This window comes from ANME-2 cluster archaeon (genome assembly GCA_019429385.1).
In the GTDB taxonomy this organism is placed as follows: domain Archaea; phylum Halobacteriota; class Methanosarcinia; order Methanosarcinales; family Methanocomedenaceae; genus Methanocomedens_B.
Map to the genome: position 1 here is coordinate 57,672 of JAHYIS010000005.1, position 49,520 is coordinate 107,191.

Genomic DNA, 49,520 nt, shown 5'->3' on the forward strand with positions numbered 1-49,520 from the left:
GTGGAAGGTGCCCATGACCACCAGGGCTTCCACCAGCGGGAACGCACCTGCCAGATAGAGCTGCACGGTGGCAGTGAGCGCTGATAGCACCAGTCCCAGCCACGCTCCAGCAAATGATGCGCTGACCGTACCCAGCCTGCCTTCAAGCCAGCGATAGGTGTAATAACCTGACCAGCAGCTCACCAGTCCCATATTGAAAATATTGGCGCCCAGTGTGGTTAAGCCGCCATCGTAGAACACGAATGCCTGGACTACCAGCACAAGAGTGAGAAGCAGCAATCCCGCGTACGGGGACCCAAGTATGATGGCTGCCAGCACCGCACCTACCATGTGGCCGCTCGTACCCATGCCGATGGGAAGGTTAACGGCCTGGATGGCAAATATCCCGGCTGCCAGTACAGCCAGCAGCGGCGTCTTCATCTCGTCCATTTCCTGCCTGGCCCAGCGCAGGGACAGGTAAACCGGTGGAAGGATGAGAAGCCAGTATACGATATACTGGGGAAAAGGTATCAGTCCGTCTAGTATGTGCAAATGCCATTTCTCCTGTGAGGTTTATATTATACTTTTATAATAAAGGTTATAATTTGTGCTACGCGAATGTAGATTTGTAACACTGTTAATGATTGACAATGATAGATTTGCCTTTATAATAAGATTTTGGTAGGCAAAATATCATCGAACGTATTTAGCAAACAAGAACATGATACCTACATTATATACAAGAAACAACAAAAATGATTGCTGTGACTGATACACTGGTAATATTAACCGATTTCGTTTTAATCTTTGGATTGTCGGTCGGGATCGTGTTCTTATTTCATAAATTGAATATCGTTCCCATTGTAGGATACCTCATTTCCGGTGTATTGATAGGACCTTCTGTAATGGGACTGGTAAAAGACCAATTACTGATAAAGACTTTTGCAGAGGTCGGAGTTATTTTACTCTTATTCACTATTGGTATTGAGTTTTCACTAAAAGAGCTCATACGATTGAAGAAATTAGTTATCCTGGGTGGAGGGCTGCAGGTCATCCTGACAACGGCTGTCATAACCGTTATTGCAATGATGTTCGGGCAGTCCGCAGGATTATCAATATTCCTGGGTTTTCTGGTTGCTTTGAGCAGCACTGCCATTGTACTGAAGATCCTTTCTGAGAGAGGTGAAGTTGAAAGTCCGTATGGCAAGGTTTCGATATGTATTTTGATCTTTCAGGACCTGAGCATTATTTTTATGGTCCTCCTGGTGCCCCTGCTTGCCAGTAATACAGGCCTGTCTTTGGCTTCTATGCTCGTTTCAATTCTTAAAACGATATCTATCGTAGCACTATTACTGATATCCGGACGGTTCCTGATACCGGCCACATTATACCAGATCGTAAAAACCAGAAACAGGGAACTTTTTCTTCTTACCATGGTTTTGATCAGCCTGGGTATGGCCCTGCTGACATCCATGGCAGGTCTTTCCCTCGCTATAGGCGCATTCCTGGTCGGACTGATACTGTCAGAATCCGAGTTCTCGAATCAGGCACTGAGCGAGATATTGCCCCTCAGGGATGTATTCAGCAGCCTTTTCTTTATCTCGATTGGTATGCTCCTCGACATGGGTTTTGTACTCGACCATGCATCAATTATTGTACTGGTAATTATCTCAGTTATAACCATCAAGTTCCTGTTAAGCCTGATAACAACGGCATTATTAGGATATCCCTTCCACACCGCAATCCTGGTCGGACTATCCCTTGCCCAGATCGGTGAGTTCTCTTTTGTGCTTTCCTTGATAGGCATCCAATCGGGCTTGCTTGATATTGATATTTACCAGATATTCCTTGCCTCTGCTATCATCACTATGATGTTCACACCCTTTATTATCCAGGCCGGTCCCGGGATTGAGAAAAACATTCCACAATTAAGGCTACCGTCCTTAGCCATGTTTGGCAACCATATTGAAAAGGAACCCATCAGGACGTCACTTGAGAATCATGTGGTCATTGCAGGTTACGGTATGAACGGACGGAACCTGTCAAAGGTCCTGTCTGCAACAAATATCCCCTTTATTGTGCTTGAGATGAACCCTGAAACAGTTGTATCTGAAAAAAGGAAGGGGTTGCCGATATGTTATGGTGATGCTTCCAAAGAGGAGGTACTGAAACATACCAATATTTCAAAAGCGAAGATACTGGTCGTGGCCATATCTGATGCAGCCCATACCCGCATGATGGTCAGGACTGCACGAAAACTGAATCCCGGTATCTATATCATTACCCGCATACGATATCTCAGTGAACTGGAAGAACTGTACAAACTGGGTGCAAATGAAGTTATCCCTGAAGAGTTCGAGACTTCCATTGAGATATTTTCCCGGGTGCTGTCGCGGTACCTTATCCCGAGAGATGAGATACAGAAGAATGTGGAAAATGTACGCAAGCACGGATATGAGATGTTCAGGGACATCTACCATAAACCCAGGGATATCAGTGACCTGAAACAACACCTGATAGATATTGAGATTGAAACGTTTAGGGTCAAAGGCGGGTCTTTGGCTGCCGGCAAGACACTTGCAGAACTGGAACTCAGGAAGAAGTACGGATTTACTGCGCTTGCCATCCAGAGAGGAGAGGAAATAGTGAACAATCCACATGGGGAAAACAGGCTCTTTGAGAACGATGTGGTCATCCTGATGGGGCATAAGGGTTGTATTGCGAAAATCACCCCTCTTTTTACAGAGAACTCCTGAAAACATGTATTTCAGTCCGGTATTTTATCCGATCAACGCTCAAATTTCCCTATCATTTCTCCCTGTGCCAGGATGTGTCCTTTCATTGCCGATTCAAGCTGTGATCTGGTAACGCCGCTCTTCAGGTTCAGACTGGTGTCCAGGGCATATATCTTGAAGAAATACCTGTGGGGTTTTCCCGGTGGCGGGCACGGGCCGCCGTACCCTATCTTGCCAAAGTTGTTCTTTCTCTGAAGCGAGCCGTCATCCAGAGTATTATTCTTGGCCACGCCTGATGGAAGTCCATTCCTGCTGTCAGGAATATTATAGTAGCAGTAATTATTAGACAGCATCTATATACAGTGAAAAAAGGGTAAAATATGGGTTGAAAGACACAGAAATATTTTCCAAATGTATGAAATTATGCGCTAAAATGTTCGGGAACTTTGGCTTTTTCTGACCCCGCCCACCAGTACCATCCACTGCCGGATCCAGAACTTTATTTATACCGGGCCCACACCTCCGGGCTAATGGTAAAAGCACACTATTACAGGTCATTACTGTTCAAAATGTAATCCGCATTTGAGATTATTACTTTATCTTTGTCTTCTATTTCATCAATCAATGCTTCCACTTCTTTGGTTGTGAGGATGTCAGTTACTATCAAAGACTTAAGAAGCATGCTCAGATCAATGAATTTAATATCATAATGGTCACAGACTTTCTTGGCAGCCGTATCATTTGTAACAAAAACGCTATCCCGGTGTTTGCAAATGGATATGCATTCCAATTCACCAGGTCCCAACATTCGCCGTTCATCATGCAGTTTTTCTAAAAAACCTACTTCTTCTTGTCTAAGTAGTGTGACTTCGAATATATGGGAATCTGTTATATGATCAACGAACTCATATCCGCAATCCTTTGCCTTGAAAAGTTCATTATTGACTGAGGTTGGAATTGAAAAGTCTACTCCAGGGAATAATTTTTCCAAAAGGTCAAGCCGTTTTATCTTGCCAAATGTGCTGAGAACATCAGTATCAAAGACTAACGATGTCATTTTCTCAACTTATTAATCAGTTCAACGCCTTTGTCAAGCTCTTTTTTGCTTCTTGAGCCCACCTCTCGGCGAATGCCCCGACTTACAAGAATGTCTTTGAATTCGATGGTTGATACACCCACCATTTCAGCAGCTTTACCTATGGATATTTCACCTTCTTTGTAAAGTGCTATCACTGCTGAGGTTTTCAGTTCAGGTCTGACATTTAATAAAGTCCTGAATGCATCTTTTATTGCTTCATTGAGATTCGCATAATGTCCATCCCTGACCAATGCCTTCATTTCCATTTCAATTGTTGCAGGCAATACAATCATTTCGGGCATTTTTATCACTGTTCCATATTTGGTCTTCTGTATTATATATCATTGCATGTATGGGTTTTAGCATTGTAATTACAGTGCATTGGTAATATAACAGTTCTTTTTACTGGGAATTCCTGAATTCACTAATGCTGATCAACGCTCAAATTTCCCTATCATTTCTCCCTGTGCCAGGATGTGTCCTTTCATTGCCGATTCAAGCTGTGATCTGGTAACGCCGCTCTTCAGGTTCAGACTGGTGTCCAGGGCATACACCTTAAAGAAATACCTGTGGGGTTTTCCCGGTGGCGGGCAGGGTCCGTTATATCCTGTCCTGCCAAAGTCGTTCTTTCCCTGCAGGCTGCCATCGTCCAGGGTAGTGTTCCCGGGCATCGCAGCAGGCAGTCCCGTGCTATCGGCAGGTATGTTGTAGATGACCCAGTGGACAAAGGTCCTGCCCGGTGCGTCAGGGTCGTCCATTATGAGGGCGATGGACCTGGTACCTTCCGGGAGCCCTTCCCATGAAAGGGCTGGTGAGCGGTCATCTCCATCACAGGTATAATCAACTGGCATGGTACTGCCATTTTCAAAAGCATCCGAAAATATTGAAATTTGTTTCATTATAGCCTCCTCCTCTTTTTGGGTCCATTGTTCGGCAGGGTTTTCCTTTTCGGTTGGATTGCTGTCTCCCACTATAGTCATATTATTGACCGGAATCTCATCTCCTGCCATCTTCCTATCACCTGGCTGGTCGGATATGCATCCGGAAAGTGACACCAATAGTGCTATGACTAAGAATACCCTCAAGGTCAAAACCTCCCATCAATAGGTATTACTATTTTCATATTAAGGCTTATTGTTAAAAATGATGTCTGACTTAATTATAATTGAAAAACAATCATTTCCATTTTCGTTTTAAGCCTTTGATGTCATCAAAATCAGTGTCCTGTGAATAGATCATTTCTGCACCAGCTATTAAGGCAGTTGAAGCATGTATGGCATCTCTTGGCAAGATCCGGTATTCTCTGATAAGTTCAAGTGATTTCCATATCACGCTATCATCTACGTCTATAAAACGCATGTTCGGCAATGTAAGGAAAGCTTCAAGATTTTGTATAGCTATATCGATTCCCTTGACCTTGTTGATCTTATAAAATACTTCATCAAATGTAAGATATGACGTACAGGCCGGCATCTCTTCATTCTGTATACGTTCCAGCACTTGTCTTGACCAATCCCCGATATCAGTATCATCAAGGATGGCGTAGATTATAAGGTTAGAATCTAAATAATTCACCCTATCCTCTCTTCCAGTTCTTCATCATATGCTTCATGGGGATGAAGTTTTAGCTTCCCCATACCTTTAGCTGTTTCCCTGAAAATTGATATAGCATCGATTGGCGGGTTTTCAATTTCCAGTTTGTTATCTTTTAACTTGAATAACACCCTGGACCCTGGATAGATGTTCAGAGCATGCCTGAATTCCTGGGGAATCACTACCTGGCCTTTTGGACCCACTTTTTTTATGGCTTCCATGTACAACAACCATAGTTTGTTTAGTATAACTTGTATTTATACCTGCGTGCTCATCAAAAGTTTAATCACGGCATCCACCTGCCCCACAGCTGTCCCGATATACTTTTCATGGGGGTCTCGAGCTGTGATTTGGTGGCACCGTTGTTAAGCTAAATGGGGAGAGCATATTTATCAAATATGCTTTTCACAAGAAAATCCTCTCTACGGTCGGATTACCTTGAGTACAAAAAGTTATACGTTATGTACTGAAATAAACTCTAGAGAATGACACCCACCATTAACCCAACAATGATCGCGATCGTAAAACTGAGCAAAGTCCCGATCAGGATATATTCGCCAACATCGCGCGATTCATTGTACCTGAATATTGATTTTGCAGCCACCAGTAGACCGATTGCCTGATATTGTTCCAACAGGACAAGGGTCAGAATAAGAAAACGTTCCAGCCTGCCTATCCACCGTCCGGCATTTTCCAGGCTCTTTTCTTTGATGTGTACCGGTTCTTTATCGATAATTGCCATTCTCCATTTTTCGGTCAACTTACTGATCAACACGCTCCCGGGCCATATCACAATAATGTACGCTGCAATGATCACCCATATCTTTGTGCCGGGAAGGAATACCTGCCCTATCACTGCCATATCTTCAGGTCCCGGATGTATTATCCAGACCCAGGTGGCCAGGATGACCGTGAAATGCCCGAACTGGTCCAGTAAAAATGACCGGATATTGTTCTCATATTTTGCCTTCAGGCCATCAATGACAATATGCGTGGCAGCAACCACGAAAACGATCCAGAACAAACTCCACAGTCCCGAGAACAGATAAGCAAGAATTCCTGCAACTGCCCCATGCATGTAGAGGTACCGTGAATGCCAGCCGTCCTTGATCCTATGGTTCACCCATGAATCGCTCTGGAATACAAAATCAGTAAGAAGATGAGCAATTATTAAACGAATGAGTAATGATATCTCCATTTCAGCCAACATTATAATCATCCACCATTATTATTCTCTATTATAAGTTCATAGCCTTATATTGAATGATCTCTTTGAAACGCTCCAGCAATGCCTGAACTGCCCAGGAGCCGCCCGTTCTCAGACGCTGGAACACCGCAGATTGGCTTATTTTTAGCTGTTTTGCGATTTCATCCTGTGTATATCCCTGTACCTGGTACATTATTGCTTCGGCCTGTTCCCGGGTCCACCGGTGACTTAATGCATTCAGCAGGGCGCATTCGGTTTGCAGTTCTTTATCAGTTTCAGGCCATGGGGTCTTAATGGTTAAATTCCGCTCTCCCTTCTTCATCCTGTCAAGTTCCATGCCAGAGTTCCTGAAAGCCTCACCATCACCTTCACCGACCTTATCTCTGGGCAGGTATTCTATTTTTCCCAGGCCAATGGCTATCCTGGCATCCAAGCGGACATTCTTTTCTATTGGATTTGAAAGCAGGTTGGTACGGATCATTATTGCGGCTTTGAGAGCTTCTTCGGGCCTGGACAATACCCCCTGAAAACTATCACCCCTGTGGATTGCAAAGTGTGATGCAATGATACCAGGAGATTCCACTTTTTTGAATGAATCTTTCAGAACGGACAGGACGTCATCACGTTTAGTCTCGATTTCAAACCGGGATGACCCGACCAGATCACCTGTCAAAACTGCGAATAGTTTTCCATCCACCGTGTATCTACCTTCCTGATTTGATACTCTTTTTCAGACCAGAGTACGCCTGATTATAATGTTACAACCATTTTGTACTCAATTATATGTTTACAACCATATTATAGTGCATTATAAGTGTATAACATTATTATATGCTATTATAATTACTTAACATTATTATACATAATTATAAGTATATAACATTATTATAAGCAATTATAAGTATACAACAATATTATTGTTGTCAACGGCGGTCTAGAATTCCCCATTTGTGGCGGTGTAAAAATCCCCACTTATGACGGAATTAAATTCCCCCCATGTATAGGTATCCTCTGCATTTCGAAAAACGATATCCAGTAAAATCGCTCAAAATCCTTAACCAATGACCAAAGAATTGCATTTCATGAGTGATCGGTTAAAAGATTTTATACCTTTAACTCTTGTTACAGCCCCAAATATCAAACCATGTGTTGAGTCAATTATTTACGAAAACATCTTATGATTGATGTTAGAGTATTGTGTGTAAACCAGATTAACTACTGAAAACTCAAGAGTCTTGGTCAGCCATGGCAGTAAAATCCTCACCTATCCACCATCTTCGTCGCACCCTTACAATCCTCAACACACATCCCGCACCCGATACACTTCTCAGGGTCCACCACAGGCTTTTCCATAAGGAACACATTTATCTTCCTGCGTGTAATGGCGCCCTGCTTGCATACATCAGGCAGGGGGCACATGGGCGAATTATCACATTGGTCGGGGTCTATATATGCTACTTTGTTAGTCATGGTATCACTCACTCCGGAGGTCTGGAACACACTACCAGGTAATGGTACGGTCCTGCTTCCCTTGTCTCGACCAGTTCAAATCCGTTCAGCCGTACTATCTCTGTCACATCCAGTTCAGAGAACCTGTGTTCTACAGGCGGTCCCATCAATGTTTCTTCCTTTTTCCAGTCAACTACTGCCAGGATGCCGTCACGTTTCATTATCCGCAAGACTTCCTTAAGTGCCATTGAGTGGTCATCAAGTTCATGGAACACGTTTGACATGAACACCACATCAGCAATCCCGTCACCTACCGGGAAACTGGATTCACCTGACCTCAAAGGCTTGAGATTGTCAATGTTATCGGACCTGGCCCTGCTTAATAGTGCTTCCACCATCTCATCAAGTATATCCAGGGCATAAACCTCTCTCACACGTGCGGCCGCAGGGAGTGCAAAATACCCGGTACCAGCACCGATATCCACAAAAACGGTGTTTTCATTCAGGTCAAGCATGTCCAGGATAGCATCGGGATTGAGGAACTTCCTGCGCTGGGGGTCATCCAGCACAGAAGCATTTTTCGTATCGAATTTGTGTGACATATGAATCTCCATGAAATATGATGGTCAGCCATAGTATATATTGCTTTGCAGGGTTTTGTGACTAGTGCACACCACCGATTGCATCCATCTGACAAATACGTCCACCCTCATAGGGTATGACCCCCCGTCATGCGCATATCCTATCCTGCCCTTTCAGATACACGATGCAGGGTGCAGGTATCAGGGTGAAACTTCAAGGTTGTACTGCCAGACCCATGATCATCCCGCAGTAATACTTTCACTCCGCTCTTGGCTCTCCTATATTACCCGGCGAGTCAATCCATGATTGTACAAAAAGTACGGGAAGGAATTGCAGCGATCACTCTTTTTTCCGTCATTCCATTCCTTCCCACTCCCCTCAATGATCTCTCACCCTTTCAACAGGTTGCGGTATGATTTCCCGATCAGGTCATCGACCATGACGCCATGCTCCTTAGCCACTAATATCCCCAGTACCTCAATAGTGAACAACCCGGCAGTCTCACTGCGCTTCTTGTTGATACTCGCCACAATAGTCCGCTTTTCAAGACCGGTTTCGGCCATTATCCTATCAACTATCTGCTCGAACACGTCCTTTTCCTGGAATACCGACGCATCAGGCTTAAATCCCATCGGTATCTCCACATCATCCAAACTGAACTGTGCCTTTAGCATCCCCCCATCCCTGGCTATAATGCCATTATCCACGGCTGCCTGCACAAAAGCCTTGGCAGTATCAGGTTTGAACCAGTTAAGGTCCATGGACAGGGCCATGACAAATTCACTCTCCTTTAAACAATCAGTCCCCTTCCTTTTAAAAGGCTGGGCAGCGGTGAACAGCATATCGCTCATAATGTCCCCTACAAAATACCGTCACCGGTAATGATAAGTTCTACTGACAGACCTTCTTCCCGTGAGCGGTGTTTCACCAGGATAGCCCTGCGCCTGTTATCCCCTGTCCTCTCCATCCTGATTATGGTCTTTGAAATATGTTCTATAAGGTTACCCCCCAGAGGACAGACTCCTCCGGTTTTGGTATCAGTGTAGACCTGGTTCGTGATAACCACTGACATATCGAATTTTCGTGCCAGTCTGTGAAGTCCTGCCATCTGTTCGACCAATTTACGCCTCACACGTGCATTTCCTTCATCGTCAGGCGACAACCCGAACCGGTAAAAGAGGGTTGCTGAGTCAACGATCACCAGCCCGATACCGGTACCGGCCAGTTTTTCAACATCCACCACCGCCGAATATTGCTGCTGGAAATCCTTTGGCTCATAGATGATAAGGTCCTTTGCAAGCTCTTTTGCATCCTTTTTGGCCATCTGGCTGAACCGTTCAGCTGAGAATCCTTCAGCATCAATGATCACAACCCTTTCCCCGCCCCTGATACAATGTACTGCAAGTTGTGTACAGATATTAGTCTTGCCAGTACCGGATGCACCGTAAACCTGCGTGATTATGCCGCGTTCAATGCCTCCGCCAAGCATCATATCCAGTTTATCACTTCCCGAAGGCATACGCTTATCCTTTGCATCATTATTGTTATTTTCGTTATGGCTATGTGCTGTCAATGTTCATACCCCATTGTTCATTACAGGTCTTTGATGGTCAATAGTGAAATTCCCTCGGTCTGCTCCATCTCTATTGCCGGTTCACCGGTCAGGATCCAGCCATTTTTGGCGGGCAATGAATTCATGTATAATTTCATTATGTTCACATCATCGGATGTGGGTGTATCAAGGTATTTTATCAGTACACTGTCATCCCCATTATCGGCAAATGCATCAAAATCATGAGTTACTCCCCCGGCATCGATAAATAGGATGTCCCTGAATTTCCTGTACCGTTTCAATTTGTTCAATGCCAGTTCCACCAGTTCCTGAGGTGATTCTCCATAGATAATACCTGACCGGGCCTTATGTTGTTCTTTTTCATCAACCTGCATGGCAGGTTCAACTGGCAGGTCTAAGAGTTCCCTGAAGAATACATCAGGTTCAAGCCGTACGAACGTTTCATCTGCTATCAAATAGACAGAAATAATGTCACCTATTGTATCAGGGGTCAGATTGCCCTTTTTCAATAGTACTTCCTTTATCATCGGAGTAAAGGTATCGGTAAAATCCTTGATATCATGAAGAGGTATCCGTATCGCTATTCTCCTGTGGGGGCCTCTTTCATAGACCATGAACCCGAACTCCCGCTCAAGTTCATCTTTCATCGTATTGACAATAAGCTCCACATTACGTCTATCGCCTAACAGGTCTTCAATAAGATTGCTTTGCACTTTTATGGATTTCCTGCCGGCCACCATCACTATAGAATCAAGGTACCGGATATCCTCGATATCCATTTCCAGTAGCAGGTCCTTGATGCTCTGTATTACATCCGAATCTTCTGCGGGTGCCCTGAATACCAGTATCCATTCACCGGCCACTCTCACGGTTCTGGATTGATGGGATTCACTTACTATATCCTTTAAATAATTTAACTGGTTATTTTTCAAATCGAACACCCGAGAGAATGAAACGTATGCTGTGTGATATTGAATAGTGATGTTAATAATATAGAAATAGTTTATCAAAAAGTATTATGTACGGTTGCAGTACCAGAATAAATGATATTGGTCAAAAAAAACGGGAGCATTTGTAACAAGAAAATCCTCCCTGCAGCCGGATTGACTTGAGTATAAAAAGTTATTCTTTTATGTACTACGACAGAATCCTCCATTTCAGTAGGTTGACTCGACAAACAATACCTGTCCATTCCCGGGTATAACTTTTAAAAAAATCCCTCGTCACAGCTCAACGATACCTTTTCGTGCAGATTTGACAATCAAGATACCGGTACCGACATCAAACTCCAGTGTCCGGCCATAATCATCTCCGGTATCCTCTGCAATTAATTCAATATGCAATTCATCCAGTTTCTTCTTTACTGCAAGAATATTCTCTTCTCCAATCTTCAACTGACCGTTGCCATTACACTGGAACATATGTGCTCCTCCAGCTATCTTTGCAACTAATGCCGTTTTGACGGCTCCGAGTTCCTTCATTTCATGTACCATCAGGTCTATCGAAGTGTCTGCATATTTTGCCAGATAATCCCGGCCGTTACCATTGGCAATAGTTGAGCGTGCCCTGCTACTATCAGGTAGCATAATATGTGCCAGCCCTCCAACTTTAATTCTTTGGCTATAGAGTGTAACTCCTACACAGGAACCAAGACCCACGGTAACCAGACGGTACTCTTCTTTGGCAACCTTTACATCTGCCATCCGGACAATTTTTAGCGGTTTCATGGAATCGTTTTTTTTAAGATTTTGCAACTACTTAGCAATCTCTTAGGATTTGCTCACATTTTTTTCTTCGAACATATCAAACACATTCTGCAATTTATCAGGGTCAGGGAACATAAGGATTGTAAAGTTTATATCCATGCCAACGACACAGAACTTGTTCTTGAACATGATAACAAAATCCCCACTATTGGCAGCTTTGATCAGCGCATGGTCAATAATGGAATCCGCAAAATCATATCCGAAAACCGGTGTATTATGTGAAAGTTCGATCGAGAACGTGTTTGCCCACGTGTCAACGAACGATGAGGTTACGATATTTCCAATTTCAATTACAACGGATTTTTGCATATCTGTGAACATCTCATCTGTTTCTTCATCTGCAAAATCAGCAAGCATTACATTTGAGAGTTCATTAACACTATCAGTGGTCATAAGAAACAGCATGGTCCCTGAGATTGTCCCAACAAAATTTGAATAGAGGCCAACCATTTCTTTATTGCCTACGATCTGTGGAATTGAATATATGGATATCAGGTTCGCTGATGTCACATCCATTTCAACATCGGTACCCAACAACTCGGTCAGAGAGACCATGGCCTTTTGAGCACTTTTATCACCTATTTTTTTGATCTGATGGAGTTTTTCTACTTCGCTTAGTTTTTGAATCATTGGTATCGCCTTCTTAATGTTAAAGTGCTAACACACTTTCAATTTCCTGCAGGACTTTTGCAGCCTTGAATGGTTTCATGACATATCCTTTAGCACCTGCATTTATTGCCTTTTTCATCTTTTCTTCCTGACCAACTGAAGTACAGATAATTATTTTCGCATCTCCATGTTTTTCTGTGATAATAGATGTTGCCTGAATTCCATCCATGTTAGGCATGACAACATCCATAGTCAACACATCAGGTTTCAGTTCTTCATACATTTTGACGGCTTCGACCCCGTCACTTGCTTCACCTACAACAGTATATTGCGGTGATAGTAGCTTCTTCAGGATGCCACGCATAAACATCGAATCATCTACAATCAATACACTAGCACTCATACGTATTTTCCTCCTGGGAACAGTAACTTGTCAAGTATTTCACTTTTATATCCATTTAAAATATTCAGTACCATTTTTTCAGTGAACATTATTTATTCCTGTAATGTTACGAACTCACGTTTTTCCAGAGACATTAAAGCATATCATCTTTTTTCATTAAGTCCATAGTTTCTATCCACCGTTTTCCAGTATCCGATAACCTGTAATATGCAGTCCCATCGAAGTTTATCGATTCTACCAATTCTACTCCGATTAGTGAATTCGCTTTGTCGTACCTGTGTCCCATACCACGCAGGCCACCAATGACGTTGGTAGAATCTATTTTGGTATGCCTGGAAATATCGGATGGATATGATGAATTCGGATAGATCTTGTATAGGTACATCATGATCTCCGTCCTGACCCTGCTCTTTTTAAGTGAGCGTACTATTTGGGGATGGTGGATATCTTTGAATATACCTATATCTGAATTCATAATACTCACAATACTAATTATAATGATGACAATATTTAAGTGTTTTGTCCTGATACATAGAGTATAACTTTTTGTACTCACGTTAATCCGACCGTAGGGAGGATTTTCTTGGTAATGCTCAGACAAAAACAGTTAGAACAGTTTATACAAACAAATCATAGGATTTTGCATATGTTCAGGAATTGTCCGGACATTCTCATAACAACAATCAAGTATGTCGGCTTTTGCGCATTCATGAAATCGGATTACCTTGCTGGTTTGTTCCAAAATCACACTTTCAGGACGCCGACGACACACAACTATTAAATAGCATAAAGATGATTATTATATTTGAATTTATTTTAAAGTAAAAAAACAATGGCAGATTATTACCCTACTCGAGGATATGGATATGGATATTTCAGATTCACAATTCAGACATAACATTAAATCATCCCTTTCCGATATCACCGCCGGTTTTATTTTAATTATCGTTTCGATTTTAGTGTACTTTGAGATGTTCTATGTATTGAGAGACCCATTTCTCAATTTAACATTGGGACTATTATTCCTTTTTATCGCTTACATCAGTACTGATTTAGAGGGATTTGATAATTTCAAGGAAAAATTCTTGAATTTTGATTTCAACGGTCTGATATTAGGCCTGACACTTCTGACAGTTTCTGCTCTTGGGATCATTGGACAGATCAATCTGATACGCATGTTTTTTTTCCCGTTAATACCAGGGTCCCTGCTTATCCTTGTTGCTTTTGCCAGAATATATTTTAAGATCAATGAACCCAATATTGCCATTAACAGGATGAGCATTAGTGGATCCCTGGGTGGTGTAATTTTATTACTCTATTCCCTCCTGTTGTATGTAGACCTCCCATCACTGGCATGGAACCCGCTGTTCCCGGTCCTGATCGCCGGTATACTATACCTGGTCATGTATGCTAATGTCATTCCTGAAGTCAAGACCCATGAGGAAGGAATGCATAATGTCGTAGTCTGGATGGAAGATATTGAGGAAAAAATCGCAAATGTATGGAAAGAGTTTGAATCGGTAAAATTCAATTATAGAGACCCTGAATTCCAGAAAAGTCTGGAGCATCTTGACGTCATATATAATAGTCTTATCCAGATAAAAGAGATCAATGATTACGTTAAGCAAAGCATGATGCTTGATGAAGAGGAAGCGTTAGCAAATGCGAGCAACAACATAGGAGGTCCGGTTGATATTTCCCGGTTAGGTGAAGGAATAATCGAACCCGAACCTGTAGAAGTGAGGCCGAAAAAATCCGTAAAGGAAGCTTTGAATGCATCAGAGTTCATGAAATTACCGACAGAGATGGACTCAAAAGAACTGGAATCTTTAATATCAAGAACTGCAGACCAGATATTATCGGATAAGACGTTCCAGGAAAACCTCCAGAAAGAATTTGACTCGGAAGGATTGAGCAGTATAATCAAAGAAGCAAGGGAAATGCGCGATTCCTTCAGAAAGACCGGAATATAGGTTTGTGTTATTTTCAATATAATTTAATTGACCAGAATCGTGCTGTTTAAAACATTTTCTAATGATTTGGTAATCATTTCATTACAGGATTCAACGATAGGTTTTCCATGTCCGGGATAAATAGTTTTGATGTTGTAACGACTGATTCGTTTTAGTGATGTGACAAACTCTTCTGTATAGGAACCCGTTTTCGTATATATAAGTAGTTGATTATCACCTGTAAACAAGACCCCTTCATCCCTGCAATAGAGACTGATCGAATCGCTGCTGTGTCCGGGTGTATGGATAGCTTCGAATAAACGGTCACCCATTGTGATAATGTCCCCGTCCTTTACTATATTATCCACGCCATCCAGAGATGAAGAATAGGCAAATACAATAGGTTTAAACCTTGTCCTAACAAGTGGTAAAAGGCTTGTATGGTCATAGTGGTTGTGAGTTATTATAACCTGTCCGATCCGTTTCTTCCCCACCCCCGTAGAAGCATTTTCTATTATCTGAATCACATCAGGGTCTCTGCCCACATCAATCAGGGTGTTGACATCCTGTATAGCATTATTTGTACCTCGTATCAGATAAACATTCGAAGTATATTTTTTACTGTCACGGGTAAGGTTTTGGATAATCATACAAAGCCACATTAATATATTTGTTCTTGTCAACTTCAAAGTTAATCATATATGGCAAGCTGCCTGTCAGGAGGAATTAATCCATGTTTTACCATGAGTTAAAGGGTCTACCCTATCTTGCGAAACACCTGGGCATTTGAAACCACCTGTTCAAACATACCATCAAGTTCAACTGGCATTTTTTGCGTCTGCTCAGTAACAAAAAACCCATTTTTTTCCAATGAATTATGGAACATCCTGATAATATCGATACGTTCTTTTTCATTGAAATGAAGCAGCACATTCTTACATACAATCAATACATTATCCTTACGTACAGGTTCCAGAGAAAGAAGGTCATGTTTCTGGAAATCAATACATTTTCTGATTTCATCGGTAATTCTAAAATAGTCTGTTTGACCAGTCGGCTCAAAATACTTGTTGAAAATATCTTTTGGAATTCTTCTGAGTTGTTCCACCGGATACTTGCCTTCGTAGATAATCTTTTCAAAAAGATTACTGTTGTCGATATCAGTAGCATGCAGTTTAACATTCCTGAATACCATTTTGCCCATATTCTCCTTTAATGTAATTGCAAGTGAATAGGGTTCCGGACCCATTGCACACCCCGCATCCCAGATATGGATAAATCTACGGCTTATCAATTCTGGAACGACATACTTCTGTACCATATCCAGGGTTTGCATATCCCTGAAAAAATAGGTAAAAGCCATGTTACAATTTATCTCTTAAATTGAACAGGCCATCAATATCAATAATCGGCACTACATTGCCGTCTCCGAGAATCGTGGCGCCAGAAAAACCTTCAACGTGCTTTAATGTGTTATCGAATGATTTAATTACAATCTCATGCCGGTCAATAAGTGTATCTACAATAAGTCCAACCATCTGGGAGTTTCTCTCAATGACTACCACATAGATCTCAGTCTTGAAGGTACGGTCCTCACCAAACAATTCACTTAGATCCAATAACGGTAATACTTTATCATGAATAGTGGTGGCAGGTTGCCCATTGACTGACTTCAGGTTTTCTTTTTTTACAATAATGGTGGACAATATGTTTGAAATGGGTATGGCGTATATCTTATCGTTCAAACCCACGATAAGTGCTTGAATTATGGCCATGCTTATTGGCAAATGGAGGGACACTTTAGTCCCGAGACCAATAGTGGAATTAACATTGATAGACCCGCTCAGGGATGTTATCTTTGTTTTAACAACATCCATCCCGACACCTCTGCCGGAAACATCAGATACGCTTTTTGCCGTGGAAAAACCTGGCCTGAAAATCAAGTCAAAAGCCTCTTCATCACTTAATTTTGCTGCCTCTTCTGCGGGAATAATTTCTTTTATCACAGACATTTTCCTTAACGCATGGGGGTCGATACCCCTGCCATCATCCTCAACATTGAATATGACACTCTGTTTATCCCTAAAAGCAGTCAAATGTATCGTTCCGGTCGGTTTCTTACCAAGGTTTAAACGTTCCTCAGGTGATTCTATTCCATGGTCAACGCAATTCCTGAGCAGATGAACCAGCGGTTCTCCGATTTCATCAAGCACTGTGCGGTCAAGTTCGATATCGCTTCCTTCAATAATCAATTCAATGTCTTTGCCAACGGTTTTTGATAAGTCCCGGATCATTCTTGGGAAACGGTTAAACACCCGTTCGACAGAAACCAGTCTCATCTGCATGACCTGATTCTGCAGGTCTGTGGTCAGGATATTGAGCTGGTCCAGTATCTCTTTCAATCCCGTCACCTTATTCTCACTGCCAATTTGCATTAATCGTATCTTACTTATTACCAGCTCACCTACCAGATTCATGAGGTCATCAAGTTTCTCAATTTGCACCCTCACGCCTTGATTGCTTTTTGACACAATTGCACTTTTGATTATTTTATCACTTTGTATTTTGGCTGCAGGAGCAACTGTGCTGGCATTGAGTCCATTTTTATCAGTTTGCGCTTGTTCTGGCTTTTTATCGATCAAAATAAACTCTACGATTTCAACTTCCGGTATCAACTGCAATTTGTTTTGTATCGTTTCCGGTTCTATATCGCTGCTTAATGATATTTTGAATCGCAGGTCGAATTTTCCATTTTCAATCTCTATTCTTGGTGGGGTGGTATCAATGATTTTACCATATTCTTCCACAGCTTTCAGGATCATCAATGCCCGGACAGATTTTAAAGCGCAGTCTTTTTCCAGCAGAATGTCGAATACACTATATTCTAAGACATTCATTATTTCATCATCAGAATCGTCTTCCTCTTCCCCCGGATGGGAGGGAACGGCTTCATCAGAGGTATCAATGTCCATATTCTCGATGGTACTTCTCAATTTATCGGATAGAGGTTTAACATCCAGTTTGCTTAACTTGCCTTGCGATACATCATTTACCATATCCTCCAGGATGTCAGCACACTCAAATAATACATCAACAGTCTGGGACGTGGCATAAACATCCCCTGCCCTCAATATATCAAGCACATTTTCCATTTCATGGGTGAGATTTGATATATGTGTATATTCCATGGCTGCAGATGAACTTTTCAGGGTATGGGCTGAACGGAATATGATATCAAGAATGGTACGGTCCTTGGGATTTTTTTCCAGATCGAGAAGTGCCTGGTTAATGATCTGGAGGTGGTCTCTTGCTTCGGCCTTGAAGTCATCCTCGTATTTTGACATATCCATACTTTCCACCTCACAACATATTCATTATCTCTTCAGGTATAGAGGAGACCGGCGCTACTTTATTTACACAACCCTTTTCAATGGCTGATTTTGGCATGCCGAATATTACACAGGTTTCTTCGTTTTGTGCAATCGTTTTCCCCCCGCTTTTTTTAATAGAACACATTCCTTTTGCACCATCATGTCCCATTCCTGTTAGGAGTACCCCTATGGTATTGGCACCATATACATCCACCACTGATTGCATGGTCACATCCACTGATGGCCTGATGCTGTTTACTGGCGGATTTGTATTTAATTGGATAATGTCTTTATTATCCAATCGTGTTCGTTTTACGGTCATATGATAACCCCCGGGAGCTAAAAACGCCATACCTGGCCTGATCATATCTCCTTCTTCTGCTTCCTTAACATCAAAAATACATATTGAATCCAGTCTGGAAGCTAATGATTTTGTAAATTCAGCAGGCATATGTTGAACGATAAAAATTGGGGGAACATTTTGCGGTAATCTCTTTAAGAGTTCCACTAACGTTTGCGGTCCTCCGGTGGATGCGCCAATAACTATCACTTTCGTAGAGTTTTTCATTTCTACCCTGGGAAGGGATGATGTTCTACCTGGCTGGGTCGTATTACTATTTACTTTAGCAGCAAGCTTCACTTTTTCAACAATTTGAGCTGAGATAGTATCAATATCAAGTGACAGTGAACCGGAAGGTTTTGAAATAAAATCAACTGCACCTATCTCAAGTGCCTTAATAGTGGTGTATGTACCTTTCTGTGTGAGGTTACTTAGCATTACAACCGGTGTTGGATTGCTTTTCATAATGCTGGAAAGAGCACTCAATCCATCCATTTTTGGCATCTCAACATCCATTAGAATCACATCAGGTCGTAATTGTGCAACTTTATCGATGGCTATCAATCCATTACTGGCTGTATCAATTACTTCGAGATTGGGATCATTATTTATGATATCTGAGACTACCTGTCTCATGAAGGCTGAATCATCTACGATCAGTACTCTTATCATTTTATGCGATTCTCCATTCCATTACGCAGTAAAGATTTGACATGGGTCTCATATAATAGTTAGAATTTATATGTATTGTGTGCAAAATATGATACTATATAATAAAGTGATTTCGAATCAATCGGGTAGTTCCTTTTTGACATGATTGATTTTCTCTTTATTGTCAATGTACACACAGATAATAAAAAGGTGCGAATCGTTATCCTCAAAACTGGTAAGGCAACGATTTACCAGAAACATTGCTTAAACATCTTCGCTAACTGTTTCTTGTTCAAGTACATCACTTGTATCCAGATTGTCTAACTGTTCAAGTTCTTCTCCATTCATAATTCTATGAATGTCCAGAAGAATCAGCAATCTATCATTCATTTTACCTATTCCACGTATGTACCTTGTGTCTACATCATTTGCTACGATTGCAGGTGTTGGTTCAATGTTTTTCTTTGGCAGCTTAAGGACCTCATTTACTGCATCCACGGTAATACCCAGAGTTAGTCCATTTATTTCTGCCACAATGATACGAGTATACTGGTCTATTCCTTTTTCCTCAAGTCCGAATTTTTTCCTCAGACTGATTACTGTAGTAACCTGACCTCTCAGATTGATAACACCTTCTATGTAGTCTGGAGCTCTCGGAATTTTAGTGATCTCTTCCATTTTTATTATTTCCCGGACCTGACCGATTTCAACTCCATATTCTTCATTATCAAGACCAAAGATCACAAGATGCATATCATCTGCCATTGAATTACTATTAATAGACATAATTTAAGTCTCCGTAATAAAATGACCAATCACCTGATGTCTTACTATTATCACATCGTAAGGGGTATCCGGTGATTGATAACATTTTACCATTTATTATACCTTCACCCTGCACTGGTCAAAGTGAAACGTTCAAGAGCTTTTTGCAATTCAACTCCCATATTCGCCAATTCCTGCGCTTGTGAGGTTATTTCTTCCATTGATGCTGTCTGTTCTTCGGTTGCACCAGATGCTTCTTCAGTTCCTGCGGCAGCTTCTTCAGCTACTGCAGCAATCTCATCAATGGCTTTGACCACGTTTTGGATACCCATTTGCTGCATTTCCGAGGCAGCCGAGATTTCCTGTATCACATTAGCTACTTCCTGGGAGCCAACTGCTATGTTCTCAAGCGCGGCCAGTGCTTCATTAACGATCTTTGAACCTTCTTCAACTTCAGTAGTACCAGATTCCATCGAAGTAACAGCTTTGTCTGTTTCGGACTGGATCTCCTTGATAAGGACAGCTATCTTGTTGGCGGCCTGTTTGGATTCTTCAGCAAGGTTTCGGACTTCATCTGCTACTACTGCAAAGCCACGTCCTGCTTCTCCGGCCCTGGCGGCTTCAATAGCAGCGTTCAGGGCGAGCAGGTTAGTCTGGTTTGCAATACCAGTGATCATTTCCACAATCTCACCAATCTCCTGGGAACGTCCACCGAGCTCTTTTACGACGTCAGCAGATTCAGAAACAACTTTTTGGATGTCGCTCATCTTTACAGCTGCATTGCCGGCAGCATCACTACCTTCCTGTGCAATCTTACTGGCATTTATTGATATATCTGCGGCTGATTGTGATTTTAATGCAACTTCCTTTACAATTTCAGCCATACCTTCCATCGTCCGGGAAGTATTTCCAACCTGTATTGACTGACTCTGGGTTCCCTTTGCAATCTGCTGCACAGTTGAAGCTACCTGTTCAGTTGTTGCGTTCATCTCCTGGGAAGAGGATGCCAGTTGCTGTGCTGCAGAAGCTAATTTCATGGCAACTTCTGACGCTATTTTCAATGGTTCGGCCACTGCATTTATTGTATCATTCATGCCCTGCACAATCTTTTTATAGTCACCTTTATGTTTGGAGGAATCAGCTCGTTTATTCATCTTACCTCCCTCAACAGCTTCGGAGAGTGTAGTGATATCAGATACCATTTCTTTTATTGCATCTATGCAAATATTGATGTTGTTCTTGATCTCATTGAAATCACCCTTGTAAACATCGGTGATTTTCTCAGGTATGTCTCCCCTGCTAATGCGGTCGATGTATTCGGTAGCCATGTTCAAAGGTCCGACCACTGCATCCAGGATGTTATTCATACCTATTATGATATCGGCAAAATCACCCTGGTAATTAGAAGCATTAGCACGTGCATCCAGTTTACCGTCCAGCGTGGCATCAACCAGGGTGTTAATGTCTGAAACAACTGAAAGGATAACGTTCTTCATTTCAGCCAAGGCTTGTGCCAGGGCTCCAATCTCGTCTTTGGATTTGTTGGTGATCTCGACGGATAAGTCACCTTTTGATATCCGTTTTGCTATATCAACCATCTCATCCACAGGTTTGGTGATACTTCGCGTGATAACAAAAGCCGCAACAACAGCCATGATAAGTGCAATTATTGACACTACGACCATATTGTTTGACGATGCAGCCATTTCATCTATTGCCTGTGCGGTTTCACCATCTATTTCCACTACTGCTTCAGCCTGTAATGCTTCGACAAGGGGCTCAATCTGGTGGGTCTTATCTGTGAATTGAGCAGTCTTTGATGCAATTTGAGCATCGATCTTGACAATCTTATCAAATTCCACCACATAAGTATTCAAAAGGTTTCTCATCTGGTCCTTGTCTGTTTGTGACAGGTCAGTATCATCAAGATGTTGCAAAAACAGTTTTTGCGTATCATGCAACTGTGTTTGGTATTTTATATCAGAACGCGCAAGGTAATCTTTTTCATCCCGCCTCATTTGAAGCATATCCACCTGAAGCTGATTTATTGAACCATCCGCATTTTGTTCTGCAATTAATGCTTCAACTTCATGAGTCGCGGTCCTGGTATCTCCGAGAATACCTGAATCCACGGTCAGACCTCGCTGGATATAAAGGTCTGTTACTTCTTTGAATAAAACCCCGTACTCTTTTGCGAGGGATTCAATTTCTTTGGCATCTTCACGTTGCCTATTCGTTATGTCCAGTTGTTGGATTGATTGTGCATCCTCAACAATTGTATCCACTTGGGTATTGACTTTTGTAATATATGATGTGTCCAAACGTGCAAAAAAATCCTTCTCAAATCGTCGCGCCTGAAGCATTGCAATTTCCATACGGGATGATTCTTTGAGTAATTCGGTATGAGTATTGGCAATGATTTCCATATTCGTTCCTGCCATATTCAATCCATTTACACCCACATATCCTACAATTATGAAAAACAATACAACAATGCCAAAACCAGCAAATAGTTTTCTACCGATTGGCATATTGTTGACAGTATCTTGTAATGTCATATTTTTTCACCGTTACATTTTTTAAATATCATCAATATATTGTTCGCTTTTTGTAAAAATGAAGACATAAGGCCAAACAAATGGACAACACTCTATGAATTGTTCAATATTTGTCATCTTCAATTCATACTGAAAGTTCAATTCAACTCCTTAATCCGTATTTACCATCGAGAATGACAGTATAACCAGACACACATTTTTAGTTTCCAATTCAAACTCTCATATATGTTTACTCTATCTATATACACATCATTATTATCACAATGATATGTTTTTAGTATTTAATCTCCGCTATATATATGTTTGTATATATGTGGGCGTGTACCTGCACATGCAACTGCATAGGAACAATAATTATTGGATGGAGGATATAAAAATACACGTATAGATTGTCGTTAAAAAGGTCATGACAATCAAAATAAAATTTTGTTTACGCAAAGTTAAGATAGCATAGAGACGATAAGTTCAGCATAAAATTCGAAAAAAAGAGTCAACGTTGAATACCTATGCTTGATGAAATGGCTTTGAACAATCTGAAAATCTTTTTGCGAAAAAGATTGGACTTAGATTTGAACCAATATAAGGATAATTATATTGAGCGAAGGTTAAATGCAAGAATTACCATGACGCATGTAGATACACTTGCAGGTTATCTTGCACTATTGAAGAAAGACCCGGAAGAACTCAATACCCTGAAAGATCATCTTACCATCAATGTTACCGAGTTCTTCCGGAATATGGAAACATTTGAAGCCTTGAACAGGGATACTATACCTGCGATTATCGAAAGTAAAGAATTAGGGAGCAGCAATACAATAAGGGTATGGAGTGCAGGATGTTCATCAGGACAGGACCCGTATACTCTTGCAATTCTGTTCCTTGAAGCTTTTGAAAAATCAAGGAAAAAACACAGATTGTTAATAATTGCTACTGATATTGACAAAAAAAGCCTCGAAAAGGCAAAAAGTGGCAGATGTGAACGTAATACTATGGAAGGTATCCCGAAACACCTGCTTACCAAATATTTTGATAAATGTGGTGAAGAATATCAGATAAAGCCTATTGTACAGGACTGTATACATTTCAAGTATCTTGACCTGACATCAGATGATGGAAGTAATGTGGCAGGTATAGCTACATATGACCTCATAGTATGCAGGAATGTTATAATATACTTCAAAGACGAACTGAAAAAATCATTGTTCATGAGATTCTATACAAAATTGCGGAAAAATAATTATCTGGTTATTGGTAAGAATGAGGCCCTCAGTGGTGATGTAAAAGCCCTCGTGGAAGATGTGAACCTGTCTGAGCGTATATATCAGAAGACCAAATAACACCATTGTATTTTTTTCGCCGGGCAGTTTGCATATGTTTTTATAATAAACTCTCTTCAGAGCAGTATCCTAATATCAGAGGGATGGAATGAGAATAAATGCCTTTACCGTGGAAGATATTCCACTGATAACAAAAGACCACAATATTGCCAAGATCATCTGTAGCCTGGCACAATTAGAGAATAATGATATCATTGTGGTTGCCTCCACAATTGTTTCCAAAGCTGAGGGTAGGATAATCGACCCGGATAATATATCCCCTACACCTGAAGCTATCAGGATCTCAAAACAGACCGATAAAGATCCAACGTTCGTCCAGGCTGTACTGGATGAGTGTACAGAGGTCATTCTGGAGTCACCCATCTTCCTGGTGCGCCATACCAGCGGTAATATTTGCATCAACGCAGGTATCGACCACTCCAATGTTGAGCATGGACTGCTGCTCTTGCCTGTTGACTCCAGTAAAAGCGCAAGGAAACTCAAGGATGATATTTTAACACTGACCGGTAAGCAGGTCAGTGTAATAATCACCGATACCAATGGCAGGGCGTTTCGTGAAGGGCAGACCGGTATTGCACTGGGAGTGGCAGGTATCAACACTCACCATGATTGGCGGGGGAGTGCTGACCTTTTCGGCACCATATTGGAAGTGGCCAATGAAGCAGTGGTTGACGAAATTGCCGGTTTTGCAAATTGCATGATGGGGGAAGGAAATTGGGGTATACCAGTGGTAGTGATCAGAGGGTTTGGACTATTGTCTGATAGTGATGGTATGCATTCCATGTACCGTTCACCGAAGACCGACATTATCAGGAATGCATTGAAGAACTATGGCTCGCATCTTTAGGCACATTGTTTTCTAAAAGCCCAGGCAGAGGCTATGAACTCGCGTATGAACTTTGCGCCCAGTATTGCAGTGTTACCGCTGTCGAACTGTGGTGCGATCTCGACAAGGTCGAAACCGATGCTCCGGGGAGCCAGTGCGTGTATTACAGAAAGTACGTGACGGTCGGTGAGACCGAATGGTTCGGGCGTGCCCAGTGCAGGGGCATAGGCCGGGTCGATAGCATCCATGTCCAGTGACAGGTACAGGTGTTGGGTATCAAGCTTCCCGTTGAGTTCATTGAGGATATAGGCAATCCCTTTTTCCACTACCAGGTCAGCCGTATAACAGGCAATATCCTGTGCTTCTACCCATGAATATTCTTCTTTTGTGCCGCTTCTTATTCCGATTGAAACATACCTGTCAGTCACATCTTCAATAATATGGCGACTAATACAGGCATGACTGTTTACCTCACCTTTGTATATATCCCTTAGGTCGAGATGGGCATCCAGTACTACCACACCCATGTCATCGTACTTATTTTTGGATGCTGTGACACACGGTAATGTGAGGGAATGCTCACCCCCCAGCATTATGGGTATTTTACTGTCCTTTATTATACTATTGACCGTTTTCTCAACAGCAATTAAAGCCTGCTCAACAGTATGGTTCCCTTTGATTTCCACATCCCCCATATCATGGAAGGGGACCTCGGAAAGGTCTATGTCGAAATTGTAGTTATACCTCTCGAAGGTATACGAAGCTTCCCTGATAGCATCGGGAGCTTCCCGGCTCCCCTTCCTGAAGCATGATGTTCCGTCAAAAGGTGCGCCGAATATTACAAAGGCAGCATCTGAATAATTTGAATCTGCATCAGCAAAAAAAAGTTTACCGCTCATGTAATCCTTCCAAAAAAGAGATTTTACCGATGAGATTACATCCGCATATCTATCTTCATCTTGCCCATAGTGATGAGGTACTGGATATCTTTTCCTACATCGATCTTGTCCTTGTACTCCTCAGGAATGATCAGTTCGACAGTAGAATAATCTCCCATGTCCATTATCTGGACAACGTTTCCTGATATAGAGAGTACCTGTCCGTTCTTCCGTTCCACAAGGGGAACGTATATTTTCTGGGTCACAGGTGAGATGATAGAGCGTTTCTGGTTGTCGAAAATACCAACAGCATCAACTCGTGCCTTGGCAGCACCGTGTTTACCTGGTTTTGAATGTGAAATTGATTTTATAGTACAGGGTTCATCATCAATTATTACATACCTGCCTTCTTTCAATGTGCGTACTTCTGTCTGCTCTTTCATATAGTAAGTTCCTCCGGTTAGGAGTGATAATAGTTCAGTTTAATAGCATGCGGGCATATATACATATCGATAATTCTGATACCATTCGCCGGGTTAGACAATCTTTAAATATATCCTTGTATATTAAAACAAGTACAGAAGGTGAGCTTAGGTCAGAAGAATCTGATGATGATGGTGACCCTCAATACATTTCTCGAAAAAATGATGCTGGTTTGTCAGGGGTAGTAATCCGCAGGACATTATCAGATGAAATCCTGCAATTGGTCAAAATCGAGGCCCAGACATTCACTGATATTGATTATCCTATTGATGAAAAACTGTTCCGGATTTTTTACCATAGTCGGCATGTTACATTGTTCAGTGCACTCCAGGATGGAGTTGTGGTGGGTTATGTCTGTTTGGTAATGCGTAAAAAGACAACCCGGGTCTATTCCCTGACCGTAGGTGAGGCCTACAGGGGAAAAGGTATCGGCACAAAATTACTCGAAACTGCTGAGTTGTATTCAATCAGTCATGGAGCAGAGGCTATCAGGCTTGAGGTAAGATGCGACAGCGATGCATTTAGATTATACCAAAAACTTGGATATTCAGTAGTGGAAAAAAAAATAAACTATTATGGTGACGGCGGAGACGCCTTCAGTATGAATAAACAAATAGTACAACATCGGGTTGAGGACATTGAAACAAATAACGTTAGAAGAAAAAGACACAATACAGCAGCTGCTGCAACAGCTTGATAACAAGCTCTGGGTGTATTATTTTCCGGTAATCCTCAGTAATGAATTGATATATATGGATACTATCGACAACTCTACAATCCTCCTATCAAAGGAGGAAGGTAACTGGAACCTGGCCACACAGCCGCTCGGTGACTGTTCCAATGGTACTTTAGAGAAGATATTCAATTACCTGAAGAAACTGAACGGAACCAAAGACGGTGCATTATTTAATTGCACCGAATCGTTTGTGGAGAATCTTGCCCCTTCCCTGTACAACATCAAGGATGAATGCGGTGATTACATCTACCGTAAAGATGAACAGATCTCATTAAATGGCAAGAGATTCAGCGAGATAAGGAATCATATCAATTATTTCAAAAAGCATTATAATTACACGGTTGGTGCATATACAGCTGAGGATTATAATGAGTGCTTTGAACTGTTCAACGGGTGGAAAGCAAAGAAGGAGGCCAATATACCGGTCAAGGATGAACACATTGCCCAGTTGTTCCAGAACCTCTGCCTGTTCCCAGACATGTTCGGGATTACTATAAGGGTGGATGGAAAAATTGCGGGGTTTAGCCTCGGAGGACTACTGGCCGAAAATGAGGCCATCTGCATTATCCGCAAGACAGATAGACAGTATAATGGCCTGTCCGAGTTCATAGATAGTGAATTCTATAAATGCCTTCCTGAGAACATCAACCTGGTGAATGATGGGGACGACCTTAATTCAGAATCCCTGAGAACCTATAAGATGAAATGGCATCCTGCCCAGGTAAGGAAATATTATACTGTCCAGCAGATGAACTGAGCAGACTATATAAGAAAATCCTCCCTACGGTCGGATTACCTTGAGTACACAAAGTTATACGTTATGTATAAAAAAAAGCCCATTCAGTCCATATACTGACACAATGTAAATGGTCCGGGGATGTTTTATCCATGTATACATCCCGGGTCTCTTTCCTTATTCTGCTTATTCCACAAACGGATTATCGTATTCAAGTATGGCCTGTGCTACCTCTTCCCTCATCAGGTCAGGAGGAGGCACCTGCCCGCTTTGCAGCAGGTCCCTCATTTTGGTACCGCTGAAATTCACGATCTCTTTATCCGAATGCGGGCAGGTCTTATCACTGGCAATGCTGGCACATTTCTTGCAGTAGAAGAAGGAGCGGAAGAAGATAGGCTGGATATCCAGGTCATCGAACTCGTTGAATATCTCGTGGGCTGCAAAGGGATGGTAGTAATCACCGACACCTGCATGGTCCCGGCCTACTATGAAATGGGTACAACCGTAGTTTTTACGTACAATAGCATGGAATATGGCTTCCCTTGGCCCGGCATAGCGCATCTCGGTCTGGAAAATACTCATAGCGGCCCTGTCATGAGGGAAGTAGTTGTCCAGCAAAGCAGTGTAAGAATCCAGTATCACATCATCCCTGAAATCCCCGCTCTTTTTCCTGCCGATAACGGGATTGATGAACAACCCGTCCGTAATGGTTAGTGCAGATTTCTGGACATATTCATGACCAAGGTGGGGGACGTTTCGGGTCTGGAAACCGGCCACGGTATTCCAGCCCTTTTCCCTGAACATTGCCCTTGTCTCTTCGGGTTTGAGGGCATATCTGGAATAAGGGGTCTCTATCTCGTTCAACAGGTCAATCTTCCCACCGAGCAGCCGTTCATTCATATTGTTGGTCAGTGCAACACCGGGATGTTTCGGGTCATTGGTACCGAAAACACTTGTGGAATGTGTATTGCGGTCAAACCCGAATATTTCCTCCACGTGCAGTATTGCCACCGGGAGTTCGTTATGGTCCAGCACTACATCATCCCCGGCTGAAATTTTCGCAGCGTCCTCAGGGGAGATGTCCAGCACGATGGGTATGGTCCAGGGCAATCCATTTGCCAGCCGCTTTGATTCAAGCACGCTGTTATAATCTTCCTGCCCCAGGAACCCTTCCAGGGGACTGTACAATCCGCTGGCGATATTTTCAATTTCTTTTGCTCTATCAAAACTGATATGTATCGTTGGCATTCCAGGGATGCTTGTAAGCAGTTTGTCCCTTTCTTCGGTGTCGGGGACTCTGTTAATTAGTTTTCCACCGTGGGGTTTTATCTGACCAGTACTCATAGTTATGCTCCTTTGTTTTGCCCTTAATTGGGTATTATTATATGTTATCTTTGGTTTTAAGGCAAAATCGGTAGAAATATGCTCCATTTATCCGCAAGATAGTATGAATATAAGGTGTATACTAAATTCAATTCAAGTATCAGCATAAAAACACGTAACCTTGAACTACATTCACTTCAATATCTTCAAGGAATCTTTCTTGAGAAAGGGCGTGGTATGAACGTAAAATGAAGTCTTTGCATATTGAATTTTCAATTATTTTTTGGCACACATTGAACCTAGCGACCAAATAGTATTGTATTGCGCGGTACCCGCAGGATAAATACGGATACCGCCTGACAAATTTTCGACCTATGCGGCGACAGATTTATTTGTCTATCGCTTAATTTATATTTAGGGCTTCTTATTTATATATTTATTGTGTCTCTCTAAATAAGTTCTTGAATTTATGCACTTGCCCTATAAATAATCATGATGAATCGGCTTAATCACCCAAACGCCAGTCATTGGCAAATACGGTCATGCACTCAGGTGTGGCAAATCCAACGAGACAAATACCTGTGCGCCTTGCAACCTCTATGCCACTATTCAGTGGTGCTGTCTTGGTAACCACCATCGGTATGCCTGCCCGCGCTGCCTTCAATACCATTCCCCCCGGCTGCCGGCCTGACGAGAGGATGAAATGTTCACCTGGCACAATCCCGTCTATCAGGGCCTGCCCGACGACCTTATCAATTGCATTGTGCCGTCCTATGTCCACAGCACTGGCAATACACTCCCCATCCCGGTCTATGAGGCATGCCACATGAGTTCCCCTGGTAGAGCGGTATATCTCTGATTCGATGTAGTGCATCGAACTGCAGATAACCTCTGGTGAAAAATGCATCCCCGACTCCACTTTTACATTTTCATCATGCTCCCAGTTCACTCCTACGCACCCTGATGAGCGTATCTCGAACCACAATTCTAAATCATCATTTCCGGTAATGGTAGTAAAAATCCTGTTCTGGTCATCGATGTTTACGCCCGTTATATCGCAAGGAGCACCAACAATACCCTCGCATACAAGATATCCTACCGCCAGCTGTTCCAGTTGTGCGGGAGAAGCCAGGATCGAGGCTATGTGTACATTGTTCGCATAGAGCTCGAAAGTCTCCTCAACTGCTACGGTAAAACTGGATTGCCAGGTCCGGTCTTTGTCTATTATGATGGTATCGTATTGTTTCCGGTACATGGTTCATTAAGGTTACATTTATCGCATGTTATATTTATGCAGTTTATACCATAAAGTGATTGATTGTGAACGTATCTCTTGTACAGATGGATGTTGCATACTGCCAAAAACAGCACAACCTACAGCGTGCCCTGGAATTTACAGGAACGTGCGATGCAGATATGGTGGTTTTTCCCGAAGTATTCTCTACCGGTTTTTGTTATGACCATATAGACGAGATAGCTGAATCTGAGCCGTATCCCACTATTGAGATGTTGAAGTTGCGGGTACATACAAAAAGGTACATCCTTTTGGTAAAGAAAAGGATTACTTCACAGCCGGCGAATCCATTGAGCCTATCAGGACCTCACAGGGATCGGTAGGGCTTATGATATGCTATGATATCAGGTTCCCTGAGATGGCTCGAAAACTGGCACTTAACGGTGCAGATATCCTGGTGACCGTCGCCCAGTTCCCATCCCTGCGCCAGGAACACTGGGATGTGCTGGTACGGGCCCGGGCCATTGAGAACCAGGTACCACATGCTGCCTGCAATCGTGTGGGTGCGGACCCCTCCAATGTGTTCGGGGGCGGGTCAGTGGTGGTGGATGGGTGGGGCAGGGTACTTGCAGATGCGGGTTCCATTGAGAAAATCGTTTCAACAAACGTGGATTTGGAAGAAAAGGTCAGGATCCGAAATGAGATCGCGTGTTATTCAGACCGGCGGGAAGAATTGTATTGAGGTTCAAACCAGAAGCCAGAATTGCAGAATTACATTTAACCAGTATAACTGTATAGCAAGGCTTTTGTATCTACAACTTTCAATATATTATTGAATTATATTGAGTGTTATACTATGATACGCCAGCGGTTTGTGCTTGATACCAGTGCTTTGACAGATTCCTCTACCAGGGAAGTGGAAGGATACAAAAACCTTTGTGAGGGGATAAGCGGGATCCTCAATACAATTGCTGATGCACGCCTTTCTTTTGATATCAGCTGTTACGTGCCCTTTCCTTCGGTCTACAATGAACTGAAGGATTTTGCGAAAAATAATGGATGTGGGGACGACGTTATTGCCAAGATAGATACCTGGCTGGTGAAAAAGACACCTGACCGGTATGAAGTTAAGATACCATCCAAGATATTCTATGAATACGTTGACTACATGCGAACCCGTATCAACAAGGGAATGAACGTAGCAGAGGACGCCATCTGGGAAGCAGCCACTGAATGCCTTTTTACGACTTCCGAGGCCAAGGACAAAAAGAAGATAGAGTTGGAGATAGAACGTGATATCATTGGCAGTATCGTAGGCAAGTTCAGGGATAAATACCGAACAGCCCTGAGGTACGGTATCCTGGACAGCGCTCCTGATATCGACGTGCTGCTGCTGGCAAAGGAACTTGATGCTGCAGTAGTGGCATCTGACATGGGGGTGCAGAAATGGGCAGAACAGCTGGGACTGCGTTTTGTTGAGGCACGGTCCTTCCCCGCTATAATGAGGGAATACCTGCACCATAAAAGATAGAAGGTAAATCATGTATTTTACCATTTCAATAGCTGCTTTTGGGGTTGTGGCGTTCTTGACCCTGAGGGACATTCGCATATTCAGGCGTACCAAACTGGAATCATACAGACGCGGGGCAATGAAAGGGATGGCTGCTATGACACTGGCTCTTTTGGGTGTAATGGTTGTGCAGCAGAATCCTGAGTTGGGATTGCTGCTGGTACTGATCGGACTTTTTATTAATAAAAAGGGACGACGAGAGGATGTGTTCGGTGATGCAGGAACTGCTGAACGGTTCTTCGGGAAGACAAAATTAACGGATTGAACGTTCCTGGTTCCTTCCTGTAGTTTTTCAGAATAATGGAATAGAATAATATAATTGCTATCATGTCCTAAGATATATGGGGTTATCCATGAAACATAGTCATGATAAAAGACGGGAATTTTCGAAAGGGCTTGAAGATGTTATTGCCAGTACTACCAGTATCGGTTGCCTGGACGGAAAGAAAGGTAGACTGGTGTACCGGGGATATGATATTGTTGACCTGGCAGAATATTCCTCGTTCGAAGAAACGGTTTTCCTGCTGTTATACGGCAAACTCCCAAACAGGACCGAACTTGGGATTTTCAATGACAAGCTCATCTCCCACAGGCTGGTTATGGATGAGGTGATAGACAGGCTTGCAGGAACCCCTTGCCCATGCCATCCCATGTCCTTGCTCCGCTCAGGCATATCACTCATGGAATGTGTTGATGAGACCTGTCAGGTAACCCCGGATATTGAAGGTAGACGGGAAATGGGGATCAAACTTATTTCACAGATGCCTACATTAACGGCTGCCATTGCCAGGATACTGAACAATGAACAACCAGTACCACCTGACCCGGAACTGGGCCATGCCGCAAATTTTCTCTACATGCTAAAAGGTGAACGGGCTGAACCCCTGGCCGAGAAAATTATGGACGTTTCACTTATCCTGCATGCTGACCATGGCATGAACGCATCAACGTTTGCATGCCTTGTCGTAGCGGCAACGCTGAGCGACATTCATTCTGCCATTACTGCGGGAATATCTGCGTTGAAGGGGCCCCTCCATGGCGGCGCTAATGAAATGGTCATTAACATGCTCCTTGGACTCCATTCTGTGGAAGATGCGAACCGTTATGCGGATGAGGTTATTGCCAGCAAGAAGAAGTTGGTGGGATTCGGACACAGGGTGTACACTACTTTCGACCCGAGAGCAAAAATACTCCAGCGGTATGCAGAAGATATTTCCCGTATTACAGGGAACGAGCAATTGTTCAAGATAGCCATGACCATTGAAAAACGAGGCATGAAGGCCTATGGAAAGAAGGGGGTCTGCCCAAATATTGATTTCTATTCAGGTCTGGTCTATCACTGTCTGGGCATCCGGAGCGATATGTTCACTCCAATATTTGCAGTAAGCCGGACTGCAGGATGGGTTGCCAGGATAGTAGAATACCTTGAGGATAATCGCATATTCCGCCCCAGGGCATTGTACGTGGGACCTGTGGGGATGAGTTATGTACCCATTGACGAAAGGAAATGACCCATCCGGACTCGACGCATAATTATAGTAAACTACATAGGACTAAATGCCACTTCAGCCATTACAGCGGCCCTTACCAGTTTTATCTCATTATACAGGCAATCATCACCCAGTTTCTCCTTAATTGGAGACAGGTATTCGGGCCCGACATCTGATATTGCCTGCTTGATTGCCTGCTGCTTTTGTACATCTACCCACTCGTCTATGGAATCGATCTCACCTGCGAGCACGAGTTTCTCTATATGGGCAATAATAGTGCCGGCACTAAGGTTCCTGGCATTCGCAATCTGTTGTAAGGTCAGACCCTTTCGGTATTGGTCGAGAGTTTCCTTGTGTGTGGCAGATAAACTACCCTGTCCGGCCCGGGATGGACTCTTGCTTTGTCCAGGATGTTCCTGAAGGTGGGCGGCGATCTCTGATAAGAATGCATCGCCGTATTTAATCAATTTATTCTCGCCCACACCTGTTATGTCCAGAAACTCCTGGTGCGTCCTGGGTACCTTTGAAGCCATCTCCTTCAGGCTGGAATCTGAAAAAATAATATATGGTGGCAGGTTTTTCCTGTCGGCCAGTGTTTTTCTTAACATCCTTAACCTGTTAAAAAGCCCTGTTTCGATAGGCGCATTCTCCTGCGTTTGTATTACTACAACCTCTTCTACAGGTTTCGCCAATGTTACTTCCCGTTGTCCATTAAGTACACCCCTGCTGTTTTGGTTCAAGGTGAGTACAGGATATTTTGCACCTTCAACGCATAACAACCCGAGTTGAATCAGTTCCCTTGTAATGGCTTGCCATTGTGGTTTGGAATATTCAGCCCCCATTCCATGACTTTTCAGCATGTTGTGGCGTTTTGCAGTAATTTTCTTATTCTTTGAGCCTATCAATACATCGATCACATGATTCATCCCGAACCGCTGGTCAAGTTCATCTATACAGGCCAGTAACCTTTGTGCGGTCACGGTACCATCGAAGGTTTCCCTGGGTGAAACACAGACATCGCATTTACCGCAATTTCGCCCTGATGGTTTCTCACCAAAATAACTGAGCAATATTTGCCTGCGACAGGTATTGCTCTCACAGTAACTGGTCATGGCCCTGAGCTGTGCCATTGCAGTATCCTGTTCTTTCTTGCTCGTTTTCTTGTTGATGAAATATTCTATCTTATACCGGTCCCCATGACTGAAGAACAGGATGCAGTCACACTCCAGACCATCCCGGCCGCCCCGCCCGGTTTCCTGGTAGTAACCTTCAAGGTTCTTTGGCAGGTCATGATGTATAACAAAGCGCACGTTGGGTTTGTCAATACCCATACCAAAAGCGATGGTTGCAACAATGATATCAGTATCATCTTTTATGAAACATTCCTGGTTTTTGGACCGCTGGATATCGGACAAACCTGCATGGTACGGCAGGGCCCGAAAACCGCTCCGCTGAAGCTTTGCTGTCAGTGTATCCACACTATTACGGCTCTGGCAGTAGATAATACCGGAATTGCCCCTGTGCTTTTTCAGGAATCCGAGTAATTGAGCATAGGTATCTTTTTTGGGCCATACCTGGTAGAACAGGTTCGGCCGATCAAAACCGGCCACATAGGTATTGAATCCATCCATGTTCAGTTGCGTTGTGATATCTTCCTGTACTTTTGTTGTTGCAGTTGCTGTCAGTGCGATTATTGGAACATCCGGGAATCGTGACCTTAATGTCCTGATCCTGCGATATTCAGGTCTGAAATCATGCCCCCATTCCGAAATACAATGAGCCTCATCAACAGCGAACAGGCTGACCTTCACCTGTTTCAATAATCCAAGTGTATGTGACATCAAAAGCCGCTCTGGTGCCACATACAGTATTTTTATCTGGTTAATGAGGATAGCAGATGTGACCTCTGATACCTCCTGAGGGGATTGAGTGCTGTTGAGATATGCTGCAGCTATGCCATTTGACCTCAGACTATCTACCTGGTCCTTCATCAGTGAAATGAGCGGTGAAATTACCACGGTCAACCCTTCCATGAGGAGGGCAGGAAGCTGGAAACAGAGCGATTTTCCGCCCCCCGTAGGCATCAATACAAATGTGTCTTTATTCTCAAGGACATCCCTGATAATGTCCTCCTGAAGGGGGCGAAATCCTGTATAGCCAAAGTATTTCTGAAGTGTCTGGTGCATATTGATACCATGCATTGCTTATCATGACGCTGATAAGTATTATTGGTCGATAGTTCCAATATGTATTAACCCGATATAATCTTCAGCCTAGCGGGGTGAAAGTAATACGCCTAACATAATTCTCCTTTTGCCACCATGATAACTTTTCCGCCAACATCCACATCTATTGTTGTGCCATTACTGATCGCCCGCAAATAGAGTAACGATGGGCGTCCTATTTCACATCCCTGTTCTACACGGATATCTACATGGTCGTCACCGAAATATCGGTATTTCTCCAGATATGCGGCCAGGCACCCGTTACCACTGCCGGTAGCCGGGTCTTCAGGAATGCCATAATAGTCAACATAAACCCTGACATTCAGGTCATTTTCCAGGGAATATGTTTCAGGACAAAAGAGAAGTACGGCCTTTGCCCTGGTATCCCTTATCACCTGGAAGAAGATGTCAAGTTTTACCTTGCTGTTCTTCAGGGCTTCAAGTTTCTTTAACGGTACTATGATGAAAGGCAGTCCGGTGGATACTTCCTGGATAGAATACCTCTCATCAATATCACGTGGACCCAGGTTCAACGATTCGGATATGAGAACTGGATCGAACATATGGCCGAATTCAGGCTGGTTCTGGTTCATCCACATAATCCCTGGCTCACGGTCCTTATAATTGAACCTGACCGGGATCTTGCCAACCTCCAGGTTCAGGTACAGTATTTCGATAGGGTCTTTGATGATCTCCTGCTGAATAACATATGCCGTGCCCAGGGTGGGATGACCCGCAAAAGGCACCTCTTCTGCCGGAGTGAATATGCGTACATCATACCCGCCATTTCCGGGATTTCCAGACAGAATAAATGCGGTCTCGGAATAGTTCATTTCTCTAGCAATAAGCTGCATCTCACGTCCGGTAATATCTCTTGCATCTGTGACAACAGCCAGCTGGTTCCCTGCATATTTCCTCTCGGCGAATACATCCACGATATAGAATTTACGGCTTCCCAATCCTATCCTCTCCATAAGTTCCCGTAACACTTGATCCCTTATTAATGTTTTAGCACAGTTATCTTAAAACAGGGTTCCTTCAGAAAAGGTAAAATAGTGAAAGCGAGTAGTAAGAGCACCAGAACCCTTTTTTGGGGCCGTAGGGTAGCCTGGACCATCCTGCAAGGCTGGGGGTCTTGCGACCGGAGTTCAAATCTCCGCGGCCCCATGAATTCCAATAATTGCATTTGCATACTGTTTGGATAGGGTAGAAGTCAAGCTGAAACATTCTTCTTTCCTTCAGGTTACAATATTTGACGTGTCTGTGTTTAAAATGTTTTGAAAGTTTTACGCACTTATAAAACACCTGCACAAAAAAATAAGGAGAATTGTAGAGGAATAAAAAAGATATGATTTTTATTCATCATAAGATTGGATTGGATTGGATTGGATTACATTCCTCTACAACCATTACTATGTCTTGAGTTAATAAAGCATTTTTCCAAAGTTACACCATTTTTTACCCAAATTCATACCCAAATATTGCCCAAATATTTATTTACGGGCTAAATATAAAAATATGCTCAACGCTATCAATTCAAGAAAATCAGGGATAAGGGAAATATTGATGATCTTATGCCCGATTATAGGACTTGCGTGAACATCCCCTAATGACAGAAATGGCAGTACCAGCCATGCATGTACAATATTTTCCAGCAATAGCAATAAAGAGAACAACAACAACCCTAACACAAACTCGGATTTAACTTCCTTATAAATTCCATAAAATGTTTCAATTAAAAGTATAAGGATGATGATATTACATATTTCAACAAAATACAGTAAATCGATCTGTGCTATAGTTTATCTCTCCTTAGATTTACTACATACCGTTTTCTATCCCATAAGTATATTATTATTTATATATTACAATATTTAAATCCGACACTGTCCCATTTTCCAGTTATTTTTAGATATCGACTTTAGGTAAAATCTGTGTAATCGGTGTCTGAAAAATAAATAGAGACTGATTTCACTGATGTGTAGTTGTATCTGTATTTGACGTATTCGTTTGAATAACTGGATTTTGGCATTGTGTCTTTAAATCCGTTTGCCAAATTCTGTACAAAATTACACCCAAATTGTCAATCATTCCCGATTAATATTTGCGCGACAAATATAAAAATATACTCAGTGCTATCAGTTCCAGAATATCAGGGATAAGAGATATATTCACGATCCTGAATCCTGCTATGGAACCGGAATGAAGACTCCCTACCACAATGAATGGCAATACAAGCCAGGCATGTACAACATTCTTAAAGAACAACAATACGGTGAACAATAAGAGACCAAGGGTAAAATCAGACCTGATGTTCTTATAAATATGATAAAAATTTTCCATTAAGAACAGAAGGATAATAATATTGCAGACCGCTACTGCATAAACAATATTTACTGATACCATTTTATCTCTTCCTTATTCGTTAGCATCCTTATTTATTATTGCTAATATTTTTCTAAATTCATCCTGGTTCTCTTCAAGCTTTGTTGATGGAAAATAGACCACTCCATATTTATCCCCCTCAGCAACGATGAGACTATTTTTTTTCAGCACTTCAAGGTGATGCTTAACAGTCTTATAATCCAGACCTAAAATTTCTGATAACTTATTTGCATTATACGGTCTTTCAATGAGTGCATCCAGTATCTTAGCTCTGCTATTGCCCCCCCGTGTACCCGCTATCAGATACCAAAGAATTTTTCTCAGGATGTACCCTCATACGATTGATTATATAAATAATACTTTTATAATTATAAAAAGTTTATTATGATGCAAATATATTTTTAGTCATTCCAATAACATTTAATCAATACTCATGTTAATCGTCCACTATAATCCCTTCATGGTATTCTCTACTTCTGTTCCCAACTCTGTAAGAGAGAACGTATCATTGTTTTCTGCCACCAATCCTTTATCCAGAAGTTCATTAAGTATTTTGCTGGCAGACTGTGGCACCATACGAGCACGTTTTGCGATCAATTGTTTGTCCAGAGCACCATGATGCCCCAATATACCCAGTATCGTCCCGCGTTTATCATTGCCTGAAATAAAACCGATTAATTCTTCCATACTATCACCAGATGATATTTGTCTGCACTATGGATAAGTTTATTGTATACAGATGCTATAAGGAAAGCTGGCAGGCTAGCCCGGGTAGTTAGGCGTTACCTGTAACCCGAAACCGCCGATATGCGGGGGGCGAAGCCAATGGAAGATGTTACCAATTATCTCTTCAACCCGCAGATATGACTGAGAAGCTCCGTCTTGTGGGGATGACGTTGACATGGAGGCTTTCCTGAAGGCATGTTTCCTCGTCTTAATTGAGAGTACCGGCCCAGGCCCGGAAGGGAGCAGGCTTATCTTAAACAATCATCGCTCATGGGGTCGCGGGGTGGAGGATTGTTTGCGATCATTGGAGGATGGGCGGTGCATCGACCAAAGGCGTGCCTGTCACTTGAATATTGAGTGAGAAGTTTTAAATATTGATGGTACCATGTAGATGCCGCCAGGAATTATTGACGAGATAGCCAAGCTTGGTATGGCGCAGGATTGCTAATCCTGTGGTCGTTCCGACCTCGGGGGTTCGAATCCCCCTCTCGTCGCTTATTTACAGGAAAGGTGAATGTCAATCCCGGTCATTCTTTGACCAACCGTATGATATTACCTTTGCCCTTCTTTATTTTGATGACCTTTCCTTCCTCATTCATCTTCTTGATCAAAATGCTTATAGTGGATTTAGAAAGGCCGCTTTTACTCACAATTTCTGACTGATATTCCTGTCCACCAGCCTTTACCAGGATATTTTCAATCATTTCCTCATCAGCTAAAATTTCTGGTTGAGGAGAATTGAATTGTGAAATCATGTACCTTTTAATGTCAAAAACCAGTGTATCTCTCCGGTTCCATAATACCACAAAAGAACCAACAATCAAAGCAACCAGTAACACTGATATAATTTCAAGACCCGCACTTTTCCGTTCGAGTATCAGAGCAGGCTCTCCTGCTTTAAAGCTGCGTGATATTGTACCGTCCCATATCAATCCGTTCCCGTCACGTCTATCATAATCCGGGGACACGCTTGCGACCTTATACCCATCCGGGACCTTAATGGTCAGAACATTGTCGGTTGATAATATCATCCCTTCTGAAAAAACATCCCCGATAACAATTTTATTGGAATCCATAATTGAAAAATTCGTCCACTCAAAACTAAAACGGATAATGCCAAAAGCACCTGAAATAGTATTTACCGTGCCGTATGAAACATTATAATTTTCAGCATTCATTGAGCGGTCAGACGATACTTCTGCCAGATAGATAAAACCCTCTATCCTTTTACTGAACTCTCCAATATCAAACTGGTATTGTTCTGTAATTTCCCTGCTTTGAATGAACCCTTTCCATTCATCTATTTCATTCTGGTTGGCAAGAGGCAGATATTCCTCCATGGTCCATACAGCATTCCCATTTTCAAGAATGTCTATGGTAATAACTGATTGGGCTGTAGCTGTCTGTATCAATACGAATAATAAAAACAGTAAAAGGACCACTTGTTTCATCTATTCACTTCTAAACTGCAATAGATTTAACACTTGCTACTTGCCTATCAAGTGGTCCTTAGTCTCGAATTCCCCTCAGATTTCGTACTTTATCGTGATATTTGTTCAGTCGTTGTTCTTAGCCTTGCCGTTACCCTTATCATTGCCTCTTCCATTATTGTTTTTACTAATGGTCATGTTCGTCTCTATCTCAAAAGGATTAATACCTTCAGGGTTATTTTTTCCATTATTATATTGAGATTTAGATTTTGCATTCCTGGCAAGGTCTTTCTCCAATTCCTGCACGATTTTCTTGTTATATTTTGCATCTACCTGAGCCTGCTGCAACCCGGCAACATATTCTTCTTTGGATAGTATCCCGGATTTATAATCATCACGAAGAGCTGCACGAATGCTCTGACGTTTGTCAATCTCATCATGCAGGAGATTCACTTTTTGGGCAAGATACTCATTACCTTTGTCACCCATATCGTGCATTTTTCGCTTTTCCATCCGTATCTTGACATCAGTAGCATGATTCCTGAGAGCATCATCGATGATATCAAAAATGTTGGGACCACCACTATATTCCCCGATCTCATAGACATTTACATACCATTTGAAAATGACCTGGGAATCATCATAACTTCCCGTAACGATTATCTTATGTGATGACCAGAAGCTCTCATTGTCCCACGTATGGGTATATGAGTATGTAGTGCCACTTACGGTTCCCGTTACAGGTATTCCATCTACGGTCCACTTAGGATCGATAATTGGCACGGAAGTGGTTATCGAATATCTAATTGTCTCGGTAATGGTGTCATTAACAAAAATATAGTCAACGATCTGCTCTGGTTCCCAATAGAGGATAATACCGTTTTCGGCCACTGTTTTAACCGTGACCTTCCATGAAATGATATCACTGCCATTGGAATTGACGGCTTTGACACTCACAATTCTTGTCCCCGGAGTAATCCATGATATCTGGAAGTAATTGTGATTATTATTCTTGTCAACACCATCCACCGACCAGTTCCAGGTATCGATGCTCTGGTTTGCAGTGACTGTGAACTTGACAGTTTCATTTACATTTATCTTTATGTCCAGGTCAGCATCACCGGTCTTATTGTTATACCAAGAAGTGATCTCAGGAGCTGAAATTATTACCGGTTCCTTCACGGTAACTTTCCATGTAATGGTATTACTGGTACCGTTGGAATTAGTGGCTTTGACACTCACATTTCGTACTCCGGGATTGCTCCACGAAGTGGAATAATTGTAATTGTTGTTATTCAGTACACTACCGTCGATGGACCAGTTCCAGGTATCGATGCTCTGGTTAGCAGTAACACTGAATTTGATGGTCTCACTTGTATTAATCTCGATATCGAGGTCAGCATCATTGGTCTTATTATTAAACCATGAAGATATCCCGGGACTATAGATGATTACCGGTTCCTCGACGGTAACCTTCCAGGTAATCGTACTACTCGTACCATTTGTATTATTTGTAGCATTTACACTTACATTAACTGTCCCAGGATTTACCCAGGATTTGCTAAAGTTGTCATAGTTATTATTTAAAACTTCAACATCATCAATGGACCAGTTCCAGATATCTATACTCTGGTTGACTGTAACATTAAAAGAGATAATTTCACTGGTATTGATTGTTATGTTCAGATCTTCATTGCCCGTCTTATCATTGTACCACGAAGTTATTTCAGGACTTGCAGCACTGGCTGGTAATACTACCATTGCTGTAAATATCATTAGACTAATAAATGACATGTATTTCATTTCATATTCACCCGATATTTTACATGTCATGGATAAATATATACATGCCGTGCGTTTAACCCGGTTTGTTTGAGTTTTTACAGTTTAAGACGGTTTTATATCAGTTTTAATAGTCCAATATTGTATTTAATTAAAATTCAGATATGTAATTGCATTTAAATTTGTATAAAATGTGAATATTCTGTATAATTACAAAATAGATTTGAAAAATTAAATGAATTTAGATTTAAGGTTTGAAGCATAACATTTCATTTTGAGGTTCAGTGTATGATATGACCAATCCAAAATATAATTCCTACCAGCAAACTACCCTGTCTGAATCAAATATCAAATCCACAATTTCAATATAATCCAGCAGAACGATATCAGTCCTCATTCCCCTCGCCTCAATATCTGCCCTGGCCGCATATGTCGTTATACCTGGGTCCACCAGGTTATGGTCAAGTACTCCGTCATGTATCAATAGCACAGCAACGTCCCGGCTTTTGCCCTGCTCCCGTATGATATCAAAAGCAATGTTATCGCCATGCTCTTTTATCACGTGTAAGATCCTTACCAAGGTATCACCACATCACAATCAGCAAGTATCCCGGCAATCTCATCCATCTGTGCCGAAAGGATGCCGTCCCTGAGTTGCACCCTGTAATGCGCAACAGCGTCACTTTGGGCCACCAGTCTCATTTTCATGATATTGAAGGCCTCAAATTCCTTTTCAACATCAAGGGCACCTATCAATCCAGGACTTGTCATGCCTGCACTGAGCACACCCGGCCCAAGGAATAGTACCGTAACAGTATTATCCTTCAGGGTAGCACCCACGCACATCCTGAGCCCTTCCTTGTTCCGAACCGTATTAAAGGGGGTTTGCCTGATGACCACTGCAATATTCTTTTTCATCTCAACCACCTAAAAAGTAAGGAACCGGTCACTATCATCGGTAAGTACTGCAAGGTCATACTGGCTGCCCCACAGCACACCTTCCACCCTCTCAAGTCCGCGCTGGGTGGCATTGTGGGCACACAAAGACAATTCCACGCCATTATTCACAAGGTCCAGCAATGGCTGGTATAATATATTATACACGCCATCCGCCATCATGAAGATGCCCACGTCATGTCCGTGTTCCCGGGCGGCCCTGCTGAGCTGGATGACACTGCGGGTATTCTGGTGGGACGGGGGCGTTGTTAGCAGTATTCCCAGTTTCATAGTCATCATACTGCCAGATATGCCTAAAAGAGTTATGCCTTTTCCACGAATATCAGGTATTCCCCGTCCTTCTGCTCAACTGCAAGGAGTTTGTTGCCGCTCTTCCGGGACCACTGGTCAATGTTCTGCGGGGCTACGGGGTCATCGGCTATTACCTTGAGTATCTCACCCGGCTCGAGCGCATCAACCTGTTTCTTGGTGCGGACCAGGGGGTAGGGGCAGCATTCGCCCCTGACATCCAGTTCATAATCGGCTGCAATATCTGTCACTGCTTTCACCTGTTCGCCTGTAGATACTTGATACTATAATACCAGCGTAACATCACTTTCCAGTATCCTGTCAGTCAGTTCACTGATACTTGTTTTCTTGATACCTGCAATTATCTCGCTATCTTTGATACCTCGCCTTGCAAGGTCCTGTTCCAGTACAAAGAAATCAAATAGTTCAAGGTTGTTCTTGATCTCATTCTCAAGAGGGGGGATGTTCTTTCCCCACCGTGCCACGTCACCGTATCCGGTCTGCTGGCCTGTGACCACTGCATGCACTGCACCGCTCACGAAGGTAATGCTGGCCTCGTTATCGGCTGCAGCCTGTGTGGCTGCCAGGGGTATGGCACCGAACACTTCCTCTTTGCCATATGGCGGCTGGGTTACGATTATATTCACTTTCTTGCTCATCTCTTTCACCCCAGTAATATGGTTTTATCTGATTCGGCGATCCACTCTGCCAGGTCATAGAGCCCGCCAATGACCACGCCTTCGGTCTGGGTTTTGGTCACTCCACGGCTGTCCGTGCATTTAATGCAGGCAATGGCATCGGTCTTGGGATTTTTCAGTCCTTTCTTGAGCACGTCTGCAAATATCTTCTCCACGGACGGATATTCCTTTGGTACCTGTTCCCTGTTCCCGATAAGAGTGGAATCCAGGTAGTTAAAGAAGTTCACGGTGATGCCTTTTTCCTTAGCGGCATGGGCAAGCCTTAATAACGTGAACGGTGCCTCATCGCCGTAAGGGCAGCGTACGGATACGATGGTGAGTTGTTTTCCCTGTGTCATTTTTTTACCTCCTTAGAACCATGCGGTCCTGTCATAGTCATCAACGATGAAATCCAGTAGTGTCTCTATCTCCTTGATCTCAACGCCATCAATAAGCTTGTCATAGATGCCCCGGGACAGTACGCTCTTGTCGTCAGCGAACACCCTGACACCTTTTTGCTGCAGGATAGCGATATGCTGTCCGAATTCATGTTCCCGGGCCGCGGTGACACCATCCTCTATCAGGTAGAGGGAGACGTCCGCGCCTTTGTTCTTTGCCTCATTAGCTATATCTACCACCAGTTCTGGTGTTTCGGTGGTAAACGGGTCCTTTGTTAATACAAGCAACAATCTAGTCATGTTTTTACCTCATGGAATATTTTCATTTGAAATCCTTATGGTATTTCTATTATCCACCGTCTGGATATATGTGTCATTAAAAGGGCAATAATTACCCCAGCAATGCGTCAATATCCCTGTCCTCTTCCCTGAATTTCCGGCAAAGCTTCTGGTTCTCGTGCAGGTACAGGGTCGCATCCCGCTCCACCTGCCAGATGAAATCATCATCCAGTGTTGGGCCATTACCGTAACCAGGACATTCGTCTATGGGTTTCAAATGCAGTATCGGTTCATCGGCCTGCACTACTCCGGATATCTCGAACGGAAGCAGCCTGCAGACCAGGGGTTTGAATCCGTATATGGAACACTTGCAGTCATCATCCAGGAAGATGCAGCCGTTGTCGCCTTTTTTCAGGAACAACCTGACCTTATCTTCATCAAAGTCAGCGAATTCGCTCCAATCAAGTCCCCGACGCTGGGATATTTTCTTCACGTCAAAGATGGTCAATGGATTGCTTCGCCTGCAGCATGTAGCCCGGCAGTCTTTGTAGTCGCATTCCCACTGTTCCACGTTCTCTGATATCTTTATCATGATTTCCTTTACCCGCCACTTACTGCAGGCAGTATTGATACTTCGTCACTATCAGTGGCTGGAGTGTCCAGCCCGGACAGGTGCCTGATATCATCGCCGTTTACGTAGACGTTCACGAACCTGCGTACTTCACCGTTCTCAAATATCCTTTTCTCGAAATCAGCGCCAAACTTCTTTACCAGTTCGTCAAACACGGCTTTAATGGTCGTATCACCCAGTTCTACTGTGGTTTCCCGGGTGCCTGTGACACTGTTCAGTGCTGATGAGAATCGTACTTTTACCATTGTTCTTTTCACCTCTATTGTTACAGATTATTGTATTCGATACATCCTGACCCTATTGATCATTGGGCCACTACCAGTTGTTTATACTGTTTTTCGAACTCGCTGAATGTGGGCTTGATAGCCTGTGGCACCTTGATGTGTTTTATCAGGGTATCCTGGGCCTTGAGACCGTTCCCTGTCACATAGACCACGGTGCGCTCGTCAGGGTCGATACGCCCTTCCTCGACCAGTTTCCTGAGACCTGCAATTGTTGTGCCTCCGGCAGGTTCGGTGAATATGCCCTCTGTACGGGCCAGCAGGAAGATGGCATCGATGATCTCATCGTCTGTGGGTGACGCGGCATATCCGCCGCTGTCCAGTATGACGTTCTTGGCATAGTACCCGTCAGCCGGGTTGCCGATGGCAAGACTGTGGGCAATGGTATTCAGTTCACGGATGGGTATGACCTCTTTGTTTTCCCGCACTGCGCATGAGATTGGCGAGCATCCGAGAGGTTGTGCTCCTGATACCTTGATATTGTCACTGCTGTCGATAAAGTCAAGTTTTGCCAGTTCATCGTAGCCGCGTTTTATCGCGCACAACAGGGCGCCGCTTGCCAGGGGAGCCACGAAATGGTCAGGGGCCTGCCAGCCCAATTGTTCTGCGGTCTCGAAGGCCAGGGTCTTTGACCCTTCGGTGTAGTAGGGGCGCACCGTAATATTGACAAAGGCCCAGTCAGGGTGCATGTCTGCAACCTCGCTGGCCAGGCGGTTGGCATCGTCATAAGTGCCTTCAACTGCGATAATATTGGGAGCGTATGCGCTCATCTGGGTGATCTTACCCAGTTCGATACTGGAAGGTATGAATATGTATGCCGGAAGTCCTGCCTTGGCACCGTGGGCTGCCACTGCTGATGCCAGGTTGCCGGTGGAAGCGCATCCGATGGCGGTGGCACCGAACTCTCTTGCTTTGGTGACCGCCACTGAGGTGACGCGGTCCTTGAAACTGTTGGTGGGGTTCACTGACTCGTCCAGGATGTAGAGTTCTTTCAGTCCCAGTTCCCTGCCGAGGTTCTTAGCATGGTGGAGCTTGTTGAAACCTGCACCCAGGTCAACGTAGTCTGTGCCTTCTACGGGCAAAAGGTCGGCATATCTCCAGATGGAGCTGGGACCTCTTTCGATCTTTTCTTTGCTGATATGCTCCTTGATGTATTCCCAGTCGTAGTTGACCTCCAGGGGGCCGAAGCACTCGTAGCATGTGTTTTGAATATTAGCAGGGTACTCTGCACCGCATTCCCTGCATTTTAAGCCAATTACATGAGACATATGATTTTCACCTTGGATGTACTAATGTTATTGCGAATATATAATATTATCGGCTGCTAAATATAACCCTTGGTTATAATTGTGCTGTTTACCTCCACAGTTCCATACCATAAAAATGTCATCGGTTAAGGGAAAAAAGGGATAAAACACAAATTCTACGGATAAAATGTAACGTCGTAGGTAATAGAATATCTGTAACGAACCATCAAATCAATATTATTCGTGTTCTATTTCAATGAATATTCAAGAAAATCCCCTGAACAAAACAGATAATGGTAACAATATGAGGGATAAAGCAATCGATTCACCTTTCAGGGAAATCTCTTATAAAAATAAATGCCCAGGACGGGATCCGAACCCGTGACCTCCAGATTTCTCAGGAGACCATAAGACGCTCTTCTGCAATTCCCTATGAGTCTGGCGCCCTAACCGACTAGGCCACCTGGGCATGAAGGTATACCTACATTCCCTGATACAATAAAAATATATCGCAAACAGACATGGGCTTTATTACCGGAAAAACCTCACGGGTGAAAATCCAATATCATGGTCGCGAATCCTTTCGGCCGTGATACCTTGTATTTCAAATATCACAACTTCTACTACCATGAACACTTCTGTGAATTCCCGGAAACATCCCGTGAGACTCCCATTGCTACCTGACACGGAAGCATGGAGATGTATCTTTGGTTTACCATCCTCCCAGAAAATATTACCCAGGCCAAGTACTTCCTTTGCGTCATCGAACTGCCTGATGTTTACGTCAGGAGGCAGACTTTTCTGTTTTGGGCCGGTTACCATTTTGGCACCGCCGGTTGCCCCGAGTAAGTAAAAAAAAGCAGACTGTATGTTTTCATTTACTGCCAGATCTTGCAGTTCGGCCAGCAAATCTTCTTCATGGTCGATACGGGCAACGAAAACGCGGCCTATTTTTCCCTGAGTATAGTCCATGATTTTAAATAGGCGTAATGTACCTTTAATGGTTACGATGAACGCAAGGAACTGGAAGATGGTTATTGTGAAATTGTTGAATTATCTTCCGATTCTTTGAAATATACTACTCATAATAATACTGACTTAAAAAAGAACTTGGATATAATGGTCAATCGATATAGTTATATGATATAGGAAATTACTATAAAAGTAACTTAACGCAAAGGGGGCTATATATGTCAAAGATAGATGATGAAAATGTCATCATCGCTTCAGCGGTGATAGCACTTGATGATAAGCCAGTTTTAAGCTTGCATGACCTTAAGATCCATACGTATGAAATTTCAAGGACTATCGGCATGACGAAATTTACCCCATCCAATTTTGAAAGAATGTTCATGCCTCTTACCATTCCCACGTTATTCAAATCCAAAATGATAAATCTCGTCAATGGAGGAGCCTATTCATCACACGATGATCCTGATGAGATCACCCCGAAAACCATCTGCAGACTTACCGAGGATACCTCAAAGAAAATGAAGAATCTCAGGAGGGGGGCAAAGGTCAAGGTAAAAAACATTGAACAAAAAGAAATATTCAAAAACCTTGACACCATCATTAACGGGCACGTTGATGAAATAGGCGATTGATAAGCAAATTGAGGGAACTCCTCGTATATCTAAGATTTCTATTGCCTTTCATGTAGATTTTACTAAGTAGTTAAAACAGCCACCTTTTTGAGCATAACACCAAAGTTAATGCAATCATCATACCCACCACCCCGAACCCCGGCAAGCCATTCGCACCCGGCGGCTGGTCAGTGGATGGGGGGTCGGTGGGGGTGTGTGTTGGGGTGGGGCCGGAGTATTGTTCATCGAGGATGTAGGGGTTGGCTATGGTGAATTTTACAGTTTCATCATCATTTATATCCTTATGGAATTGAACAAAAATATTGATTGGAGCATTTCCGTTAGTCCATTCACCTGTAGGGATTATTGACCAAATATAAGTCTTCTTCCAACCAGATTCAACATTCATCACATCAATCCATTCATCGAATTTGCTTGGGCCTGATATAACTTCATAAGATTCGGTCTTCAAGGGATTTATTAATTTTATGTTGATACTTTCATCAGTTTTGGATGTAATTTCAACCTTGATCTCTGCAGGTTCCCCAATTTTAAGTTGAATGTTTTCAACAGTAGCTTCTTCTCCATTAAACCAAGCATTAACAATTCCATAATTCTTTTCAATTGGCTCTGCAAATGCAGTTTGATTCAAACTTACAATAAGAATCACTAATATCAATAAAATCCATTTCAAAATATCACTTCCTTAAAATATTGCCATATTCAGATGATGTTTCTGTATATCCACCTAATCTATCACCTATTGGTTTTCCAGTAGGAGGGACAGCAATAAATGTCCCAGTCGAAAAACTGAACTCAATAGGTAAATTTCCACCAATTATATTACCGTCTGTCGGATCGTAAATTCTTGAATCATCCCTTTTATACACCTGCGCCTCATGCCCGAACATCGGATTAGGATGCACCTCATTATCAGCATCCACCAGCGTAAACCCATCAATCCGCCCCTCCACATTTATCATCCAGCTATTGAACTGCACCACATAATTCGGCGGAGGCAGCACAGGTATTCCCGTAAGCCCGAAGATACACACATTCTGCACCCCCAGATTGATCAGCCTCTTGCCGCCATGAGAATCCTCGAACAGATAATCCGGCTCCATATCCACCCCCAGCGTCACCTCCTCATCCCAATAAGCAATATCATCCACCCCATACCGAGAACCATCCTCCCGCACATGCTCAGCCCTCATCGTCAACCCGATAGGAAAACTCATTGCATCCTTCAGCAGCTGAGCCCCCTTGTTATTAGCAGCCCTCACATCATCAGCAGACTCGGAAAAATCAGTGTCGATCTGGTCATCGATCTTCTCAGCAGCATCCATATAGTTCTCATTCACCTCATACAGCACCCGGTCCACATACCATTTGCGCACCTGTGCTATC

Annotated in this window: 59 protein-coding genes, 3 tRNA genes, 1 other RNA gene and 1 pseudogene (1 of these 64 only partly in view); 15 read left to right on the top strand and 49 right to left on the bottom strand. The window is 42.8% G+C overall.

What is annotated here, in order from left to right:
* A protein-coding gene (gene cbiM, locus K0A89_03160; protein MBW6517486.1) for a cobalt transporter CbiM crosses the window boundary here: on the bottom strand, positions 1–531 show its start. The gene continues 1,377 nt to the left of window position 1, outside the view; 531 of the gene's 1,908 nt are visible here — the first part of the coding sequence; it begins with the start codon at positions 529–531; the stop codon falls past the left edge of the window.
* 275 nt (positions 532–806) lie between these two features.
* Between cbiM and K0A89_03165 the strand changes: the two genes are divergently transcribed.
* A complete protein-coding gene (locus K0A89_03165; GenBank protein ID MBW6517487.1) occupies positions 807–2,735 on the top strand; it encodes a cation:proton antiporter in 1,929 nt (642 codons plus the stop codon).
* 32 nt (positions 2,736–2,767) lie between these two features.
* Here K0A89_03165 and K0A89_03170 read toward each other — a convergent pair whose 3' ends face one another.
* The 10 genes from K0A89_03170 to K0A89_03215 all read right to left on the bottom strand — a co-directional run bounded on the left by K0A89_03170 (position 2,768) and on the right by K0A89_03215 (position 8,643).
* Positions 2,768–3,067, bottom strand: a complete 300-nt coding sequence (locus K0A89_03170; protein ID MBW6517488.1) for a YbhB/YbcL family Raf kinase inhibitor-like protein — start codon at positions 3,065–3,067, stop codon at positions 2,768–2,770.
* A 194-nt stretch (positions 3,068–3,261) separates the two neighbouring features.
* The gene (locus tag K0A89_03175; GenBank protein ID MBW6517489.1) at positions 3,262–3,771 is read right to left on the bottom strand and encodes a hypothetical protein; all 510 of its coding nucleotides are present in this window, start codon (positions 3,769–3,771) and stop codon (positions 3,262–3,264) included.
* Positions 3,768–4,094 (bottom strand): UPF0175 family protein, encoded by a 327-nt coding sequence (locus K0A89_03180; GenBank protein ID MBW6517490.1) that lies wholly within the window; start codon positions 4,092–4,094, stop codon positions 3,768–3,770. The genes K0A89_03175 and K0A89_03180 overlap by 4 nt, the downstream gene beginning before the upstream one ends.
* Before the next feature lie 132 nt (positions 4,095–4,226).
* Positions 4,227–4,682, bottom strand: coding sequence for a YbhB/YbcL family Raf kinase inhibitor-like protein (locus K0A89_03185; protein MBW6517491.1), 456 nt, complete (start codon positions 4,680–4,682; stop codon positions 4,227–4,229).
* Positions 4,683–4,968: 286 nt separating this feature from the next.
* Positions 4,969–5,367, bottom strand: coding sequence for a type II toxin-antitoxin system VapC family toxin (locus K0A89_03190; GenBank protein MBW6517492.1), 399 nt, complete (start codon positions 5,365–5,367; stop codon positions 4,969–4,971).
* Entirely contained in the window at positions 5,364–5,606 is a 243-nt protein-coding gene (locus K0A89_03195; GenBank protein MBW6517493.1) for an AbrB/MazE/SpoVT family DNA-binding domain-containing protein, read from the bottom strand. The genes K0A89_03190 and K0A89_03195 overlap by 4 nt, the downstream gene beginning before the upstream one ends.
* 257 nt (positions 5,607–5,863) lie before the next feature.
* The gene (locus tag K0A89_03200) at positions 5,864–6,595 is read right to left on the bottom strand and encodes a DUF3307 domain-containing protein (protein MBW6517494.1); all 732 of its coding nucleotides are present in this window, start codon (positions 6,593–6,595) and stop codon (positions 5,864–5,866) included.
* 28 nt (positions 6,596–6,623) lie between these two features.
* Positions 6,624–7,289: a SatD family protein gene (locus K0A89_03205; protein ID MBW6517495.1), complete on the bottom strand. Its 666-nt coding sequence runs from the start codon at positions 7,287–7,289 to the stop codon at positions 6,624–6,626.
* Between the two features lie 563 nt (positions 7,290–7,852).
* Positions 7,853–8,062: a 4Fe-4S binding protein gene (locus K0A89_03210; GenBank protein ID MBW6517496.1), complete on the bottom strand. Its 210-nt coding sequence runs from the start codon at positions 8,060–8,062 to the stop codon at positions 7,853–7,855.
* Between the two features lie 8 nt (positions 8,063–8,070).
* Positions 8,071–8,643 (bottom strand): class I SAM-dependent methyltransferase, encoded by a 573-nt coding sequence (locus tag K0A89_03215; GenBank protein MBW6517497.1) that lies wholly within the window; start codon positions 8,641–8,643, stop codon positions 8,071–8,073.
* Between the two features lie 64 nt (positions 8,644–8,707).
* Between K0A89_03215 and K0A89_03220 the strand changes: the two genes are divergently transcribed.
* A complete protein-coding gene (locus K0A89_03220; GenBank protein ID MBW6517498.1) occupies positions 8,708–8,929 on the top strand; it encodes a hypothetical protein in 222 nt (73 codons plus the stop codon).
* A gap of 83 nt (positions 8,930–9,012) precedes the next feature.
* Here K0A89_03220 and K0A89_03225 read toward each other — a convergent pair whose 3' ends face one another.
* The 7 genes from K0A89_03225 to K0A89_03255 all read right to left on the bottom strand — a co-directional run bounded on the left by K0A89_03225 (position 9,013) and on the right by K0A89_03255 (position 13,449).
* Positions 9,013–9,474, bottom strand: coding sequence for a DUF2240 family protein (locus K0A89_03225; GenBank protein MBW6517499.1), 462 nt, complete (start codon positions 9,472–9,474; stop codon positions 9,013–9,015).
* A gap of 8 nt (positions 9,475–9,482) precedes the next feature.
* Positions 9,483–10,142, bottom strand: a complete 660-nt coding sequence (gene radB / locus K0A89_03230) for a DNA repair and recombination protein RadB (protein MBW6517500.1) — start codon at positions 10,140–10,142, stop codon at positions 9,483–9,485.
* Between the two features lie 74 nt (positions 10,143–10,216).
* A complete protein-coding gene (locus K0A89_03235; protein MBW6517501.1) occupies positions 10,217–11,128 on the bottom strand; it encodes a hypothetical protein in 912 nt (303 codons plus the stop codon).
* A 291-nt stretch (positions 11,129–11,419) separates the two neighbouring features.
* Positions 11,420–11,923 (bottom strand): chemotaxis protein CheD, encoded by a 504-nt coding sequence (locus tag K0A89_03240; GenBank protein MBW6517502.1) that lies wholly within the window; start codon positions 11,921–11,923, stop codon positions 11,420–11,422.
* A gap of 42 nt (positions 11,924–11,965) precedes the next feature.
* Complete coding sequence (locus tag K0A89_03245) at positions 11,966–12,592, bottom strand: chemotaxis protein CheC (GenBank protein ID MBW6517503.1); 627 nt, start codon at positions 12,590–12,592, stop codon at positions 11,966–11,968.
* A gap of 19 nt (positions 12,593–12,611) precedes the next feature.
* Complete coding sequence (locus K0A89_03250) at positions 12,612–12,974, bottom strand: response regulator (GenBank protein ID MBW6517504.1); 363 nt, start codon at positions 12,972–12,974, stop codon at positions 12,612–12,614.
* Between the two features lie 133 nt (positions 12,975–13,107).
* Complete coding sequence (locus tag K0A89_03255; GenBank protein MBW6517505.1) at positions 13,108–13,449, bottom strand: putative transcriptional regulator; 342 nt, start codon at positions 13,447–13,449, stop codon at positions 13,108–13,110.
* A gap of 610 nt (positions 13,450–14,059) precedes the next feature.
* Here K0A89_03255 and K0A89_03260 point away from each other — a divergent pair.
* Positions 14,060–14,947 (top strand): hypothetical protein, encoded by an 888-nt coding sequence (locus K0A89_03260; GenBank protein ID MBW6517506.1) that lies wholly within the window; start codon positions 14,060–14,062, stop codon positions 14,945–14,947.
* Positions 14,948–14,970: 23 nt separating this feature from the next.
* Here the strand turns inward: K0A89_03260 and K0A89_03265 are convergent, their stop codons facing one another.
* The 6 genes from K0A89_03265 to K0A89_03290 form a co-directional block, all read right to left on the bottom strand.
* Positions 14,971–15,576 carry an MBL fold metallo-hydrolase gene (locus K0A89_03265; GenBank protein MBW6517507.1) on the bottom strand — a complete coding sequence of 202 codons (606 nt, stop codon included), beginning with the start codon at positions 15,574–15,576 and terminating at the stop codon, positions 14,971–14,973.
* Between the two features lie 107 nt (positions 15,577–15,683).
* Complete coding sequence (locus tag K0A89_03270; protein MBW6517508.1) at positions 15,684–16,289, bottom strand: chemotaxis protein CheR; 606 nt, start codon at positions 16,287–16,289, stop codon at positions 15,684–15,686.
* Between the two features lies 1 nt (position 16,290).
* Entirely contained in the window at positions 16,291–18,270 is a 1,980-nt protein-coding gene (locus K0A89_03275; GenBank protein ID MBW6517509.1) for a chemotaxis protein CheA, read from the bottom strand.
* Positions 18,271–18,286: 16 nt separating this feature from the next.
* Entirely contained in the window at positions 18,287–19,309 is a 1,023-nt protein-coding gene (locus tag K0A89_03280) for a chemotaxis response regulator protein-glutamate methylesterase (GenBank protein ID MBW6517510.1), read from the bottom strand.
* A gap of 243 nt (positions 19,310–19,552) precedes the next feature.
* Positions 19,553–20,074: a chemotaxis protein CheW gene (locus K0A89_03285; protein ID MBW6517511.1), complete on the bottom strand. Its 522-nt coding sequence runs from the start codon at positions 20,072–20,074 to the stop codon at positions 19,553–19,555.
* 104 nt (positions 20,075–20,178) lie between these two features.
* Positions 20,179–22,611, bottom strand: coding sequence for a HAMP domain-containing protein (locus tag K0A89_03290; protein MBW6517512.1), 2,433 nt, complete (start codon positions 22,609–22,611; stop codon positions 20,179–20,181).
* Positions 22,612–23,168: 557 nt separating this feature from the next.
* On the opposite strand from K0A89_03290, the gene K0A89_03295 reads away from it, so the two are divergent.
* Both K0A89_03295 and K0A89_03300 read left to right on the top strand, forming a co-directional pair.
* Positions 23,169–23,948 carry a protein-glutamate O-methyltransferase CheR gene (locus K0A89_03295; protein MBW6517513.1) on the top strand — a complete coding sequence of 260 codons (780 nt, stop codon included), beginning with the start codon at positions 23,169–23,171 and terminating at the stop codon, positions 23,946–23,948.
* 88 nt (positions 23,949–24,036) lie between these two features.
* The gene (locus K0A89_03300) at positions 24,037–24,795 is read left to right on the top strand and encodes a coenzyme F420-0:L-glutamate ligase (GenBank protein ID MBW6517514.1); all 759 of its coding nucleotides are present in this window, start codon (positions 24,037–24,039) and stop codon (positions 24,793–24,795) included.
* Here the strand turns inward: K0A89_03300 and speB are convergent.
* Both speB and K0A89_03310 read right to left on the bottom strand, forming a co-directional pair.
* Positions 24,792–25,673, bottom strand: a complete 882-nt coding sequence (gene speB / locus K0A89_03305) for an agmatinase (GenBank protein ID MBW6517515.1) — start codon at positions 25,671–25,673, stop codon at positions 24,792–24,794. The genes K0A89_03300 and speB overlap by 4 nt on opposite strands.
* Positions 25,674–25,708: 35 nt before the next feature.
* Positions 25,709–26,095 (bottom strand): translation initiation factor IF-5A, encoded by a 387-nt coding sequence (locus tag K0A89_03310; protein ID MBW6517516.1) that lies wholly within the window; start codon positions 26,093–26,095, stop codon positions 25,709–25,711.
* A 116-nt stretch (positions 26,096–26,211) separates the two neighbouring features.
* Between K0A89_03310 and K0A89_03315 the strand changes: the two genes are divergently transcribed.
* Complete coding sequence (locus tag K0A89_03315; protein MBW6517517.1) at positions 26,212–26,832, top strand: GNAT family N-acetyltransferase; 621 nt, start codon at positions 26,212–26,214, stop codon at positions 26,830–26,832.
* On the top strand, positions 26,774–27,628 hold the full coding sequence (locus K0A89_03320) for a DUF2156 domain-containing protein (protein ID MBW6517518.1): 855 nt from the start codon (positions 26,774–26,776) through the stop codon (positions 27,626–27,628). The genes K0A89_03315 and K0A89_03320 overlap by 59 nt, the downstream gene beginning before the upstream one ends.
* Before the next feature lie 165 nt (positions 27,629–27,793).
* On the opposite strand, the gene sat is transcribed toward K0A89_03320, so the two are convergent.
* Positions 27,794–28,951 carry a sulfate adenylyltransferase gene (gene sat, locus K0A89_03325; GenBank protein ID MBW6517519.1) on the bottom strand — a complete coding sequence of 386 codons (1,158 nt, stop codon included), beginning with the start codon at positions 28,949–28,951 and terminating at the stop codon, positions 27,794–27,796.
* Between the two features lie 484 nt (positions 28,952–29,435).
* Complete coding sequence (fdhD, locus tag K0A89_03330; protein ID MBW6517520.1) at positions 29,436–30,185, bottom strand: formate dehydrogenase accessory sulfurtransferase FdhD; 750 nt, start codon at positions 30,183–30,185, stop codon at positions 29,436–29,438.
* An 86-nt stretch (positions 30,186–30,271) separates the two neighbouring features.
* Between fdhD and K0A89_03335 the strand changes: the two are divergent.
* The 4 genes and pseudogenes from K0A89_03335 to K0A89_03350 all read left to right on the top strand — a co-directional run bounded on the left by K0A89_03335 (position 30,272) and on the right by K0A89_03350 (position 33,245).
* A pseudogene (locus K0A89_03335) lies at positions 30,272–30,906 on the top strand (carbon-nitrogen family hydrolase).
* 114 nt (positions 30,907–31,020) lie between these two features.
* Positions 31,021–31,695, top strand: coding sequence for an RNA ligase partner protein (locus K0A89_03340; GenBank protein ID MBW6517521.1), 675 nt, complete (start codon positions 31,021–31,023; stop codon positions 31,693–31,695).
* A gap of 10 nt (positions 31,696–31,705) precedes the next feature.
* Positions 31,706–31,999 carry a hypothetical protein gene (locus tag K0A89_03345; protein MBW6517522.1) on the top strand — a complete coding sequence of 98 codons (294 nt, stop codon included), beginning with the start codon at positions 31,706–31,708 and terminating at the stop codon, positions 31,997–31,999.
* 88 nt (positions 32,000–32,087) lie between these two features.
* Positions 32,088–33,245: a citrate synthase/methylcitrate synthase gene (locus K0A89_03350; GenBank protein MBW6517523.1), complete on the top strand. Its 1,158-nt coding sequence runs from the start codon at positions 32,088–32,090 to the stop codon at positions 33,243–33,245.
* Positions 33,246–33,277: 32 nt separating this feature from the next.
* Here the strand turns inward: K0A89_03350 and recQ are convergent, their stop codons facing one another.
* Positions 33,278–35,410 (bottom strand): DNA helicase RecQ, encoded by a 2,133-nt coding sequence (gene recQ, locus K0A89_03355; GenBank protein ID MBW6517524.1) that lies wholly within the window; start codon positions 35,408–35,410, stop codon positions 33,278–33,280.
* Positions 35,411–35,520: 110 nt separating this feature from the next.
* Positions 35,521–36,438: a PhzF family phenazine biosynthesis protein gene (locus K0A89_03360; protein MBW6517525.1), complete on the bottom strand. Its 918-nt coding sequence runs from the start codon at positions 36,436–36,438 to the stop codon at positions 35,521–35,523.
* A gap of 103 nt (positions 36,439–36,541) precedes the next feature.
* Here K0A89_03360 and K0A89_03365 point away from each other — a divergent pair.
* Positions 36,542–36,616, top strand: a tRNA-Pro gene (locus K0A89_03365).
* A gap of 930 nt (positions 36,617–37,546) precedes the next feature.
* Here K0A89_03365 and K0A89_03370 read toward each other — a convergent pair.
* From K0A89_03370 to K0A89_03380, 3 genes are all read right to left on the bottom strand, one after another.
* Positions 37,547–37,855 (bottom strand): hypothetical protein, encoded by a 309-nt coding sequence (locus K0A89_03370; protein MBW6517526.1) that lies wholly within the window; start codon positions 37,853–37,855, stop codon positions 37,547–37,549.
* Between the two features lie 12 nt (positions 37,856–37,867).
* Positions 37,868–38,161, bottom strand: coding sequence for a winged helix-turn-helix domain-containing protein (locus tag K0A89_03375; GenBank protein ID MBW6517527.1), 294 nt, complete (start codon positions 38,159–38,161; stop codon positions 37,868–37,870).
* Between the two features lie 120 nt (positions 38,162–38,281).
* Positions 38,282–38,521, bottom strand: a complete 240-nt coding sequence (locus K0A89_03380) for a transcriptional regulator (protein ID MBW6517528.1) — start codon at positions 38,519–38,521, stop codon at positions 38,282–38,284.
* 68 nt (positions 38,522–38,589) lie between these two features.
* Here K0A89_03380 and ffs point away from each other — a divergent pair.
* Together ffs and K0A89_03390 are read left to right on the top strand one after the other, a co-directional pair.
* An RNA gene (gene ffs, locus K0A89_03385) (signal recognition particle sRNA) lies at positions 38,590–38,905 on the top strand.
* A 64-nt stretch (positions 38,906–38,969) separates the two neighbouring features.
* A tRNA-Ser gene (locus K0A89_03390) sits at positions 38,970–39,054 on the top strand.
* 33 nt (positions 39,055–39,087) lie between these two features.
* On the opposite strand, the gene K0A89_03395 is transcribed toward K0A89_03390, so the two are convergent.
* From K0A89_03395 to K0A89_03460, 14 genes are all read right to left on the bottom strand, one after another.
* Entirely contained in the window at positions 39,088–40,011 is a 924-nt protein-coding gene (locus K0A89_03395) for a hypothetical protein (protein ID MBW6517529.1), read from the bottom strand.
* A gap of 105 nt (positions 40,012–40,116) precedes the next feature.
* A complete protein-coding gene (locus K0A89_03400; protein ID MBW6517530.1) occupies positions 40,117–41,751 on the bottom strand; it encodes a hypothetical protein in 1,635 nt (544 codons plus the stop codon).
* A gap of 337 nt (positions 41,752–42,088) precedes the next feature.
* Positions 42,089–42,352: a hypothetical protein gene (locus K0A89_03405; protein ID MBW6517531.1), complete on the bottom strand. Its 264-nt coding sequence runs from the start codon at positions 42,350–42,352 to the stop codon at positions 42,089–42,091.
* Positions 42,346–42,690: a hypothetical protein gene (locus K0A89_03410; GenBank protein MBW6517532.1), complete on the bottom strand. Its 345-nt coding sequence runs from the start codon at positions 42,688–42,690 to the stop codon at positions 42,346–42,348. The genes K0A89_03405 and K0A89_03410 overlap by 7 nt, the downstream gene beginning before the upstream one ends.
* A 9-nt stretch (positions 42,691–42,699) precedes the next feature.
* On the bottom strand, positions 42,700–42,999 hold the full coding sequence (locus K0A89_03415) for a DsrE family protein (GenBank protein ID MBW6517533.1): 300 nt from the start codon (positions 42,997–42,999) through the stop codon (positions 42,700–42,702).
* Between the two features lie 32 nt (positions 43,000–43,031).
* On the bottom strand, positions 43,032–43,268 hold the full coding sequence (locus K0A89_03420; protein MBW6517534.1) for a sulfurtransferase TusA family protein: 237 nt from the start codon (positions 43,266–43,268) through the stop codon (positions 43,032–43,034).
* A 33-nt stretch (positions 43,269–43,301) separates the two neighbouring features.
* Positions 43,302–43,676: a DsrE family protein gene (locus K0A89_03425; GenBank protein ID MBW6517535.1), complete on the bottom strand. Its 375-nt coding sequence runs from the start codon at positions 43,674–43,676 to the stop codon at positions 43,302–43,304.
* 5 nt (positions 43,677–43,681) lie between these two features.
* Entirely contained in the window at positions 43,682–44,053 is a 372-nt protein-coding gene (locus K0A89_03430) for a DsrE family protein (GenBank protein MBW6517536.1), read from the bottom strand.
* Between the two features lie 12 nt (positions 44,054–44,065).
* On the bottom strand, positions 44,066–44,392 hold the full coding sequence (locus K0A89_03435; protein ID MBW6517537.1) for a DsrE family protein: 327 nt from the start codon (positions 44,390–44,392) through the stop codon (positions 44,066–44,068).
* A 91-nt stretch (positions 44,393–44,483) separates the two neighbouring features.
* Positions 44,484–44,963: a YkgJ family cysteine cluster protein gene (locus K0A89_03440; protein MBW6517538.1), complete on the bottom strand. Its 480-nt coding sequence runs from the start codon at positions 44,961–44,963 to the stop codon at positions 44,484–44,486.
* A gap of 8 nt (positions 44,964–44,971) precedes the next feature.
* The gene (locus K0A89_03445; protein MBW6517539.1) at positions 44,972–45,247 is read right to left on the bottom strand and encodes a MoaD family protein; all 276 of its coding nucleotides are present in this window, start codon (positions 45,245–45,247) and stop codon (positions 44,972–44,974) included.
* 59 nt (positions 45,248–45,306) lie between these two features.
* The gene (gene thrC, locus K0A89_03450; GenBank protein ID MBW6517540.1) at positions 45,307–46,551 is read right to left on the bottom strand and encodes a threonine synthase; all 1,245 of its coding nucleotides are present in this window, start codon (positions 46,549–46,551) and stop codon (positions 45,307–45,309) included.
* A gap of 337 nt (positions 46,552–46,888) precedes the next feature.
* A tRNA-Met gene (locus K0A89_03455) sits at positions 46,889–46,999 on the bottom strand.
* A gap of 62 nt (positions 47,000–47,061) precedes the next feature.
* Positions 47,062–47,502 (bottom strand): DUF296 domain-containing protein, encoded by a 441-nt coding sequence (locus K0A89_03460; protein MBW6517541.1) that lies wholly within the window; start codon positions 47,500–47,502, stop codon positions 47,062–47,064.
* A 218-nt stretch (positions 47,503–47,720) separates the two neighbouring features.
* On the opposite strand from K0A89_03460, the gene K0A89_03465 reads away from it, so the two are divergent.
* Complete coding sequence (locus K0A89_03465) at positions 47,721–48,134, top strand: hypothetical protein (GenBank protein ID MBW6517542.1); 414 nt, start codon at positions 47,721–47,723, stop codon at positions 48,132–48,134.
* Positions 48,135–48,204: 70 nt separating this feature from the next.
* Here K0A89_03465 and K0A89_03470 read toward each other — a convergent pair whose 3' ends face one another.
* Both K0A89_03470 and K0A89_03475 read right to left on the bottom strand, forming a co-directional pair.
* Entirely contained in the window at positions 48,205–48,807 is a 603-nt protein-coding gene (locus K0A89_03470) for a sarcinarray family MAST domain-containing protein (GenBank protein ID MBW6517543.1), read from the bottom strand.
* A 4-nt stretch (positions 48,808–48,811) separates the two neighbouring features.
* The coding region (locus K0A89_03475) for a hypothetical protein (GenBank protein ID MBW6517544.1) at positions 48,812–49,520 on the bottom strand (709 nt) is incomplete at its 5' end.

Excerpts from the sequence above, each read along its gene's own strand:
- speB (MBW6517515.1), bottom strand. The coding sequence starts at position 25,673 with ATGAGCGGTAAACTTTTTTTTGCTGATGCAGATTCAAATTATTCAGAT.
- K0A89_03370 (MBW6517526.1), bottom strand. The coding sequence starts at position 37,855 with ATGGTATCAGTAAATATTGTTTATGCAGTAGCGGTCTGCAATATTATT.
- K0A89_03425 (MBW6517535.1), bottom strand. The coding sequence starts at position 43,676 with ATGAGCAAGAAAGTGAATATAATCGTAACCCAGCCGCCATATGGCAAA.
- K0A89_03435 (MBW6517537.1), bottom strand. The coding sequence starts at position 44,392 with ATGACTAGATTGTTGCTTGTATTAACAAAGGACCCGTTTACCACCGAA.
- K0A89_03250 (MBW6517504.1), bottom strand. The coding sequence starts at position 12,974 with ATGAGTGCTAGTGTATTGATTGTAGATGATTCGATGTTTATGCGTGGC.
- K0A89_03270 (MBW6517508.1), bottom strand. The coding sequence starts at position 16,289 with ATGGCTTTTACCTATTTTTTCAGGGATATGCAAACCCTGGATATGGTA.
- radB (MBW6517500.1), bottom strand. The coding sequence starts at position 10,142 with ATGCCTTCGGGAAGTGATAAACTGGATATGATGCTTGGCGGAGGCATT.
- recQ (MBW6517524.1), bottom strand. The coding sequence starts at position 35,410 with ATGCACCAGACACTTCAGAAATACTTTGGCTATACAGGATTTCGCCCC.
- K0A89_03395 (MBW6517529.1), bottom strand. The coding sequence starts at position 40,011 with ATGAAACAAGTGGTCCTTTTACTGTTTTTATTATTCGTATTGATACAG.
- K0A89_03440 (MBW6517538.1), bottom strand. The coding sequence starts at position 44,963 with ATGATAAAGATATCAGAGAACGTGGAACAGTGGGAATGCGACTACAAA.
- K0A89_03225 (MBW6517499.1), bottom strand. The coding sequence starts at position 9,474 with ATGAGCGATATGCTGTTCACCGCTGCCCAGCCTTTTAAAAGGAAGGGG.
- K0A89_03175 (MBW6517489.1), bottom strand. The coding sequence starts at position 3,771 with ATGACATCGTTAGTCTTTGATACTGATGTTCTCAGCACATTTGGCAAG.
- K0A89_03290 (MBW6517512.1), bottom strand. The coding sequence starts at position 22,611 with ATGACATTACAAGATACTGTCAACAATATGCCAATCGGTAGAAAACTA.
- sat (MBW6517519.1), bottom strand. The coding sequence starts at position 28,951 with ATGAGTACTGGTCAGATAAAACCCCACGGTGGAAAACTAATTAACAGA.
- K0A89_03345 (MBW6517522.1), top strand. The coding sequence starts at position 31,706 with ATGTATTTTACCATTTCAATAGCTGCTTTTGGGGTTGTGGCGTTCTTG.
- K0A89_03240 (MBW6517502.1), bottom strand. The coding sequence starts at position 11,923 with ATGAAACCGCTAAAAATTGTCCGGATGGCAGATGTAAAGGTTGCCAAA.
- K0A89_03465 (MBW6517542.1), top strand. The coding sequence starts at position 47,721 with ATGTCAAAGATAGATGATGAAAATGTCATCATCGCTTCAGCGGTGATA.
- K0A89_03400 (MBW6517530.1), bottom strand. The coding sequence starts at position 41,751 with ATGGTAGTATTACCAGCCAGTGCTGCAAGTCCTGAAATAACTTCGTGG.
- K0A89_03430 (MBW6517536.1), bottom strand. The coding sequence starts at position 44,053 with ATGACACAGGGAAAACAACTCACCATCGTATCCGTACGCTGCCCTTAC.
- K0A89_03415 (MBW6517533.1), bottom strand. The coding sequence starts at position 42,999 with ATGAAACTGGGAATACTGCTAACAACGCCCCCGTCCCACCAGAATACC.
- thrC (MBW6517540.1), bottom strand. The coding sequence starts at position 46,551 with ATGTCTCATGTAATTGGCTTAAAATGCAGGGAATGCGGTGCAGAGTAC.
- K0A89_03285 (MBW6517511.1), bottom strand. The coding sequence starts at position 20,074 with ATGTCTATTAATAGTAATTCAATGGCAGATGATATGCATCTTGTGATC.
- K0A89_03310 (MBW6517516.1), bottom strand. The coding sequence starts at position 26,095 with ATGAAAGAGCAGACAGAAGTACGCACATTGAAAGAAGGCAGGTATGTA.
- K0A89_03350 (MBW6517523.1), top strand. The coding sequence starts at position 32,088 with ATGAAACATAGTCATGATAAAAGACGGGAATTTTCGAAAGGGCTTGAA.
- K0A89_03255 (MBW6517505.1), bottom strand. The coding sequence starts at position 13,449 with ATGAATTCAGATATAGGTATATTCAAAGATATCCACCATCCCCAAATA.
- K0A89_03180 (MBW6517490.1), bottom strand. The coding sequence starts at position 4,094 with ATGCCCGAAATGATTGTATTGCCTGCAACAATTGAAATGGAAATGAAG.
- K0A89_03275 (MBW6517509.1), bottom strand. The coding sequence starts at position 18,270 with ATGTCAAAATACGAGGATGACTTCAAGGCCGAAGCAAGAGACCACCTC.
- K0A89_03410 (MBW6517532.1), bottom strand. The coding sequence starts at position 42,690 with ATGAAAAAGAATATTGCAGTGGTCATCAGGCAAACCCCCTTTAATACG.
- K0A89_03265 (MBW6517507.1), bottom strand. The coding sequence starts at position 15,576 with ATGATTATCCAAAACCTTACCCGTGACAGTAAAAAATATACTTCGAAT.
- K0A89_03245 (MBW6517503.1), bottom strand. The coding sequence starts at position 12,592 with ATGATTCAAAAACTAAGCGAAGTAGAAAAACTCCATCAGATCAAAAAA.
- K0A89_03460 (MBW6517541.1), bottom strand. The coding sequence starts at position 47,502 with ATGGACTATACTCAGGGAAAAATAGGCCGCGTTTTCGTTGCCCGTATC.
- K0A89_03380 (MBW6517528.1), bottom strand. The coding sequence starts at position 38,521 with ATGGAAGAATTAATCGGTTTTATTTCAGGCAATGATAAACGCGGGACG.
- K0A89_03170 (MBW6517488.1), bottom strand. The coding sequence starts at position 3,067 with ATGCTGTCTAATAATTACTGCTACTATAATATTCCTGACAGCAGGAAT.
- K0A89_03300 (MBW6517514.1), top strand. The coding sequence starts at position 24,037 with ATGAGAATAAATGCCTTTACCGTGGAAGATATTCCACTGATAACAAAA.
- K0A89_03280 (MBW6517510.1), bottom strand. The coding sequence starts at position 19,309 with ATGATAAGAGTACTGATCGTAGATGATTCAGCCTTCATGAGACAGGTA.
- K0A89_03215 (MBW6517497.1), bottom strand. The coding sequence starts at position 8,643 with ATGTCACACAAATTCGATACGAAAAATGCTTCTGTGCTGGATGACCCC.
- fdhD (MBW6517520.1), bottom strand. The coding sequence starts at position 30,185 with ATGTACCGGAAACAATACGATACCATCATAATAGACAAAGACCGGACC.
- K0A89_03340 (MBW6517521.1), top strand. The coding sequence starts at position 31,021 with ATGATACGCCAGCGGTTTGTGCTTGATACCAGTGCTTTGACAGATTCC.
- K0A89_03210 (MBW6517496.1), bottom strand. The coding sequence starts at position 8,062 with ATGACTAACAAAGTAGCATATATAGACCCCGACCAATGTGATAATTCG.
- K0A89_03445 (MBW6517539.1), bottom strand. The coding sequence starts at position 45,247 with ATGGTAAAAGTACGATTCTCATCAGCACTGAACAGTGTCACAGGCACC.
- K0A89_03200 (MBW6517494.1), bottom strand. The coding sequence starts at position 6,595 with ATGTTGGCTGAAATGGAGATATCATTACTCATTCGTTTAATAATTGCT.
- K0A89_03195 (MBW6517493.1), bottom strand. The coding sequence starts at position 5,606 with ATGGAAGCCATAAAAAAAGTGGGTCCAAAAGGCCAGGTAGTGATTCCC.